The following is a 57,671-nucleotide window of genomic DNA, read 5'->3' on the forward strand; positions in this document are numbered from 1 at the left end:
CGCTGCGAAATTCGGGGTGAGCTCGCTGTGGGCGCTGTTTTGAGCCAATCCGCAAAGGACGCGGCTTGTCTCAAAATCAGGCCTTGTCCTAAGCGGCAGAGCCGCCAAGGACAATTTCACGGCGATCTCACCCCGAATTTCTCCGCTCCGGCCGCTCAACGTTATAACAGCCGTTTGAGCACGCACGCCGACTGGCAAGCTATGGTCAATTGATGGGAATCCACGCAATTGACGACCGTGGTTAGTAGTTACCAGCTTTAAATTGGCGACACCAGCGCAGTCTGATTGATAAACCAGACTAGTTCTCAGTGAATCAACTGAATCAGTCGGTTTTCCATCGCTTTTTTGTTAAAAGTATAATATGATGCCCGCGGCTTGCGCTGCGAAATTCGGGGTGAGCTCGCTGTGGGCGCTGTTTTGAGCCAATCCGCAAAGGACGCGGCTTGTCTCAAAATCAGGCCTTGTCCTAAGCGGCAGAGCCGCCAAGGACAATTTCACGGCGATCTCACCCCGAATTTCTCCGCTCCAGCCGCTCAACGTTTTAACAGCCGTTTGAGCACTCCCGCCGACTGGCAAGCTATGGTCAATTGATGAGGAACCACGCCAATGACGACCGTGTTTAGTGGGTAATAGTTTGATCTTGGCAACACCGGAAGAATTTTCCTGATGAATTAGGGCAAGTTCTGGATAGAGTAGCCGAATAGTATTCGTGGACTATTTCGCGTGAAGCGCCGACAATATTAGCGTCCAGCTTGAAATTGTCCGCTGATGACCTAAATGAGTTGGGTTGCCGGACCACACTAAAAAGCGACGGTCGTTTTGGCCGCTCGCTGGCAAAATCGTTTCGTCTAATTCTTCGTCTAGATTGCAGATAGGCTCAATTATGACTAGCAGCCGGCTGCGTTCACGGGTACCGCCCGCAATCAAAAAAACCACATCAATGTGATGTGGTCTGGCCAGGGTAGAAACGATGTTTGATGAAGACGCCGCAGCTACAGCCGACAATAGTCACCACAATAATCAGCAGATTGCTGGGAATGAAAACAGCACCGAAATAACTCAATGCCAGCGTCAACCCAATCATCAGCAGTTGCAAAGACAGCGCAAGGCTACGGTCGGCGCTGACCTGCAAATAGAGTAAGCCGATAAACATGGCGATGATCGCAAAATCCAGGCCCAACTGTTGTGGGTCGGCGATATAATTGCCAATCAAGGCGCCAATCAACGTGGCAATGTTCCACGTCGCGTAGGCCAGCAGATTGACGGTGTTGAACCAGGGAAAGTTAAGGCGACCTTGGGTGAAGTTAAGTTTGTTCATCCCTAAGGCGAAACTTTCATCCGTTAATAAGGTGCCTAGGAAAATGTTTTTTGCCAGACTGGCCTGTTTGAAGTAGGGGGCGATCGTTAAGCTTAAGAGAATCATCCGGGCATTGACGAGAAAGGTGGCTAAGACGATGGAAATGATCGGACTGTGGCTGACAAGTAAACTAACGGTGATAAACTGGGCTGAGCCGGCGTAAATAAACAGCGACATGAAAAGAACTAACCAGGGACTAAAGCCACTGGCGCGGCCGACAACGCCGAACGCGATGCCGATCCCTAAATAACCGAACACGGTTGGCAACGTTTCTTTGACCGCGGTATGTTGATCGAGTTGATGATCCATGCTGGAAACCTCTTTTATTGACTTGGTGTGGCCGGTTGACGGTGATGTTGATCAAGCGGCCCTGGTGTGGCGTCAATGGTCGCGCGGTTGGTGCTGTTTGATGGCGAAACTAGCCGAAGCTAAATCAGGCGAATCAAGGCCAACGAAACAATGCCCACGGTCACGATCACCAACAAGTTTTTGGAAATGATCGCGCTGATCAGTGTGGGCACCGAGGCGAGGCAGTTTTCCAGATTTAACTGGGGCAAATGACCGAGATCTTGGGTAAACAGATTGCTGAACCAAAGCGCCGACATGATCACGATCGGCACGAAGCTAAGGAATTCGCGCACGGCTGGTGAGAGGGTCATTTTTTTGAGTAAAATGAAGGGGAGAACGCGGGATAGCCAAGTAATCAAACCGCAGCCAATGATCGTGATGAGGGTATATTCAAAAGAAGACATGTTTAAGCACCACTCCTAGGGGACATCCCACCAAGGTCACGACTAAAATCAAGAGGTTGGCGGGAATGAAAATCATTCCAAAATAGATAAAAAGTAAAACTAACCCCACGAGCAGGAGTTGAAGGCGGCGATCGATCGTGCGGTCGGCGTTGATTTGTAAATAAACGAGTCCAATAAACATGGCGATGATCGCGAAATCAAGTCCGAGACTTTCAGGATTTGGAATATATCGCCCCAACCAAGCGCCAGCGAAACTGGCGCAGATCATCATTAAATAGGGAGGAACCTCCGCCGGATAGAACCAACGAAAGGTGAGCTTACTACCGGTGTAGTTCGCCTTATTCATCGCCAAGGCAAAGGTTTCGTCAGTTAATAAACTTCCCATCAAGATGTTTTTCCACAGTTTGGGTTCCTCGAAATGCGGCGCCACCGTCAAGCTCATTAGGATGATCCGGGCATTGACCAGGAAGGCCGCGCCAAAAATCGCCAGGATCGGAGTGTGACTGGCCAGCATGCCAATAATGATAAATTGAACCGAACCGGCGTAAACGAAAAGAGAAAGTAGGAGCACCAGCCAAAGGGAAAACCCATTTGTCTGGGCAATCACGCCAATAGCGAAGCAGATGCCGAAATAACTGAACACGATCGGCAAGGTTTCTCGTAAACCGGTACGGGGGTCCAGGTCATGACTCATGCGCAAACTCCTATCAGAAAGGTGACAACAAAGACATTTTAGGTAATGGCATAATGATACCATACTGCCTAGGCTTCCGGTAACCTTGCTGGAATATTTTTTGGTGAGTGACTGGCTGGTCCTTTCCACTGAATAAGTAAACAATTATCGGTTTGGAAAGTATGACACGAATTGAACCAAATTGCCCAAGCATGGCGCTAGATTTGGTATAATCAAGATGAGAAAGCAACCATGGGGAGGTCTCTAAAATGGGCAAGCGACCACAGCACGTTAAGCAACAACACCAGCGGCATTGGGGCCGCTGGCTGATCGGAATTTTCAGCGTCGTCGTCTTAGTCGGACTGATTGGCCTGATGATGGTCCAGGTGTTGGATTTCTCCGCGCCGGAAACGTCCTCTGGACAATCAAACCAGACCGATCCAGCACAGCAGCACCAAACTAGCCGCCAACAGCCGACCAGCCAGGACCACTCGCACGCGGCTGAATCGAGTGGCCATCAAGCGCACGGGTCGAAATCCAGTAGCACAGCAGCTGCCAGTTCCAGCTCAAGCAGCGCTTCAACTGGTCGTAGTTCTTCCAGTCAGTCCGCAACCGGTGTCGTTCCAGATGCCGCGGCTGGTTCATCAGCCAATGCCGACGGGGCCACAAGCACCCCTAGGGCAAACGATGCCGATCCAACCCCGCAAGCGCCAACCAATGTCACGCCTGCTCCCGGACAGAACCATCTTGCCGCGGCTAGTCAATACGCTTTTGATGTCCAGCAGGTTCGGGCGCAAATGTACGGTCAAGGTAGCGCGATCGGGCAGAAAACTGTTTTTCTGACGTTTGACGATGGCATTAATCCCACGATCACGCCGCAGATCCTGGCAATCTTGCACCGCTATCAGGTTCACGCCACTTTTTTCTTAGTGGGCAAAGCCATCAATCAAAGCACTCGCGCCTTGCTGCTTCAGGAGTATCAGAGTGGGCATGGTATTGCTATTCATAGCTTTGATCACAATTACAGCCGCTTGTATCCGAAACGGCGCGCCAACGCTTCGCAGATTTTGGCTGAGGCGGAACAAACTCAGGCGGTCCTGCGGCAATATCTAGGTCAGCAGTTCCGTACTCGGGTCTGGCGCTATCCTGGTGGCCACATGTCTTGGCAAAATTTAGCGCCGGCGGACCTGGCTTTGCGGCAACATGGGTATTACTGGATGGATTGGAACGCCGCTTCTGGCGACGCGCTGGGGGCGAAGGAAGCGCCGAAAACAGTGGCGCAGATGGTGCAATATCAAGCCTATTCGCTGTCTTATTTCCCTGACCATGGAGTGCGGGTGGTTCTGATGCATGATGCCGCGGGGAAACAGTTGACGGTGGCGGCGCTACCTCAGATCATTGAGTTTTATCAGCAACGGGGCTATCGTTTTGGTATTTTGAGTTAAAGCCAGCGGCAGCGAACGTCGCGCGCAGGCAGATCAGCACGCGCTAACGCCCACTCAACTTCTTGACTTTTCAGCTCAGGTTTGTAAAATCTGGGGTGTAAGGGAAACTTACGATTGGGGAGAAGGTGGGCACCATCACTGGAATTGTTAATTTCTTGGCCAAAGTCCGATCTTTGTCGTTTATTCAGATCATGCAGCGGACTTTGGTCATTTTGTTTCCATTTGCGTTGTTTGGCGCATTTGCGCAAGTATTTGCCGCGTCGTTTTTGTCTGTCGGTGGGTTCTTCGGCAGTATCTTCGATGTGGACGCATGGTTGCCACACTATGAAGCTTTGCGCGTCTTGTTCGATGATATCAGCCAGCTGACTTTGGGCATGCTGACGGTCGCCGGCGCGTTTCAGGCGGCGAAGTACACCGCCAAGTATTATCACAAAGATGACCAGATGGCTGGCCTGACTGGGGCGGTTGGCTATTGTTTGATTTTCTTCCACCATACCACCACCGAGACGGGGATCGCCGTGGAAATGCGGTACTATGATTATCATTGGCTGCTAGTCGGCGTGTTGATCGGTTATGGTGTGGGACAATTATTTCGTTGGTTTGGCCAATCAGAGAACGCGACCGCTGCGGATTCTGCTTTGATTTTGAATCGGGCCTTTCTGGCGATGCGGCCAATCGCGATCACGCTATTTTGGGCCTTGGCGCTCCATACTGGGTTCGCGCTGTTGCGCTACGCGAAGATCGATCAGTATATCACCACCGGAGTCCAGGACCTGGCCAATCAAAAAGCCAGTTTGCCGATTACGTTTGGCGCCGCGCTTTTGACGACGGTTCTAGGTTGGTTTGGGTTTACCGGTCCTCTGGCGTACACCAGTAAAATTTCGGAGATCGAGATTTGGGATAACTTGGATACGGCGTTGAGTCAGGGGAGCAGTTGGCATGCGCCTCACCCATATACCGCCTTGTCGTTGTATCATAGTTTTGGGACTTTTGGCGGGACGGGCGCGCTGTTGGCCTTATTGATCGGGCTGATTCTGCTTAGTCGCAATCGTAATTCGCGTTTGGTGGCGCAGTGGAGTTTCTTCCCGGCGATTTTTAATGCCAGTTTGCCGACAATGTTGGGCATTCCGATTCTGTTGAACCCGCTGTTCTTCTTGCCCTTTACCTTGATTCCGTTGGTCAATATGGGGTTGGCCGCCGGCGCGATCGCACTTCATTGGATGCCGCCAGTGGTCTATCCGGTGCCAGCGGGGACGCCGGGGCCGCTGGTCGCCTTTATTGGAACCAACGGTAATGTTCCGGCGCTGTTGTTTGGCATTGGCTTGTTGGTGGTGGATGTGTGCCTGTACTGGCCGTTTATCCGCTTAGCCGAGAATGTGAACCAGCATTTGCGAGAAGAGGCGATGTGAGCATGGCATTTCAGAAGATCCGTCAATGGCCGAAAGCGGTCTGGCACTGGTTGTTCTTGGGCTTGTTCTTATTGCTGATCGTCGGGCTGGCCTGGCCGTCCTATTCGTGGACGCAGGCGAATGTTAAGCAAATGGCCACCCGTCACAACGCCAAAATGTCGCCGGTGATCATGATCCCCGGGAGCAGCGCGAATGAAAGTCGCTTCGATGATCTGATCACGACCATCAACAAAACCGATCATCAAAATCATAGCTTGTTGCGGCTGCATATTTACACCGATGGGACCATCAAAGCGACCGGCGCGATTCGGCCCAATGATCGGGAACCTTTTATCGTGGTCGGCTTTGAGAACAATGATGATGGTTATGATAATATCAAGCAACAAGCGAAGTTGTTCGGGCAGGCCTTCACGCAACTGACCAAGAAGTATAATTTCAACAATTTCAAGGGCTTCGGTCATTCCAATGGCGGCTTGATCTACACCGACTTCTTGGAGCATTATTTCAAGGACGATCAAATCACCATGAAACGTTTGATGACCGTGGGTACGCCGTATAATTTCGCCGAAAACTCCACCAGTCGGAAAACGCAAATGCTGGCTGACTTCATTAAAGACCGGAGCGCGATTCCCGAGAATTTGGTTGTTTACTCTGTCGCCGGAACGGAGAATTATGATAATGATAGTATCGTGCCGATCAAGAGTGTGGCGGCGGGTAAGTACATCTATCAGGGTCAGGCGGCGCAATACACGCAGATCACCGTGACTGGGAAAATGGCCCAGCATTCCGAACTTTTGGCCAATCCCCAGATCATTGAGTTGATGACCCGCTATTTATTGGATCCAGTCAAGGCGCCGACTAAGAAGACCACGACGCGAACCTATCACGATGCCGATCCGACGAATAGTTTAGAAAATGACGCTAACGGTCAGTGACCCGGCAAACAGGCAATTGGTCAATAGAGCACGGCGGAACCGCGACTGAGGTCGATACTGGCGCCGTCAATGCGGCAACAAAAAAACGTCCCTGACTTTTCATGACGAAAAATCAGGGACGTTTGCTGATTACAACGATCGCTTGAGCGGGCGATTACTGTCGGCTGACATCATAATCGGAAACAAGCGGTTCAATATCAGGATCCGGCGTTTGCTGAGCAACGGCGCGGACATATTTTTGGTAAACTGAAGTTGTTTTGATTTTAGCCACTGAATCGGTCTTGCTGGCGTCATCATCAAGGAGAACATTCGAATTTGGTCCCGAAACCAATAATGAACCATCCTGCTGGGTGTAGGCGATGAATAAATAAGTCTTGCCCGCTTGGGGTAAGGTATCATTTTCAAACAAGTCGTAAGCAGTCTTGTCTTCCCGCAGGCCACCTTGTTTGGCGAGGTTGATCGGCTTGTTCGTGATCAACTTGTTCTTCAAATTGGTCAAAACCTTGACTTGATACTGGGTATAAGCGGAACCAACATATTCGACGGAACCATTTGCGCGCTCCAGCGGCACCTTGTCTTCATAAGTTGTTCCTGTCAATTCGGTGACCTTGCCGACAAAGACGTAATTTCCCGAACCAACTACCGCCTTGGGGTCGGTGACATTAATGTTATAATCACCCTGAATGGTATGGGTCGGTGGATTTTCCGGGATCTTACTCGCGTTATAACGATCCAAACCATGACTTACGGCAACTAAACTGACCACTGTTAACAAGGTGATCAATCCGAACTTAAGCTTGTTCTCTTTCATGGCGAACCTCCCTTGATTCAAAAAGGTCACAAACTGTGACGACGCAACTAGTCAAATGGACCGCGACCGTGACTCGGTCAAGTTACCCGCAAAGTGAAATCTTGTTCAGTACTCACAAATAAATAATAGTGCGAAAACGCTTTAATGTCAACGAACGGTTATGGTCGGGATGCTTGAGAGTAGGTAGTGCTGCAAAATAATCTCATTGTTTGTTTTGCAGTTTGACAGCGGCGTGTTCGTGCTGTTGGATCAGCAATCGGGGACGAAGGTTCAATGGCTTTCAATCGTCGGGCCATTTGTGAGAATGGTCAACTTTTGCTGGAAATGTTGGGTCATCTATGATAGAGTGGTATGAGTAAGAATTACAGGAATTTGTCCGGAGGCAACGACGTGTATAATATTATTCAGATTTTACTGATCATTGACTCGATTGCGATCATTATCGCAGTCATGATGCAACCATCTAAACAACAAGATGCCCTGAACGCCTTGTCTGGTAGTGGCGGCGAACTCTTTGGCCAAACCAAGAAGCGTGGGTTTGAAGCGGTCATGGAGCGGGTCACAGCGGTCCTTGGTGTGATCTTTTTCGTGCTAGCGCTCATCTTGGTTTACTTGTCCTCACATTAATCGATGGTCAGGCTCCTGCGATCAGCAGGGGCCTTTTTATTAGCATTTTGACCGAATCGCTGTTTCGATTTGCTTCGGTCAGTTAAGGAGTGCCCATGGTGAAGAAATGGCCCCAACCGCTCTATTTGCCAGGGACTAAAACCACTGGCGTTTTACTTTTGCACGCGTATACGGGCAGTTCCAGCGATATGCGCTTGCTGGCTCAGGCATTGAACCGCGCCGGATACGGCGTGAATGTGCCCCATTTGACAGGCCATGCGACGGCCGAACCCTTGGATATTTTGACTAAGGGAAATCCGGATGCCTGGTGGGCGAACACGCAAAACGGGCTTGAGTTCTTGCAAGGTCAGGGCTATCAACGTTTGGCCGTTTTCGGGCTGTCTTTAGGTGGTGTTTTCGCCACGAAAGCCGTTCTTGAGAACCCTTTGGTGAGTGGCGGTGGCACGATCAGCGCGCCGCTCATGACCACCGACTTTGCCCGGATCGGCCCTGAGTTTCTGAATTATGCGCGCAAAATCTATCAGTTGACTCAAGTTCCTACGGCAGAAATAGCGCCTCGGCTTCAAGAAATTGGCCGCTTGTTACCGATCCAATTGGCCAGTGTCCAAGCGTTTATCAGACCGTTGCAGGCAGAATTGCCGACTGACCAGAAGCCGTTCTTCGTCGCTCAGGGTGGCGCGGATCAACTGATCGACCCTCAGGCGGGGCCGCGTTTACAGGCGGCTTTACCGCCAGAATTGGTTGATTTTCATTGGTATCCTGAGGCAGGTCATGTTTTGACGGTCAATTCGGCGCATCAGCAGTTGGAACAGGATATTTTGGCTTTCTTGGCGGGTCTGTAGCGCTCGTTTCTGTGTTTTGCTGCTTGCCTTGATTGCAGATTTGCTGGGTTTGGATGTGGCCGCAACCGCCTCAGGGCGTTTGTGGTGGCTGGAACGCAGTGGACGCTGTTTTGAGCCAATTCAAAGACCGAATTGTCTCAAAATCAGGTCTTTGTCTAAGTGGCAAAGCCACTAAGACAAATTTCACTGCTGAGCCACACGCCCTGAGGCGGTTGCTAGGCAGAATTGCGCCTATCTGCAAGATAGGTGCAGTAGGTTACGAAGTGCTTTTGCTAGTGTGGTGGTCAGAATGATGTCATTTCAATGGATAAAAAATTCTGACTGGGTGTCGCAACCGATTATCCAGACTGGTAAATCCATGTTTTGTGATGAGCCCTTCAGTTGTCACTGATCATCAAGTCAATTGTACCGTGTGACTATCGGTGCGAATTTGTAACTGCTAGCCATGGTCGTCAATTGCGTGGCAATCTGTCAATTCACATGAGCAGGCGAGGTGGCGTGGTGGCTTAGTCTGCTTAAAACGGTTGAGCGGGCGGAGTGGAGTGTGGCGGGTGAGATCGCCGTGAAATTGGTCTTAGTGGCTGTGCCACTTAGACCAAGGCTCAGCTTTGAGATTCGCGTACTTTGCGAAGCTCAAAGTGACGCCCACAGCGAGCTCACCCGCCACACGCAACGCAGCCCGCGGCCAATATTGAAACGGAACAGCCGCCCACAGCGAGCTCACCGGCCACACGCAACCCGGCGCCGGTTTGATAAAACAAGGTAATTATCGTTAAAAAGGCGTCACGCCGTGATAAAATGAAATAAGACAATAATGAATGAGTGAAATGAGGTATTCGATGACACAAACAGATTTTTTAACCGCGGAAGTATTAGAGATCTTCCGTAATAACCCCAATCGTAAATATGGTGTTCAAGATATCAATGATATTTTGAAATTAAAAGGCTCAACTTCCTTCAAACGCGTTGTTAAGGTCCTGGCGACTTTAGAAGGTGAGGGCATTGTTGACGTTAATAATGGTGGTCGTTTCAAACTGAAACCAACTTCGGAAGAAGTTAGTGGTCGTTTCTCCGCCAATGATAAAGGCTTTGGTTTCGTGCGCTTGGAACAAGATCCAGCCAGCACTGAGCAAGTGCCTGATGTTTTCATCCCTAAATTCAAGACGGCGCACGCGCTGCAAGGCGATACCGTCAAGGTTCGGATCGTTAAGGCGGCCAATCCTTGGAATGGCAAAGGCCCTGAAGGCGAGATCTTGGAGGTCACCGAACATGGCATGACCCAGTTGGTCGGGGAGTTCACGCCGGCCAGTGACGCGCAGGTGGCGCGGACCGGACTTTTAGGCAGTGTCCGCAGTCATGATAAGAAATTGGCGAACTATCCAGTGATGATCAAGGATACGGGGATCCATCCTCAAGCCGGGGACATGGTCCAAGTTGAGATCACTGAATATCCTAGTGAAGATTACCCTACTCGGATGCTAGGGATCGCCATGCAAACCTTAGGGAACAAAAACGATCCAGGTGTTGATATTTTGTCCTTGGTTTATCAACACGGTTTACGGGTCGATTTTCCGGACGAAGTGATCAAACAAGCCGAACAAGTTCCTGACGAATTGTTGCCGCAGGATCGGGTCAATCGGCGCAATATCACGGATCAGATGGTCGTGACCATTGACGGCGATGATTCCAAAGACTTTGATGACGCGGTGACAGCTTGGCGTTTACCTAATGGCAATTACCACTTGGGTGTCCATATCGCTGACGTGAGTTACTACGTTCGTGAAGACACACCGCTAGATGAAGAAGCCTATGCACGGGGAACGAGTACGTATTTGACCGATCGAGTGATCCCGATGCTGCCCTTCCGGCTTTCCAACGGGATCTGTTCTTTGAATCCCAACGAGGATCGGCTGGCGTTGACCTGTGACATGGAAATTGATGGTCATGGCAAGGTCGTCAATCATGAAATCTATCCTAGCGTGATCCGCTCGAAGGCGCGCTTGACTTATAACAACGTCAATAAGATCGTGACCGACCAGGATCTTAAATTACGAGAAGAATACGCTAAATTAGTTCCGATGTTAGATTTGATGGCCGAGCTGCACAAAATTCTATTCAAGAAGCGGCATGATCGAGGCGCCATTGATTTTGAAGAAACCGAAGCGTCGATCAAGGTCGATGAAAAAGGTTGGCCGATCGATATTATTTTACGGGACCGCGGCACTTCCGAACGGATGATCGAATCCTTCATGCTGGCGGCCAATGAAACCGTGGCCGAACATTTCAGCAAGGCGCAAGTACCGTTCCTCTATCGGGTCCACGAAACACCAGATGGCGAAAAGGTCAAGAACTTCTTCGAATTCGTTTCTGCGTTTGGTATTGTTGGCCATGGCGCGGCGGACGACATCAAGCCGATCGAATTGCAAAAGGCGCTGGCTAAAGTTGCCGGGACACCGGAAGAAATGGTGGTCACCACCATGTTATTGCGGAGTATGAAGCAGGCCCATTACTCGATGGATCAATTGGGTCACTTTGGGATCGGCGCGCAATATTACACCCACTTCACCTCACCGATCCGGCGTTATCCGGACTTGATCGTCCATCGTTTGATCCACAGCTACGCGGCGGTTGGTAAAACTGAAGCCAATAAAGAGAAGTGGCATGAGAAGTTACCAGAAATCGCGACGTTTACCTCCGAACAGGAGCGGCGTTCGATCGATACGGAACGGGATGTGGATGACCTGAAGAAGGCACAATACATGATGTCCAAGGTCGGCCAAGAGTTCCCAGGCGTGATTGCTTCCGTTACCAAGTTCGGCATGTTCGTTTCCTTAGAGAATACGGTCGAAGGCTTGATCCATATTTCGAATTTGCGTGATGATTACTATGATTATGACGAGAAACAAATGACCTTGACTGGTTCGCGGACACATAATACCTTCAAGATCGGCCAAGAGATCCAGGTCAAAGTGTTGCGAGCGGATCCTGATCAAGGTCAGATCGACTTCATTATCGCGGGGCAAGATACGCCAGAGGATTTCCTCCCCGAGAATGAAAAGCCGAAGTCAGCAGGATTCGGCGGTAGTCGTGGCCCAGGTCAGCGTGCTGGCGGTAACAACGATCGCCGTGGCGGCAATCAAAACGGTCGCGGTCAAGGGCATCGTTCGTCTAGCAATGGCAATAAGTACGAGCGGCGGCAAGGCGGTAATAATGGTAATAAATATGAGCGCCGCACTTCCAACGCTAACCAAGGCCGACACTAGGCATTAACTGATTTTTGTAAAAAGGTGGTGTTCAATTTGGCTAAAATGAAAGAGAAACCACGGAATCAAGTCGCGACCAACCGCAAGGCCTCGCACGATTATAACATTGGCGAGACTTATGAGGCTGGTTTGGTTTTGACCGGGACCGAGATCAAGTCGGTCCGCGCCGGAAAAATCAATCTGAAGGACGGGTTCGCCCAATTGCGTCAAGGTGAGCTTTGGTTGGAAAACGTCCACATCAGTCCTTATGAGGCGGGCAATCAGTTCAATCACGATCCCTTGCGCAACCGCAAGCTGCTGTTGCATAAGCGAGAACTGGCGAAATTGGCTGGAATCGTGAAGGACAAAGGGGTCACCGTTGTCCCACTCAAGGTTTATTTGAAACACGGGTTTGCCAAGGTGTTGATCGGTGTGGCCACCGGGAAACACGAATATGACAAACGCGAAACCATCAAACGGCGCGAACAAAATCGCGAGTTGCAGCGCGTTTTGAAAAACAATTTTTAATGATGATCACCGATGTGCTAAGCATGTCGGTGATTTTGTTTGCTGGCGCCGGGTGAAGGAGTGCCGATAATTGCAGATCATTTCACGTGCTTAAGAATTATTTATTAAAAAAAGCGAATTTTGATCAGTGAATCATGATATACTGAATGTCAGTTATCAAACAATAATTCGCTCATGCGAGCGATAAAAGCGGCTGTCAAGGACGGGGCCAGGGGGCAATTCTGGTGAGATCAAGGCCGAAATGGGACTTGACAGGCAGAGATAGGGTGAATTGAATGGCAAAACACGCTCGACGCGATCGATTAAAGGCGCAGGCGGGGACAACGGGGAAAAAGTCCCACCATGTTCTGAAATGGATTTTATTGACGGTCATCGTCATTTTATTTGCTGGGGCCTCGTATGGCGTCCATATGTATATTCAGGCTAAAACAGCGTTGGATAAAACTTATTCTTCGGTTGATACGAAGAAGGAGAAGAAGGCCAGTGTTACCCTGGCGAAGCGCGATCCGTTAGGGGTCTTGTTGTTGGGCACCGATACTGGCGATGAAGGTCGGACCGAAGTCAATGGTAACTCGGACACGATGATTGTGGCGACGGTCAGCCAAAGCACCAAGAAAACCACCCTGACCAGTATTCCCCGCGATACTTTGGCCGAAATGGTTGGGGCCGCTAGTTTTAATTTCCGTCGGATCAATGCTGCCAATAATATTGGCGGCTCTAAAATGGCTCTGGCCTCAGTTTCGTCATTGCTGAACGTGCCGCTGACTTATTATGTTTCAATTAATATGAGTGGACTTAAACAGATCGTGAATGCTGTTGGTGGCGTTGATGTTGAGGTGGCCTTCGATTTTGCCTATAATGGGTCTTCCTTCAAGAAGGGGCAGATGCACCTTAATGGGCAACAGGCGCTGGATTATGCGCGGATGCGGAAAGATGATCCTGAGAACGACTATGGGCGCCAGAAACGGCAACGACAAGTGATCACCGCTATCGTGAAATCAGCCAGTTCGGTTGGGACGATCGCGAATTTCACCAAGTTATTAAATGCGATTTCGACGAATATGCAGACTAATTTCACCACGAATCAAATGATCGATATTTTCAAGAACTATCGCGTGGCGGCGAAGACGGTTTCCAGTGATTATATCAAGGGCGTCAACGCTTGGTCCAATTCCGCCGCGATCCAAGTAGCGCCAACCGCGGAATTGCAGCGGATCTCCGATGCGATTCGTAGTGAACTGGAGCTGTCCCAGGAGACGTTGGATAATGCGGTCACGAAAGAAAATGCGCTGAACGGACAAAGTGGTTTTATTTTTGAAAATCCGACGATCAATCAGAATTATACGATTTATCCATTAAGTAATTAAGGTGGGCTGACGCGCTCGATCCGATAATGCTGATGGTCAAGCTTGATCTGGGCAATCGTGGCCGGGTCGAGCTTTTTTTAAAACGTGCTGCACACAACTGACTTCTGCGCTTAACTACGCCAGGATTCCGGAAGCGAAACCCGCTTCCAAAATCCTGGCTAGGTTAATGCTCGAAGTCAACCCGTTGTGTTCCGCACTCTGATTTAAAAACGTGCTGACTGAATCTGATTGGTGCGCACGGGAACTTTGAAAGGGGCATGCTTGATGACTAAGCAGCGTTATCGCCAAACATTATTAAAAACCTTACCCGCACTACTCGTCTTGCTGCTGTTTACGCATTTGAAGCAAACCAGTGGCTTTGACTGGCGCCCGCGCTGGACGGATCTTTACTTGCTGATCAGTTATGGCGCCGGAGTACCTTGGGCCCACTGGCTGGGGCAGCGTTATTGGCGGCAGCGGCGTGAAGCAAAAGCCCGGTCAAAGGCGGGGACGCATTCGGCGGCCGCAATGACCAGTCAGCCAACTACGGACCCGTCGACAGCAACTGTGGCACCGACTGCGCCCACAACTGCGCCCACAACGGAGACGCCAGCTAGCGCAACGCCACAATCGCCAGGTGTGCGGCTGACCTGGTTGGATCATGTTTTTACCTTTTGTGGCGAGTTGGTGCTGGCTTGTTTGTGGTTGCTGATCGGCGGCCTGTTCGCGCTGATTTACTGGCCAGTGACGGGGCTGAAACAGCGTGGGCATCAGTGAAGCTTCTCTGTTTGCCAATACTGAACGCGAAAATTCTAGACCCCAAAAACCTAGTGACTCCGGATTCATTCATTCTCCGGAGATCACTAGGTTTTTTTGGTAGATTATTGAATAGCTTTTTGCTGGTATAGCGCTTGGTCACTTGGCTTAGTCGAAGCGATAATAAATGTCCGTCTCGGGTAGCCAGGGCTCAGTCCGCGTTTGATAGAGCAGGTCGGCCATCCGTTCTGGCTTGAAACTGTGCCAAGGCACGGTGCGGCGGGCGTTGATTTTCTCGGCTAGGGTCAAGAGGTCCTCGCGTCGAGCGTGGCCACTGGCGCCAAAGGGAACGATCTGATAGTGGTGTTCGGCCAGGAAAGTTTGTAAGGTTGCGAAGCGGGGATCATAGTCACCCAGCGGTTCGCCATTACTGTGGAGATAGGTCCCGCCAGTAAAGTCCGTCAAGCGCTGCAAGTGGGCCCAAGAATTATGCAAAATAAAGTCTCGTGGATCCGCCGCTAACCGGCGCTGCGCTTCAGCCCAAGAATAGACCGTGGTGTTCGCTTGAGCCAGTGGCGCCGCGCTAATGACGTTGAGCGGTTCATCGGGCGCGAAGGCCCCGATGATCTGCGCGAATTCTGGTTCCCATAGAATGGGCCGGTGACTTTGACGCGCGGCCTGATTGAAGGCAATCAGCCGTTCAACGTTGCGTGGATAAGGATTGACCACGAGCAGTCCCGCCGTGTCCCGGGCTTGCTCGCGAAGAGCCGCCGGCAGGTCGCCCTCGCTGTAAGGGTGCTCATGGTGACTGTCCTGGATCATTTGCGGTTGCTCGCTAGTAAAACTATAAGTGGTGGCTTCGCTTAAATAAACATCAAGGTTGTTCTTGACCTGATCAGACCAAGCGGCCACGCGCTCTGGATGGGGGCCATTGAGGCGAACATCACCAGAATGAACGAAGCGATGCTGCCCATCCTCCACCAGCAAGGCCAGAGCGCCAATCGTATCGTGATCACTCAACATCCCCGTAACTTTTAGGCTGCCAATGGTGAGCGGTTGGCCCAACGTCAGGGGATGAAGATTGGCGATCGGCGGCTCGACGCCTTGAGCAATCAAAATTTGATAAAGCTTCAGCGCGTCCGGTGACAGGTAGATGGGAATCTCGTGATTCTGTAAATAGCGTAAAGCGCCCATATGATCCAAATGGAGATGGGAAATAAAGATGGCTTGATGGCGGAAAAGAGCCGGCTGATCTGGTAAAAGCAGATCAGGCAAGTGTGGCAAAGTGTGGTCCGCCATCGCTTCACTGACGGTTTTCGTGCCCATTGGGGCAACCATCCCGAAATCCATTAGCACGCGGCTATCCCCTTGGACAAATTCAACGATATTACCACCAATCGTGGTGGTGCCATTTAAGAAACGCAATGTGGTCATTTGTTTTCCCCCTTACGGTAACATAACAGTGTAACGCAACCCTTTTCAAAAAGCGAGAATTATTTATTCGGGAGCGCAACCCTTGCTGGCGTGATTCCGCAAAAAAAGTCAAAGCCAAGGCCAGTTCGAAAGCGCCGCGAACTGTGCGCTAGAGACAAACACCCCCATTCAGATCGTTCTGAACGGGGGTGTTTAACAGTTGGCGCTCAAAATCGTGACGGTCGTCAAGGATCAGCGATGACTGGCGATCTCACTGTCAAGTTAATGCTGATAGAAGGTGCTTTCAGCGGCCTGAATGATGCCCAGCTTAATATGGGCGTAAGTCAACCCACCTTGAAGATAGAGCGTGTATGGCGGCCGAATCGGGCCATCACCGGAGAACTCAATGGTTGAGCCAGAGATAAAGGTTCCGGCAGCCATGATCACTTCGTCTTCGTAACCGGCCATTTGTTCGGGAATCGGTTCCACATAGGAATCAACGGGCGAGCTTTGCTGGATTGCTTTGGCGAATTTGACCATATCGGCTTTGTTGCCGAAGTTGACGGTTTGAATCAGGTCTGTCCGCGGCTCCTGCCACTCTGGCGAAACACTCAGTCCTAATTCCGCGAGTAACGCTGCTTCGAAAATCGCCCCTTTAATGGCATTCCCCACAGTTTGCGGCGCGACGAAAAAGCCTTCAAACATATCCAACAAATAGCCGTAAGTCGCACCTTCTTCACCGCCGATGCCAGGCACAGTAAAGCGATAGCTGACCCGCTCCACGAGATCCTTACGGCCGACAACATAACCACCAGTTTTGGCCAAACCGCCGCCGCCATTCTTGATCAGTGAGCCGGCCATGATATCAACGCCCACATCAAGAGGTTCCAAGGTTTCTGAGAACTCACCGTACGCGTTGTCGGCGAAGATCCAGACGTCAGGTTTGAGGCCGCGCACGAAGTCAACCATCTCTTTGATCTTAGCAATCGTGAATGATTTCCGAGTGGCGTAACCACAAGAACGTTGAATCACGACGAGCTTAGTTTTGTCAGTGAGGGCAGCTTTGACCGCAGGAAAATCGACCTCGCCATTGTCTTGCAACGGCACATAATTAGCCGCGATCCCATACTCTTTGGCGCTACCAATGCCATTACCGCTCATGCCGAGTACTTCTTGCAAAGTGTCGTAAGGCTCACCTGTGATATACAGGATTTCATCGCCAGGGCGTGTCAGACCTAATAAGGCGGTTCCAATCGCGTGGGTCCCCGATACGAATTGCGGCCGAACCAAAGCGGCCTCACCACCCAGAACATCCGCGTAAATGGCTTCTAGCGTGTCGCGACCTTCATCATAATTACCATAGCCAGTCGTCCCATTTAAGTGGGCCTCTGAAACACGATGGTCTTGAAAGGCATGGAGCACCTTCGCCTGATTATCAAGAATTTGGTCATCCAGGGCCGCCAAACGAGGCGCGATTTTCTGATCGACCTGGGCGACGATCGCCAATAATTTAGGATCGATCGAATCTTTCCAACTCACAATAAATTCCTCCTACAACTGATTTGTTACCATCACTCAAAGCGAATCATCGAATTGGATTCGTCTCAAGTCTTCTTCTTAAGTATACTGATTTTGCCGCAGATGTGTAGGGTAAATTCTAGAATTTACTTGGGAAAATGGACTTGGTCAACCAGCTACGAACGCTTTCTGTTACTGGATGTTAGGGGACGCCATCTGCGCGTCGATCTGGATGTGGCTCTAGAATAGGAGCTTGATCGGAAGCTTGACTGGGAACATGATCAGAGGCTTGACCAGAAGTTTGACTGGGAACTTGATCAGAAGCTTAACCAAAAGCTCGCTTTGAACGGCGATTTGAAGGTCAATGAATCAACAGGGTCGGGGCAGAGCGGCAATTCTCGCCGGCCGAGGTCAAAATGGGCAACAACATTGGCCAGCAGGTTAGGCGCCTAGCGCTTTCGCTGCCTAGCCCCGTCAATGACCAGATTTTTGCTCAAAAAAATAAAAATTTCCGGAAAGTTCGGGGCTCCCAGCATTTTTCGCGTAATTTAAAAGGACTGGGAAAAATCCCAGTCCTTTAAGGCATCGTTCAATGTTATGGTTTATTTGTTGTCTTTGATGATCGTTTCAGTTTGATCTTGCAAGTTGTCTAAAGCTTTCTTGACGTCTTCGTTCTTCGTCAACATCGCGTCGACAGCTTCAAGTAATCTGGTCCGATATTCAGAGAAACCTTTGAAGGCAGTTGATTGGAAACCATCAGGTAATGAATCAACGGCAGCCTTGTTATAAGGCTTTTCTTCCAGATATTTCTTGAAATCAGCATCTTTCGTTGCGGATTCCCGAAGTGGCACATAACCGGTTGAACGAGCCCACTTAGCTGTTTCTTCGGTGGACATCAGGAATTTCATGAAGGCCCAAGCGCCCTTCTTTTGATCAGCGCTAGCGCTCTTGAACATCACGATGTCGTTACCAGCGATTTCAGTGGCTTTCTTGTCATTGTAGGCTGGTAATGGCATTGTACCCCAGTTCAAGGTCTTCGGTGCTTGTGCGACCATTTGAGTCACACCTGCGGAAGAACCGGCGTAGAAGGCTGATTTGCCCTGAGTAAAGGCTTGGGTCCAGTACATGTCTTCGCCAGCGGTTTTAGCGGTGCCAGCTTTGATCATGTCCATGATGAAGTTCGCTGCTTTCAAAGTATCAGCGGTGTTTAAGTTCGCCTTTGGCCCTTTGGCAACCAATGGATTACCAGCTTGACGCGCTAAACCTTCAAATTCCATATCCCATGACTTGTCATAGCCCATGGCATAGATTTTGTCTTTTTTCAGTGTTTCGCCAGCTTTAGCGATGTCATCCCATGTTTCTGGTTTGGCGATGTTGTACTTGTCCAGAATATCCTGGTTGTAGTAAAGAACGCGGACGGACTTACTGAATGGAATGGAATAGTACTTGCCATCGTATTTGGAGCTCGAGAGGAATGAAGAATAAATATCCTTTAAATCAGAATCAGATAATTTGTTATCACCTTTCAACATATAGCTGTCAAGAGGTTCGATAAGACCGTTCTCTGTGTAATCAGGCACAGTGGTATAAGTTGTCTGTGAGATTACTGGCAGTGTGTTTGACTTAGCAGACGCCATGATCTTTTGTTGCAGTTGAGTATAGCCCCCCTGTGAGGTGCCAACGACTTTGTAATCAGATTGGGACTTGTTGAAGTCCGAAATGATTTCGTTCAAAGCCTTTTGGTAAGGGCCGTTCATGCCATGCCAAAAAGTGATCTTGACAGGTGTTTTCGACTTGGTGCTGGATTCATCGGCACCTGAATCCTTTGACTGGCTGCCACATGCGGCCAATCCCAAAACTAAACCCAAAGAAGCGACTGCGAGTAGTGCACGTTGCCAACTTTTTTTCTTCATTACTTAAAACCTACCCTTTCAATCCAGTTTTTGAGATGCCTGCAATAATGTACTTTTGAAGGAAAATGTACAGAATCACCATAGGTAAAATGACGAACGTCGATGCTGCCATCAGCAGCGCGTAATTAGTCCCCGCATCGGTGGTAAAAGCCTGTAACCCAACAGGCAAGGTGCGAAGATTCTCAGTGTTGGTCACGATCAACGGCCACATGAAGGCATTCCATGACCCGATCACTTGTAAAACAGTCACGGCCGTGATCGTTGATTTGGAGATCGGTACCAGCACGTGCCAGAGGAAATGCCAATCGGTGGCGCCGTCGATCTTGGCGGCGTAATATAATTGATCCGGCACGGATTGGAAATTTTGTTTTAAGGTGAAAACGGTGAAGAAACTGGCCAACCAGGGAACGATCAAGGCCCAATACGTATTGATCATATGGAACTTCGACAAGGTGACGAAGTTAGGAATAATCAACATTTCCCCAGGAACCATCATCGTGCCTAAGAAAATTACGAAGATGATGTTCTTGCCGTAGAAGTTTAATCGCGAAAAAGCGAAGGCGGCTAGAATACTCGTGAACAGCTGGCCCGCGGTCGTGACCGTGGTCACTAAGACGCTGTTGACGAAGTAACGGGCGAAGGGCGCGGCCTTGAAAGCCTCGATGTAATTGGCCCATTGTAATTGCTTAGGGATCCAGATCGGTGGGATCTTAACCGTTTCTGGCTGTGTTTTTAAGGACGTTGAGACCATCCAGAGGAAAGGCATCAACATGATGATCGCGCCGAGGACCAAGATCACATAGCGTAGAACCATGGCAACTTTAACTTTCATTGTTTACTTGACCTCCCTTTAATAATGGACATGTTTCTTGCTGTACCACATTTGAATCAAGGTTACCAGCAAGATCATGAAGAACAGCACAACACCACTAGCGGCGGCGATGCCGTATTTCCACTCGGTATAGAATTTCTGATAAAGGTAGTAAACGATCGTTAAGGCTGATTTACTTGGTCCCGGGGTCCCGTTGAACAGGGCGAAAATCTGATCGAAGACCTTGAAACTACCGATCACCCCATTGACACTGACTAAGAACGTGATCGGCGAGAGCAATGGCAGGGTCACGTTGGTGAATTGATGCCAAGCGTTAGCGCCATCGATTTCCGCCGCCTGATAGTAGCGCTCGTTGATGTTGTTCAAGCCAACTAAGAATAAGACGATATTGAAGCCTAAGCTCTTCCAAATACTCATGATGATCAAGGCCAGCATGGCATATTTCGGACTCTCCAACCAAGCAATCGGGTTGATCCCGAAGAGGCTGAGGAAATAGTTCAATAGGCCATAATCGCTGTTGTAGATCCAATGCCAGACTTGGGCGATCGCCACGGTACTGGTAACGAATGGCAAGAAGTAAACGGTCCGGAACAGGCCACTTAACCATTTGATTTTATTCAAGAGGAGGGCGATGACCAATGAGATGATCACGGTCAACGGCACGACCCCAACAACGAAAATCAACGTGTTTTTAACGGCCAAATGGAAATCGGGATCACGGAAAATAAAAGTAAAGTTGCTCCCGCCCCATTGCTGCACGATGTCTTTGAAGAAATCGTACTTGGTGTAGAAGCTCATAATAAATGATTTCAGAATTGGATAGATGTTGAAAATGATCGTAATGACCAACATCGGGAGTAAATAGAGGAGTGCTTTAGCAGTTGATTTTAAAGTTGGCTTCTCATTCAACATCTTGTTCACCACCAAAAATGCGCTCGCCTGCTTCATCGAATAGATAGAGTCCGGATTTCTGCAGGTAAAGCGTCAGATCCTGATGATTCTCAAGACGACCTTGAATCTCGGTACTGAGAAGTTCTTGCCCATTATAATCAACCAAGGCGTTCTTTTCACGGCCGTACTTTTCGTAGGCCTTGACTTTGGTTGTGATCGTGGCGAAGGTATTGGCGTCGATCGGGTGATCCTGTAAAGCCTCGGGTCGAATTCCGACCGTGGCCGTTTTCGCCAAAATCTCCGCAGGGACCGCCGCGTCCAAATCATGACCAAAGGCGGTGATCGGCACGGTGTTGATCACCGGTTCGCCAATGAATTTCGCGACGAAGAGATTGCTTGGATTGTCGTAAAGTGTTTCCGCGGAACTGAATTGCTGAATGTCGCCTAAGTTCAAGACCATGATGTGGTCGGAAATGTGTAAGGCCTCATCTTGATCATGGGTCACGAAAATCGTCGTGACGCCAGTTTCTTGTTGGATCCGCCGAATCTCTTGCCGCATTTCGATCCGTAAACGGGCATCCAAGTTTGACAGTGGTTCGTCAAGCAACAGCAGACTGGGTTCCTTGGCCAACGCGCGGGCAATGGCGACCCGCTGTTGCTGACCACCGGAAAGCGCGCCGGGTTTCTTGTCCAGCTGATCATCAACGTGCACCAGTTTGGCCAATTTCAACGCCTTTTCCCGACGTTCCTCTTTCTTGATCTTCGCCATTTTGAGTGGGAACATGATGTTTTCAAGGACAGTCAGATGTGGGTATAATGCGTAGTTCTGGAAAACCATTCCAACTTTACGTGCTAACGCGTCTTGTTTGGTGACATCTTGATCACCAAAGAAAATTTTGCCCTGCGTTGGCGCCAATAAACCAGAGATCAACATCAAAGTCGTTGATTTACCGCAGCCACTGGGTCCCAAAATTGAAACCAAGGTCCCCTCAGGAATCGTGAAGTTCAAATGATGTAAAATTTCTCGTGTCCCATCATAGGACAGCGAGACATCTTTGAAGGTAACTTCCAACAGTTTCGCCCCTTTAGAAAAATGTTTTTCGACCACAAGATAACAGATTAGTCTAGATTTATATTACAACATTTTGTGGGTAAAGTCTTGACCGATTTCAAATTTAGACAAGTTTTTTGGTCAGTAAATCCGCAAAAAATGCGTTTATTTACAGTAATTATTAGGTGATTGCGATTTTGAACCAAATACGCTAACATTAGATAGCGGTTACATTTAAATAATTATATTCATGAAACTGTTTTATTCTAACTAGTAGGTGATCGATAATGACACAGTTGCTCGTCAATGCGGTTTGTGGTGTTGCCCGTCAGGACCTGTCCGGGGCTTATTTACGCCGTTATACAGCCAGCGAACTAATTGCGAAAACGCAGATCTCTCGGTCAGCATTCTACCAACACTTTGATGGTGGCTTGCGCGATGTTTTCTCCACGACCATTGAAAATGAAGTTTTGCGCCCCATGCGGCTGGCTCGCTTCTCCTGGCCGGAAGCAGTGGATTTTGTTTTGAATTATGTACGCCATAATCAAATTTTAGTGCGTAATCTATATGAGTTGGGCTCGGGTCCACAAAAAATCTGCTGGTTTCGTCAGCAGTTGGTTGCGGTGATCTGGCCCCATTATCGCCCCGACGAACCGCTCACATCTGATTGCTGTTGTTGGCGTCAGCTGAGTCTACTTTGTGGCGCCCTTGTTGGTGAGATCCAGTGTTGGACTTGCAGCGACTTTAAGGAGGAATTGTGGCGAATTCGGTTGCGCTTACAAAGCTTTGATTTAGACACTTCGGCCTAAGTGTCAAAAAAACGAACAAAATCGCGAAACTGTCTGTTGCATTGTTTGAACAACCACATTATGCTAAAAAGTAGCACACTAATGAAACTTGCCGAAGCGCAGAACCTACAAGGGACGATAGGGGAGTTCTTACTTTGAACAAGCGGAAGAAGTGAAATATCGGCGGGCACTTTCTGACAAAATCTGCTAGAATTGGCTGGGTATTCAAAAAAATAGTTTTTTGAGGTGACAAAATTGATACGTCCCGCAGTTTTATCTGATGCGCCACAAGCAATGCCAATTTTGATGCAGATCATTCATGACATGGAAATTCCTGAAGTTCAAGCGATTGGTGAAGCACAGATCGAAGCTTTATTTGAAGCAGCGTTCGCAGCGCCTGATTATCGTTATGGTTATCAACAAATGTTGGTTTACGTTGATGAGCAAACGCAGAAAGTATTAGGCATCTGCGTGGGCTACCCTGCGGCCAAAGAAGCGACCATTGACGATGCGTTACGGCCTTTTTTGCGCGAACTAGGGTTACCAGAGGATTTGCAGCTGTTCAAAGATGTGGAGACCCAACCAGGCGAATGGTATTTGGATTCTTTAGCCGTTGCCCCAGCCGCTCAAGGTCAGGGCATCGGTGGACAGTTGCTTGATTTCCTGCCCACTTGGTTAGCCCCAAAAGGCGAAACCGTGATCAGTTTGAATGTTGATCTGGGAAATCCGAAGGCTAAGCAACTATACAGTCATCATGGCTTCCGCAAAACCGGTGAGATCATGATTGGCGCACATCGCTATGAGCATTTACAACGACCCATCGTCTAGCAGATTGGCCAAACTAAAAAGCGTTCAACTTCTTTGTTCAAGTTGAACGCTTTTTTGCTAGTAACACTTTGATTTGAGCGCTTTCTTTTCTCCCTGGAGTCGCTTATACTTAGACCAGCAATAAAAACAGTGTGAAGCGCAACGGGTTGACTTTGAGCATTAATCTAGCTAGGTTTCTGGAGGCAGGTCCTTGCCTCCCAAATCCTAGCGTAGCTAAGCGCAAGAAGCTGGGTCGCGCAGCACGTTTCAAAAAAGGAGGAATTTCATGTACGCTGCAAGTGATAAACGCTATCAGTCAATGCCTTACCAGCGCGTGGGCGCGTCAGGGTTAAAGCTGCCCCGGATTTCATTGGGTTTATGGCATAATTTCGGTGATGTGGACCGGATCGAAAACCAGAAAGAAATTATTTTTGGAGCGTTCGATCGTGGTATCACGCACTTTGATTTGGCGAATAATTATGGACCACCAGCTGGTTCGGCCGAACGGAATTTCGGGCGGATCTTGCGTGAAGATCTGCGCGGTTATCGCGATGAGCTGATCATTTCTAGCAAGGCTGGCTATTATATGTGGCCTGGTCCTTATGGGGAGTGGGGTTCTAAGAAGAACATCATCGCCAGTTGTGATCAAAGTTTGCAACGCTTAGGCTTGGATTATCTGGATATTTTCTACCATCATCGTCCCGATCCTGACACGCCATTGTTGGAAACGGCTCAGGCTTTAGACTTGCTGGTTCGCCAAGGTAAGGCGTTATATATTGGCGTCTCCAATTATTCCACCGCACAAACCCAAGCAATCGCCCAGATTTTCAAACAGTTGGGGACACCTTTTATTATTCATCAACCGCAGTATAATATGTTCAACCGTTCGATCGAACAAGGGTTGACTGACGTGCTAGCGGCCGAGCACCTAGGCGCAATCACCTTTAGTCCCCTGGCGCAAGGGCTCTTGACCGAGCGTTATTTGAACGGGATCCCAGCTGATTCGCGGGCCGCTCGCTCTTCAAGTCCATTTTTACAACCGGATAATGTGGAGGCGACGCTGGCCACGGTTCGGCAATTACATCAAATTGCCGTTGAGCGGGGCCAGTCTTTGGCGGAAATGGCATTGGCTTGGAATTTGCGGCAGCCAACGGTGACCAGTGTGCTGGTGGGCGCGTCTCGCTTGAGCCAACTGGAGGATAGCTTGAAAGCCTTGGATCATTTGGATTTCAGCCCCGAAGAGTTACAGAAAATCGACCAAACGTTGGCCCAAGCGCAATAGTTTTTGCGCGAGTGTGGTCGAACAAGTTTGATCGGACAAGTAGGATCAATTGATTTTAGATGAATCAGGTGAGTGTCATGACACGCTGGCAAGGTAAAATTGGATTATTGGGCTACGGCCTGTTCTTGAGCGCTTTGATCGGCGTGATCGGTTTCATTTATATTATCGTCGTTGAGCAATTAACCGCGTTGTTGTGGCAACATTTGCCGCAGCAACTTGGTCCGCGCGGCGGCTGGGTTTTTCTATTGGTGGCGGTGGGCACGGTCCTAGTGGGCCTGGGCCATCGCTATTGGGGACCGGACTTGCCCTTAACGGCAGAGCGTGCTTTGAACACGTTGCGGCAAACGAGTCGATTGGCGTATTCGCACGTTGGTCGCAACTTGCTGATGGCCCTGGTGATCCTGATTTTTGGCGCTGGAGTCGGGCCGGAAGCGGGGCTCTTGAGTACCACCGTGGCGTTGTCCGTTTGGCAGGCCGACAAATTACGCTATTATTTCTTCCGCTATCCAGCCTTACACAAATTAAGTCTGGGGCAAAGATGGCGCTGTTTACTGACACCGCATCGCTATTTACTCCCCTTTGATCAGGCGACGGCGGCCAAGTTAGGTCAGCGGCAGCAGAAACGATTCTTGATCGCCACCTTTATTATGAATGGGATCGTGGCCTTTGTCGTTTTGATGCGGGCCGCGGGGTTGCCGTCTTTCGTGGTCAAAATGGGGCCAACGAATTGGCAGTGGTCCGACTTTTGGTTAGCCTTGCCCTTGATGATTTTCGGTGGCGCGCTGGGCGTCGGTTATCGCTGGCTGAGTCGGCAGTTTACCCAGTGGTTCGACTTTTGGCAAAATCGTCCGATCGCCAAGGCGACGATAGGTGGCTTGGCGATTTTTGCGATTGGTGTTTGGGCGCCCCATCTGCTCTTCTCCGGACAAAGTGCCTTGAGTCTGGCGCCGATTCTGGGCTTGAAACGTTCCCCAGGTTGGTTGGAAGTTGCGGTGCTCTTGAAATTACTGCTCCTGCTGATCTGCTTGAACACCGGTTGGCGCGGTGGCGATATCTTTCCGATTGTTTTTGCGGCCATCACCCAAGGTTTTGTTTTGGCGCAATTGTTACCGCGCTTTGATGCCTTATTCGTGGTGAGTGTGACAGCGATCAGTCTCGTTGTGACCGTTTTTCAAGCGCCTTGGTTAGGCGGCTTCTTCGTGGCCTTGTTCTTTCCTTGGCAACTATGGCCGGTTCTGGCGGTGGTCAGTGGGGTGTTCTGGCTCGTTCAGCGGCGCCTGACGCACCTGACCGCCAAACCCGCTTAAGCCGAGGAAGATGTCAGCGTCAACGTCGATCATAAAAAGCGCCACCGTCAGAGTGAAGTGTGCCGCCCCAGTTTGGCTGGGGGGATCACCTCATTCATGATGGTGGCGCTTTTGTGCTAATAAATGGCGCTAAGCCTGTCTGTGCTGGCCGCAGACCAAGTCAAGCGGCCGCTTTAATTCGTAGCGATATTCATAAAGGGATCCATCAGGTGATGCGGCTTACGCTGGGACCACAAGACCCATTGATTCAAGGTGGCCGCCACCAGGAAGACATCGGCTTGATCTTGGTTGGCCGCGACGGTTAATTTGAGGCCATCAAGATTCTTCTTGGCGATGGTCGGCTCCGTGCTGAAAATTTGATGAACACCATGGGTCGCTTGATAAGTGTTGTTGGCGACGGAACCCAGAATCGTCCAATTCAGGCCGGATACAAAAGCGAACTGGTGCCAAACACCGCTTAATCGATTCATTTGCCCAATTTCGTGGCCTTGTTTTTCGATGTGGAACGTGGTCAAATGTTTGCGACGGATCTGAGTGACACTGCCCACATATTGCCCGGTGATGGTCAACAGCTGGAGGCCGTCTTGGTTGAACCCAAAACGGCCGGTAATGATCATGATCGGATGATAATCTTGGTCGAAAACAAACTGGCTGTTGATGCCACCGATCGTTTGGTTGAGTAAATAATAGATCGTCATTGGCGCAGCCCAGCCCTATGCATCGTGATCATGGGCCAGCGCCCAATTGATTGCCTCGGCCACGCCATCATTCAGATTGGTGGCGGTGGTGAAGCTGGCGATTTTCTTGATCGCTGGCAGGGCATTGCCCATGGCCACCCCCACGCCAGCGGCCTCGATCATGGAGTAATCGTTGAGATTATCCCCGATCGCCATGACATTTGCGGCGGGCACACCTTTTTGTTGGGCGTAATCCAAGAGGGCGAGGCCTTTCTGCGCTTTGATACTGTTGATTTCGATATTGTTTGGTGAAGAAGAGGTAATCACCAACGCTTCGCTGCCAGCGTATTTAGCACGGATGCTGGCGAAAGCATCCGGTCCCGCCTCGGAGAACACGATCAGTTTCATGATTTGGATCGTGGTGTCGTCGACCAATTGTTGATAGTCAGTCACATAGTTGATGTTGACGATCTCCAGGCGCGCGGCGGCCAGGGCGACGGCGATTTTGTAGGAGGTGTCGGGGTTCAAATTGACCAACAGATCGGCCACGTGCTGGATTCGTCGGACTTTACTTTCCGAGAAGATCCCCCGATTTGTCACCAGCTCGAAATAAAACTGGCGCGTTTTGAGCAGGGCGACCAATTCTTGAGCCAACTGCTTGGGCAAGGGTTCGGAGACGACCAGCTCCCCCGCGGCATTATAAACTTGGGCACCGTTCAGGGTGATGTAAGCAGGATGAAGACCGCTTCGTTGCAGGATTGGTTTGGCTTCGCTCAGGCCTCGACCAGTGGCGACCATAAACTCGATGCCCGCTTCTTGAGCCTTCTGGATCGCCGCAACTGTTTTCGGTGAGATCTCCATGTGATCATTCAATAAAGTACCGTCCATGTCTGATGCTATGATTGAAATCAAAAAATCACCTTCTTATAGAGTTAATTTTAGTGTAGCATAGAGTTGAACAATATTGTATCAACCACCACTAACTATTATCTGGAGTTGATCAGCGGATCAGCTTCAGAGCATTAGCCTAGCGACTATTTTGGCGGCGATTTATGCCGCCAGAATAGTTGCGTAGCTAAGCGGAGGAAGCTAGGGCGGTGAACACGTTTAAAAAAGAAAGGGGCCGGCGGGAAGTCCAAGTCGCTGAACTGACGCATGTTAGTTCGGGTTTGGTTTTCCTTCTCAGACTGAACTGAGGGGGTTCCGCCTAAATTTATCATGAAACAATTGATTCCTAATGACTGGCAAGCTATTCTTGAACCCGTTTTCGCTTCTCCAGAATATGCGCAGTTGCACCAGTTCTTGCGCCAAGAATACCAAAACCAGACCATCTATCCCGATATGTATCATATTTTTCAAGCGTTTGACTGGACCCCCTTCGCTGATACGAAAGTGGTGATTCTAGGGCAAGATCCCTATCATGAACCGGGGCAGGCTCACGGCTTGAGTTTTTCCGTTCGGCCGGGAATCGCGATTCCGCCGTCGTTACGGAATATCTACCAGGAGCTGGCTACTGACGTGGGCGCGCGGCCGGTGCAGCATGGTTATTTGAAGGCTTGGGCAGATCAAGGGGTCCTATTGCTCAACTCGGTATTGACGGTGCGCGCCCACCAAGCATACTCGCACCGGGGGCGTGGTTGGGAAATGTTGACGGATCAGGCAATCAAGGCGCTTTCGCAGCGTGGTGGGGTGGTGTTTATTTTGTGGGGCGCGGCGGCTCGGGCCAAGCGCGAGCTGATCGACGAAACGCGCAACACCGTTTTGACATCGGCCCATCCCAGCCCCTTATCTGCCTATCGTGGTTTCTTCGGTTCGCAGCCTTTTTCCAAGACCAACGCGGCCTTACAACGCTATGGGGAACAGCCGATCGATTGGCAACTACCGTCAGCGCCAGTGCCACCACTGGCAGATAAAAAACCACAGGATCCAGCGAATTAGGCTAGGCGAAACGGCGAAAACGCGGTAGAATGGAAGCTGTATGTAAAAACGCTTTCTCACGGAGGGAATTATTCATGGATTTATTTGAGAGTTTAAAAGGAAAAATCAACGGCAAAAATATTAAAATTGTTTTCCCAGAAGGGGTCGAACCTCGGATCATTGGCGCGGCGGTCCGGCTCAAAGCTGATCAGATCTTAGATCCAGTTCTGCTGGGCCCGATTGATCGGATCAAGGATGTGGCGGCCAATAATGGCTTTAATGTGGGCAACCTGACTTTGATCGATCCCAACACCTATCCTGAAGCTGATTTCGCAACAATGGTGGCGGCTTTTGTCGAACGTCGTAAGGGTAAAGCAACCGAGGAACAGGCCCAAGCGATTTTGCGTGATGGCAATTATTTCGGGACCATGTTAGTCTATTTAGGTGAAGTTGAAGGGATGGTCTCAGGAATCGTTCATTCAACTGGGGAAACAGTCCGACCAGCATTACAGATCATTAAGACCAAGCCTGGTGTTTCCCGGACTTCAGGCGCGTTCATCATGCAGCGGGGACGGGACCAAGAACGTTATCTCTTCTCTGATTGCGCGATCAATATCGATCCTAGCGCGCAGGAATTGGCGGAAATCGCGGTTCAATCAGCGAAGACCGCAGAGTTATTCGACATTGACCCTAAAGTGTCCATGTTGAGTTTCTCGACGAAAGGGTCAGCGAAATCACCACAAGTAGATAAAGTGGCGGAAGCGACTAAGATCGCTCAAGAATTGGCGCCGGAATATGTGATCGATGGCGAATTACAATTCGATGCTTCTTATGTGCCATCAGTTGGCGCGCAAAAGGCACCAGGTTCACCAGTGGCTGGGCAAGCGACTGTTTATGTTTTCCCAGAACTGCAATCAGGCAATATCGGCTACAAGATCGCGCAACGGTTGGGTCATTTCGAAGCGATCGGACCGATTTTGCAAGGCTTGAACAAGCCTGTTTCCGACCTTTCTCGGGGCGCTAACGAAGAAGACGTCTATAAATTGGCGATCATCACCGCGGCGCAATCTCTGCAATAATCATTTCAGCACTGATTCTGGATCAATAAAGGAAGAACAATTTTGCAATTTCAAACAAGAAACGCTGAAGAAACGATCGCGGTGGGCCAGTTGTTTGGTCAGCAGGTCACGGCCGGCGATGTTTTATTGCTGAACGGGGATCTCGGCGCCGGCAAAACAACCTTTACCAAAGGGTTGGCTGCGGCGCTAGGCATTACCCGCCCAGTCAAAAGTCCCACCTTCACCATTATTCGTGAATACCGTACCGGCCGCCTACCGCTATTTCATATGGATCTATATCGGTTGGAAAATAGCTCGCCGGCGGAGCTTGGCTTGGAGGAATATTTCGCTGGGCAAGGGGTTTGCGTGGTGGAATGGCCGCAGTTCGGCGGTGATGAACTGCCACTTGATCATTTGGCGGTCGCGATCCAGCGGGTGGCTGACACCGATGATCAACGGAAGTTCACGTTGACCGCCACGGGGCCGCAGTCACAAGTGCTGTTACAACGGTTGCAAGCGGGGTTACCCCATGACTGAGCCGCATGATGTGACAGTTTCTTTGCGTAGCGCGGAGCCTGAGGACGCGGCGGCTTTACAGGCGTTTTGGCGGCAGGAGGTGGCGCCCTGTGATTTGATCACGGGGGACGACGCCACGCTGACCATGAGCTTGCCCCGCTTGGCCGATCAGTTGGCGGCAATCGCGGTGGCGCCTAACAATTTGTTATTACTGGCGTGGGCGCCGGAACAGGAATTGATTGGTTACTTGCGGTTGGCCGCTAGTAGCGAGACGGCGATCGCTCAGGTCGCCGAGCTGGGTTTGATCGTGGCCGCGGACTACCGGCACCAAGGCTTAGGCCGGGCTTTGATGGCCACAGCCTTGGATTGGGCGGAACAGGAAGCGCCCTTGCATCGGATCCAATTGGAAGTGCAACAGCGTAATCAGGCGGCCCGGCGGTTGTATCAGACGTTTGGCTTTCAAGAAGAAGGTCATTTGGTTGAAAGTTATCGCGCGGTTTCAGGACAGTGGCTCGACACCATCTTAATGGCGCGAATACTTTGAGGGTCGGCCAACACGTTTCAAAACAGAGTGTGAGTCACCCCGGGTAGTGCTTGAGCATTAGCCTAGCCATTGTTTTGGAAGCAGGGGTTTGCTTCCGGAGCAATTGCGTAGCTAAGCAGAAAGCGCTGGGGTGGCGAACACGTTTCAAAAACAGAGTGTGAGTCACCCCGGGTAGTGCTTGAGCATTAGCTTAGCCATTGTTTTGGAAGCTGCAGTTTGCTTCCGGAGCAATTGCGTAGCTAAGCAGAAAGCGCTGGGGTGGCGAACACGTTTCAAAAAAAACATGATCCGGTCAAGTGACTGGGTCATGTTTTTTAGTAGTGTGAATTAGGCGACGGTGACCATTTTACGCAAAAGGGCTGGACCAAATTGCTGGGCCTCCGTGAGCAAGATCTGGGCGCAAGCATAGCTATCAGCCAAAGCGTGGTGATGGTTGACCAGGTCCAACTGCAAATAATCGGCCACGGTGTTCAGCTTATGATTCGGCAGCTCCGGGTAGAAGCGGCGGCTGGTTTTGACCGTGTCTAAGGTTAGAAAGTGGGGCGGCTCGATCTGGTAGTGGGTCAGGGTTGATTGGAGCACCTTCACGTCAAAGCGAGCGTTATGAGCCACCACCAGTTGGTCCATTGAGAACAATGGGGCAATATGCGGCCAAACGGTGGCGAAAGTTGGCGCGCCGGCGACCATTTGGGCAGTTAATCCGTTCACCTTGGTGTTCCAATAGCTAAATTCCGCCTGTGGATCGATCAAGGTGTAGAAATGGTTGACGATTCGATCGTTGCGCACCACGACCAAGGCCAAAGAACAAGCACTTTCTGGGCGCGGATTGGCTGTTTCGAAATCAATTGCTGTAAAATTCATGATGGCTATCCTTCAATTCCTAAATCATCGGTGAGCAGTTCCACCGGACAGTGATCAGAGCCGTAAACGTCGGTGAGAATGCGGGCATCCTTTAGGTGTGGCGTCAGATCTTGAGAAGTGACGAAGTAGTCGATCCGCCAACCGGCGTTGTTGTCCCGCGCGTGGAATCGGTAGCTCCACCAAGAATAAATGCCACTTTGATCTGGATAGAAATGGCGGAAGGTGTCTGTAAAGCCAGCGTCCAAAAGGGTGGTGAAACTTTGCCGCTCCTCATCTGAGAAACCGGCGTTGCGCCGATTTGTCTTGGGATTTTTCAAATCGATCTCTTCATGGGCGACGTTGAGGTCCCCACAGAAGATGACACTTTTCTTGGTGGCCAAGTCACCCACGTAAGCGCGGAAAGCCTGATCCCAGCTAAGCCGGTAATCGAGGCGTTTCAATTCGGCTTGCGAGTTCGGGGTGTAGCAGGTGATCAGGTAGAAATTAGGATATTCCAGGGTGATCGCGCGCCCCTCTTGATCGTGTTCGGCGATGCCCAACCCATAGTGGACACTTAACGGCGGATGTTTAGTGAAAATCGCCGTCCCAGAATAGCCTTTTTTCTGGGCGTAATCGAAATATTGTTGATAACCAGGCAGATCCAACTCGACTTGCCCCGCCTGCATCTTCGTTTCCTGCAGACAGAAGAAATCGGCGTCTAATTGATTAAAGGTGTCGATAAAATCTTTTTTGAGGACAGCGCGCAAGCCGTTCACGTTCCAAGAAATAAACTTCATTTTCCGCTAACTCCCTGCTGATTGATTTTTGGAAATCGTGGTGATCGCCGGCGCCAGATTTCACGCCAGCGCAATCACCAAGCCACCCTCTAGTTTACCAAATTTTCGTCATCCCCGCTGAGAAAAAAGAGTGCGAACCGACCCGGTCAGCTTCTGAGCATTAGCCTAGCAATTGTTTTGGAAGCCGAACTTTGCTTCCGGAACAATTGCGTAGCTAAGCGGAGGAAGCTGGGTCGGTGAACACGTTTCAAAAGAGTGCGAACCGACCCGGTCAGCTTCTGAGCATTAGCCTAGCCAGAATTCTGGAAGCCTGCCGCGCCAGTTTTCTGGTGAGGGCTAGGCTGATGATAGTTATTTAGCTGATTATTTGGTAAGATATTGAAGGAGACAAAGCCGAACGCTGGCCAAATTGATTTTTACTTGGGGTCGATTTGGGGGCTGGCGTGATTGGCTGGTGGTGGTTGCGACCCACCAGTTGGACAGGGGCGTCCGTTGATCATGGCAAAGAAATCTAAGTTAAGAAATCTAAATCAAAAAAAGGATCCGATCGTTGATGTTAAATTCATTATTTTCTGATTTGAATATTCCAATTCAGGCCAATGCGCCGATGTCCGACTATACTTTCACGCGGACAGGGGGACCGGCGGAATTGCTGGCCTTCCCCGAAACGGAGTCAGAAGTGGCTGCCTTGGTGCAGCGCGCTTATCAAAAGCAGATCCCGGTCACCATTATCGGCAATGCGAGCAATCTGATTATTCGCGACGGTGGCTTAGCGGGGCTGGTGATTTTGTTGACGCGGATCGACGATATTCGCCATGAAGGGTTGAACTTGGTCGCCAGCGCCGGCGCTCCGTTGATGGCCGTTTCCGAGGCCGCTTATCAGTTTGGGCTGACTGGACTAGAATTCGCGGCTGGCATTCCGGGCAGTGTTGGCGGCGCGGTTTTCATGAACGCTGGCGCCTATTCGGGCGAGGTCAGTGATGTGATCACGAGTATCAACGTGCTGGATGAGCGCGGAAACCTGCGGCGCATCAGCGGGGCCAACCTTCATTTCAGCTATCGGCATAGCGTGATTCAGGAGCAGGTCTTGACGGTTTTGAGCGCGACCTTTGCGCTGCGGCCTGGCGAGCGGCGAACGATTCGCCAAAAAATGGATGAACTCAATGCGGCGCGCGCCAGTCACCAACCGCTGGAGTTGCCTTCTTGCGGTAGTGTCTTCAAACGCCCACCTGATCACTATACCGCGCCGTTGATCCGTGAAGCCGGCCTGCAAGGCAAAATCATTGGTGGCGCCCAGGTTTCGTTGAAGCACGCTGGTTTTATCGTCAATATCGATCAGGCCACGGCGACGGATTATTTGCGGCTGATCGCGTTGATCCAACAAACGGTTTGGGCCAAGTTCCAAGTTCGCTTGGAAACTGAGGTGCGCATCATTGGTCGTGAGCCAGAAACGATCTCTGCTCAAAACGCCGAGTAAAGGCGCCATGCCCGGTCCCAAGTGGGTCAACTTCGTCCGCTGGTTACACTAAGTTAAGCTGAGCCACGCAAAACTAAAAATAACAAAAAAAGCCGCGTACTTGGCGGCGTTCGCTGGATTCGCAGAGTCATCTGCGCCTTGAACGCCCACCAAAACGGGGCTTTTTTACCGTTAGTCAGGAGAAAGTCGATCAATTAGGCCTTCTCTTTTTTTGTTTGGTGTGGAGCCGATTCAAGCCTAATTAGGTTGAATCTTGCGAGGACGACGGCTGCGTAATTTCACTAAGACGCGTTGATGATGCGGGGTTTGGGTGTAGTTTTGCAAAACCTCCAACAGTTGATCCAAACCGATTTCTGTGAAAGTAGGGCGCTTGTCCGCCGCCGGCCAGAAATTGTTTTCGAAGAGTTGCCATAATTCTTCGCGATCGCTGGTCGGGTAATTGACCGAATCGACACCATGCAAGGTGATCCCACGAAGAATGAAAGGAAGCACGGTTGTGGTCAGCTTGATGCCGCTGGCGTTACCGCTACTGACGACCTGACCATTACTCTGGACTTGGGCCAAGACATCGGCTAAGAAATCACCGCCTAAATTATCGAACACCACCGCATACTTTTGGCGGGCCAATGGTTTCTTCGGGGTCAATTGTAAGTCGGCTGGATCGATCACCTGCGCCGCGCCCAGGGTGGTCAATCGCTCAGTTAGCGCCGTTTGCCGGGTGACGACCGTGATATTGCTGTAACCCAATTGGGCCAGGATCGCCAACTGCCAGCCGCCGACGCCACCGGTAACGCCACTGATCAGGATCGGCGTGTCCTTAGCCGCCATCGCTCGACTGTCCAGCACTTTCGTTAAGCCAATAGCCGCGGTGACCCCGGCGGTTCCGATCAAGGCCGCGTCTTGGACCGTGCGTTTCCCAGTCAAAGGATGGAGGAAATCTCCAGGAACATCAATGATTTCTTGATAGCCGCCGTCAATTTGGATACCAATTTGCCAACCGGTGCCCACAACGGCATCGCCGCTTTGAAAACGGTGATCCGTTGATTCGATCACCCAACCGCTGAAATCAATCCCTGGGACCCGCGGGAAGTCGCGGACGACACCGCTACGTGGTTTCAGAACCAGCGCGTCTTTATAATTGATATCGCTATAAGCAATCTGCACGCGGACGTGATCAGGAGCCAACGTTGTCACTGGGCGGTTCGTGAGGCTGGCTACCGGTTGGTCATCGATCAGTTCAACGACTAAAGCTTTTTTCTGCATAGTTTCTCCTTCGGTGCGCTGTTAGTTATCTCATCTGGGCTGCTTGGCCAACAGATGAAGCGCATTCTTCTATTCGTATTATAACCTGAAATAGCTGTGCTGACTAGGCAGCGTCTGGTGGTGGTCTGGTGGCCCAGGCGCTCAAATGACGGTGCCGATCGAGCGAAGGTACCCGCGCGTCCAGAATAGTCGGGAATCCGTGAGAAAAACCAGCCGCTTTTGTTCAAAATACTTGGCAGAAGCTGGGGAATCAGTTATACTGAGTGAAGTTTTGGTAAACTCAAAGTTAGATAACTTTTTGTTTACTAATGATTAGAAAATGGACAACTTGGCAGCAGACAGAGGGAGGTCGAGCATGGCATTTGGGCAGAAATTACGGGCTTTGCGGGTGATGAAGAACCTGACGCAAGAAGAGTTGGGCGAACGAACGGATCTGACGAAGGGCTATCTCTCGCAATTGGAGAACGATCAAGCGTCGCCAACGGTGGACACTTTGACCGATATTTTAACGGTGCTGGGCGTCAGCTTGGCGGAGTTCTTCACTGAAGAACCTAGTCAGGCGACGGTGTTATTCGGAATGGATCAGCAAGTTGATCATGTGGATGAGGGCTTAGGTTATCATTTGCGTTGGTTGATCAATGATTCCAACGAACGGGAAATGGAGCCGGTTTTATTGACGATCGAACCTGGCGGCAAATTCAAAGCGTTTGATCCGTCACCGGCGGAAACGTTTGTTTATGTGCTTAAGGGCAGCGTTGGTCTACATTTAGGCGATGAAGTGATCAACGCTCGAGCGCACGAATCGCTTTATTTCACGGCGACTAATCCGCACCAGCTGACGAATACAACGGCAAAACCGGTCACACTCTTGCTAGTGGCCACCGCATCATATTTATAGGGGGCAGGGTAATGGCAACACCGATCATTGAATTAAAGGGCATCACGAAGCAGTACGACGATGGTTTCGTGGCTTTGACAAATATTAATTTGACCATCGAACAGGGTAAATTCTATTCCCTACTAGGCCCATCTGGCTCTGGAAAAACAACGATTTTACGGATCATCGCGGGATTTACCAACGCGACGCAAGGGCAAGTGTTGTTCAATGGGAAGTTGATCAATGAGTTACCGCCGAACCAGCGCAAGGTCAACACGGTTTTCCAGAATTACGCGCTGTTTCCACATTTAGATGTGTTTGATAATGTGGCGTTTGGCTTAACGTTACAGAAGCGCCCGAAGAAGGAAATCAAGCGCCGGGTTCTTGACGCGCTTAAGCTGGTCCAGCTACCTGGTTACGCCAATCGGGAAATCAGCGAACTGTCTGGGGGCCAGCAACAACGGGTGGCGATTGCGCGGGCGATCGTCAATGAGCCAGCGGTGCTGTTATTGGATGAGCCGTTGTCGGCGCTAGACATGAAGTTACGGCAAGATATGCAGTACGAATTGCGCGAATTGCAACAACGGTTGGGCATCACGTTTATTTTCGTGACCCATGATCAGGAAGAAGCGCTGGCCATGAGTGACGAGATCTTTGTGATGGATAATGGCAAGGTGCTCCAAAGTGGCACGCCGGTGGATATTTATGATGAGCCGATCAACCATTTTGTCGCTAACTTCATTGGCGAGAGCAATATCTTACCTGGGAAAATGTTGGCCGATTATCAAGTGGAGTTCGTGGGCAAATCCTTTGAATGTGCTGATGGAGGGATGCGCGCCAATGAGGCGGTGGAAGTGGTGCTACGGCCGGAGGATCTGGATATTACCACCGCTGATCAGGGCAAATTAGTCGTCAAAGTCGATACGCAACTTTTCCGTGGCGACCATTTCGAAATCATTGGGATCGACGCCGACGGGAACGAATGGCTGATCCACTCCACCAATCCAGTTCGTGATGGTAAGGAGATTGGTTTGACCTTCGAGCCAGAAGATATCCACGTCATGCGTTTTGGTGAGAAAGAGGCCGATTTTGACGCGCGGTTGGAGCAGTACGAGGAGGATTGAGCGTTCATGAAGAAAAGCAAACAGTTTTTTATGGTGCCTTACTTCCTCTGGATCGCGTTGTTTGTGGTGGCACCGCTACTCTTGATCCTTTATCAGTCCCTAACTGATGGACAGGGTCATTTCACGATCCAGAACTATTTGACCTATGGTTCATCTTCGGTCTACTTGAAAATGTCGCTGAATTCCTTGTGGTATGCTTTCTTGATCACTGTGATCACTTTGTTGATCAGTTATCCCGCGGCGTATATTCTAAGTCGGCTGAAGCATCAACAGTTATGGTTATTGTTGATTATTTTGCCTACATGGATCAATTTGTTGCTGAAGGCCTACGCTTTCATCGGATTGTTCAGTCGCGCTGGGGCGGTCAATCATTTCCTCATGTTCATTGGGATCGGTCCGAAGCAGATTCTGTTTTCAGACTTCAGCTTCTTATTGGTAGCCAGTTACATTGAAATTCCCTTCATGATTTTGCCGATCTACAACGCGATCGTGCAATTGGATCCGGCTTTGCCAAACGCCAGCCGAGATTTGGGCGCCAGTCCTTGGCAAACCTTCCGTCTGGTGACCTTCCCCTTGACCTTGAGTGGGGTCAAGGCGGGGGTTCAGGCTGTCTTTATTCCCTCACTATCCTTATTCATGCTGACCCGGTTGATCGGCGGTAATCGTGTGATCACTTTAGGCACCGCGATCGAGGAACATTTCCTGACGACAATGAACTGGGGCATGGGCTCAACCATTGGCGTGATCTTGATCGTGATGATGTTCGTGATCATGATTCTGACCAATGATCGGAAGAAGAAACGGCGGGAGGTCTTGGATGATGAAAAAGCCACGCATTAGCTCGTTATACTTGATTTTGGTGTTTATTATTTTGTATACGCCGATCTTCTATTTGATCTATTATTCCTTCAATGCCGGCGGTAATATGAATAATTTTACCGGCTTTACCTGGGAGCACTATCGGACCTTGTTTTCTGATCAGCGGATCTTGGTGATTGTGTTGGACACCTTACTGATCGCGCTACTGTCATCCTTGGTGGCGACGATCGTGGGGACCTTTGGCGCTTTGGGCATTTCTGGGCACAAGAAGGCCGCGACCCGTTCGACGTTACTGACGTTGAACAATGTCTTGATGGTTTCACCGGATGTGATCATTGGCGCTAGTTTCTTGATTCTCTTCACCTCATTGGGCATTGGCCTAGGCTTTGGCTCAGTCTTGGTCAGTCATATCGCTTTCTCGATCCCGATTGTGGTGTTAATGGTTTTGCCCAAGGTCAATGAACTGGATCCGGCTTTACTGAACGCGGCCCAGGATTTAGGCGCTAGCAAGGCTCAGACCTTTTGGCGGGTGATCATTCCTTACATTACCCCAGGCATCTTGTCCGGCTTCTTCATGGCCTTCACTTACTCACTGGATGATTTCGCGGTCACCTTTTTCGTGACGGGCAATGGGTTCACCACCTTGTCTGTCGAAATATATTCGCGCGCGCGGCAAGGCATTAGCCTGGAAATCAACGCGTTATCCGCCGTGATGTTCATTTTCGCCTTGTTGTTGGTGGTCGGTTATTATTTCGTCAACCAATATTCCCGCAGTCGCCGACAACGGCAGAAACGCCACGAACAGGCGGAGGTGACGCTAAGATGAAGAAAATCATGATGATGATGGCGACGATCTTGGCTCTATGTGGGGTTTTGTTCATTGGCAGTAAGCAATTGTCGGCGCAAGCAGGCGCGACCACCCAAGCCAATACCCTGAATCTTTACAATTGGGGTGACTACATTGACCCGGCGCTGCTCAAGAAGTTTGAGAAACAGACGGGCTATCACGTGCAATACGAAACCTTTGACAGTAATGAGGCGATGTTTACCAAAATCAAGCAAGGGGGCACCGCCTACGATTTGGCCATCCCTAGCGATTACATGATCGAGAAGATGAAGAAGGCCAAATTGCTCCTGCCAATCGATCAGCAGAAGCTGTCTAATTTCAAATATCTGGATCAGCATTTCCTTGATCAGTCATTTGATCGTGGTAATCGCTATTCGATTCCTTATTTCTGGGGAACTTTGGGGATCATCTACAATGATCAGCAGGTCAAGGCCAGTGAGGTGCAACATTGGGACGATCTTTGGGCGCCTAAATGGCAGAACGACTTGATGTTGGTGGACTCCGCCCGGGATATTCTGGGCATGACGCTGATTTCGCAAGGGCAATCGGTGAATACCACTGACACGGCGATCTTGAACCAGGCTTCGCGGAAGTTGGACCGGCTTTCGATCAATGTTAAAGCGATCGTGGCCGACGAGATCAAGACTTACATGATTCAAAACGAGGCGCCCTTGGCTGTGACCTGGTCAGGGGAAGCGGCGGAAATGATCGAGCAGAACCAGCATCTGCACTATGTGGTACCCAGTGAGGGGAGCAACGCGTGGTATGATAACATGGTCATTCCCAAAACGGCCAAGCATCAAAAGGCCGCTTATGCTTTCATCAACTTTATGCTGGCGCCGGAAAATGCGGCCCAAAACGCTGAATATGTTGGTTACGCGACGCCGAACAAGGCCGCCAAAGCGCTTTTGCCGCGAAAGATCCGGGATGATCGCCAGTTCTATCCGCCATTGAGCACCGTTGAGAAGTTGGAAGTTTATCAGGATCTGGGCGCGACAAAGGTTGAACAATACAATGATCTTTTCTTGAAATTTAAAATGTATCGGCAATAGCTACAAGAGAGTGCGGAGCGAGCCGGGTTGCTTTTGATCATTAGCCTAGCAATTGTTTTGGAAGCCGCACTTTGCTTCCAGAACCAGAGCGTCGCTAAGCGCAGAAGTCAGTTGCGATCAGCACGTTTCATCCGCAATTCATCAATCACCTGAACCCCAGTCGGTTCAGGTGATTTTTTGGTAACCGGTGGATTGATTGGGGCGGACCGTTGCGGACTGTTGACCAGGAGAAGCGGCTAAGTTTGCTGTGATCGTGCGCGCAATTTACACTGTAAACTACCGAAGTTATGATAACATGGTATAATTAATTATCATGATGCAAGGAGGATGATCATGAGTCTAGCAAGTATCAACTGGAGCTCGATTTTTGTTTGGCAGAATTTAATGAATGTGATCGATATTCTCGCGGTTTGGTTCTTGATCTATAAGGTCATCATGTTGCTACGGGGCACCAAGGCGGTGCAGTTGTTCAACGGGATCTTGATCATTATCGCTATCAAAGCGGTCAGTTATGTCCTGAATTTGCACGCGCTGTCGTACATTGTTGATCAGGCAATCAACTGGTCGGTGGTCGTGCTGGTCGTGATTTTTCAGCCTGAGATTCGGCGGGCGTTGGAACGATTAGGACGCAATCAGATTTTCGCGACGGGTCACAAGGAGAATGACGATGCCAATCACTTGATCGAGGGGCTGGACAAGGCGATCCAGTACATGTCGAAACGGCGGATCGGTGCCTTGATCACAATTCAAATGAATACCGGATTGGAAGACTATATTGAAACCGGGATTCCTTTGGATGCAGACGTTTCCGGCGAATTATTGATCAACATTTTCATTCCGAACACCCCGCTTCACGACGGGGCGGTGATCATTCGCGACAACAAGATTGCTGTTGCGGCGGCTTATTTGCCATTGTCTGAAAGCAATATGATCCCGAAAGAATTAGGAACGCGGCATCGAGCCGCCGTGGGGATCAGCGAGGTGACCGATGCCTTGACCTTGGTTGTTTCTGAGGAAACCGGTGCGGTCACGATCACCAAGAATAGCCAATTGATGCATAATTTGAGCCGAGAGGATTATTTGAAGTTTCTTCATGTTCATCTCGACCCACCAGAAGTGAAAAACAATTGGTGGCAGAACTTCCTGGGCTTCTTTAAGCCGAAACAATCGAAGGAGGAGGAGACCAAGAAATGAAAGATTTTTTCAATCGTCCTTGGGTTTATCGCGTTCTCTCCTTAGGGTTGGCCGTCTTATTGTTTGTCTACGTTCAATCGAACAATTTGGGTTCAACCATATCTGATCAAAGGCAAAACAGCGAGCAAACCGCCATCGCGCAGACCAAAACAACCATGCGCGTCTCGTTACAGGTCGAAGCTGATGTTGAGAAATATTTCGTTACCGGCTATCCTGAAAAGGTTGACGTGACGATTTCCGGTTCTAAGGCGCTGGTGGCCAGCACGAAGAATATGCAGAATTTCCGAGCGTATATCGACCTGCGTGACTTGTCAACCGGCACGCACACTGTTAAAATCAAAATTTCGGGTTTGAGCTCATCGTTAAATTTCTCGGTCAAACCAGAATCTACGAAAGTTAAGATTCAAACCCGGTCTGATCGAACTTTGCCGATCCAGGTCAACTTTAATTCGAATCGCGTCGCCGATGGTTATTTGGTGGGCACGCCGACGATCAGTCCAGAAACGGTCCGTGTTTCGGGGTCGAAGTCTGAGGTGAAACGGGTCAAACAAGTCGTGGCCGATCTTGATCTTAGCGCGAATACCAAAGCGAATTACGAACAAGAGGTCATGCTCAAAGCGTTGGATAAGAATGGTAAAGAAGTCGATGTGTTAATGAGCCCACAAACGGCCCATGTCGAATTGCCGATCTCATTACCAACCAAGAAACTGACCCTGAGTTTCAGTCAGGACGGCGATGGGCAAGATGGTTTACTGTATGCGTTCACCAGTTCGGTGACCCAAGTGACCGTTTCAGCGCCGCAAAGCGTTTTGTCTGATTTGCCCAACACGTTGACCATGCCGATCGATGTTAGTGATATCACGGCAACGGTGCAAAAGACCATCACCTTGGCTAAGCCGGATGGGGTTGTCGCGATCGATCCGAAGTCTGTGGCCGTTAATATTAAGGTCACCCAGAGTAATTCCGAAGGTAGCTCGTCCAGTAGCTCCAGTAAATCAAGTCAGTCAACATCAAGCTCTAAATCGAGCTCAAGTTCAACATCCAGTGGCTCATCTGCCGATGATGAAACCGAAACAGATTCAGATTCTGAATAGTTAAGAGGAGAGAGAACAATGGTAAAATATTTTGGTACTGATGGTGTGCGCGGTGTCGCCAACAAAGAATTGACTCCGGAATTAGCATTTAAATTAGGGCGCGCTGGTGGTTATGTTTTGACCCAACACGCCGAGCAGGAGTCGGATCACCAAGTTCCGCGCGTTTTAGTGGCCCGTGATACCAGAGCGTCAGGTGAACTATTGGAATATGCCTTGATCTCCGGCTTGTTATCGGTAGGAATCGAAGTTTTGAAATTAGGCGTGATCACAACGCCAGCCGTCGCTTATCTCGTGCGGGCGCAAGGCGCTGACGCGGGAATCATGATCTCGGCGTCACACAATCCGGCTCAAGATAATGGCATCAAGTTCTTTGGGTCTGATGGCTTTAAGCTGTTGGACAGCGAAGAAGAAGAAATCGAAGTTTATCTGGATGCCGCGGAAGATCGCTTGCCACGTCCCGCCGCACAGGGCCTAGGAACCGTTGACGATTACCCGGAAGCTGCCCAGAAATACTTACAATTCATCGAACAAACCGTGCCTGACGACCTCTCCGGCATCAAGATCGTTTTGGACGCGGCCAATGGGGCGACCAGTGGGCTCGTCAATCGTTTGTTCGCTGATCTGGAGACTGATTTCACCACGATCGCTACGTCGCCAGACGGTCTGAATATCAATGATCATGTTGGTTCCACTCATCCCGAGAAATTAGCCGCAAAAGTTGTGGAGACTGGCGCTGATTTAGGTCTGGCCTTTGACGGGGATGGTGACCGCTGTATCGCTGTCGATGAAACCGGCGCGGTGATTGATGGTGACAAGATCATGTATATCCTGGGCACTCATTTCGCCCAACGGGGACGTTTGAAGAAAGACACGATCGTCACCACCGTAATGAGCAATATCGGCTTGTATAAAGCTATCGAACAGGCGGGGTTGAAGTCTGTTCAGACTCAAGTTGGCGACCGTTATGTTGTCGAAGAAATGCGGGCCAATGGCTATAATTTAGGCGGCGAACAGTCTGGCCATATTATCATGTCCGATTTCCACAATACTGGTGATGGTATGTTGACGGGGATCCAATTGCTGAACATTATGAAGCAATCGGGTCAGAAACTGTCTGAGTTGGCGGCGCCGGTCAAGACCTACCCGCAACGCTTAGTCAATATCAAAGTGACCGACAAGAAGAGTTGGCAAGATCATCCCACAATCATGTCCGCGATCGATACCGTTGAGAAGGAAATGAACGGCGATGGCCGCGTTTTGGTACGGCCAAGCGGCACGGAATCCTTGCTCCGGGTCATGGCTGAAGCGCCGACCCAAGATCTAGTTGACAAATATGTTGATCAGATCGCCGATGTTGTCCGCAACGAAATCGGCGTGCAAGAATAGCACGACAACATGCCTTGGTTCTCACGATTGTTCGTCCCGCCGGCGCTGGTGCCGCGTTGAACCGGTAAACCGTGGGCAGGCAAGGGGGGCTCCCCTGCATCAAACACAATCAAGCAACAGCTAGCGCGTAACCACAAGCCGCTAGCTGTTTTTATTTGGGTCTAGAATTTTTGGCGTTGAAAGTTGATTTCACACCAAGCGTTCTAGCCCTTTTTTGCCTTAAATTGAGTTTCGCGGCGTGACTATTTTAACAATACCAATTATCTTAATTTAGATATACCAATTCAAAACATTTTCTTGACAACTCGATAATATAGCGATATTATTTCATTTGTTACCAAGATTTAACCTAAAAAATGATATATACCAATTATGAAAAGGTGATTAGACATGTGTGGAATTGTTGGAACGATCGGAACTGGGGCAACGACCCAGATTTTGTTAAAGGGGCTTAATCGACTGGAGTATCGCGGCTATGATTCCGCCGGCATCTACGTCAATGATCAAGATGGCCAAGATTATTTGGTTAAAACCGTTGGCAAGATCGCTGCGTTGGAGGCGGCAGTTGGCCCGCAAGTTCAAGGTCGGATCGGGATCGCCCACACTCGTTGGGCCACGCATGGTCAACCTAGCGTGGCCAACGCTCATCCGCAGTTCTCCGGCTCGAAGCGTTTTTACTTAGTGCACAATGGGGTCATCAGTAATTTCACGGCACTGAAAGAACAATATTTAGCGGATCAAGCTTTCGCCAGTCAAACCGATACAGAAGTGATCGTCCAAATGATCGCGCACTTTGTCGAAGCAGAAGCCATGACCACTTTGGCCGCTTTCCAGAAAACGTTGAGCCTCTTGGCCGGTTCCTACGCGCTGCTATTGGTCGATCGCGAGGATCCAGAAGTCCTGTACGTCGCCAAAAACAAAAGCCCCTTGTTGATCGGGTTGGCAGCAGGCTATAACGTGGTCACTTCTGACGCTCTGGCGACTTATGACTTGACCACTGATTACTTGGAGTTACGCGATGGTGAAATGGCCTTGGTGCGGGCAAGCGACGTGACGATTTTGGACCAGCAGGGTGACACTCAGGGGCGGGAACCGATCGAGATCAAGGTTGAAGCGGACGCCATTGGCAAAGGCACTTATCCCACGTTCATGTTGAAAGAAATCGATGAACAACCGGCGGTGATGCGGCGGATCAGCCAGCACTATTTACCCGTGGATCAGCCAATCGCCATTGATCCAGCCTTGATCCAACATGTGGCTCAGGCTGATCGGCTTTACTTTGTGGCCGCCGGGACCAGCTATCATGCTAGCCTTGTGGGCAAACGATTATTTGAACGTTATGCCCAGATCCCAGCCGAGGCCGGGGTCGCCAGTGAGTTTGGTTATCATTGGCCCTTACTTTCCGCCAAACCTTTCTTTATTTTCTTATCCCAAAGTGGGGAAACCGCCGATAGTCGGCAAGTTCTGGTTGAAGCCAAGCGCCGGGGGTTACCCACGCTAGTGATCACCAATGTCGCTAATTCGACCTTGGCACGAGAAGCTGATTACCATTTGCTCCTTCACGCCGGTCCCGAAATCGCTGTGGCCTCGACCAAGGCGTACACCGCCCAAATCGCTGTTGAGGCGGTTTTGGCCAAAGCCGTGGGGGAAAGGCGCCAGCTTGGGGCGGCGCAAAGCTTTGATTTGGCCGGTCAATTGGCCTTGGCCGCCAATGCGATGGATGAAATCACGGACAACCACCAAGCCTGGGATCAGTTGGCCGCCGAGTATCTGGGCAGCGCTACCGACGCCTTTTACTTGGGTCGCGGCATTGATTATGACGTTAGTTTGGAAGCGGCCTTGAAGTTGAAGGAAATCTCATACGTTCATACGGAAGGTTTCGCGGCGGGCGAGTTGAAGCATGGAACCATCGCCTTGATCGAACCAGGTGTGCCCGTGATCACCTTTATCACGGAGCAGGCAACCGCCGATCATACTCGCGGCAACGTCCAGGAAGTCAAGGCCCGAGGCGGCAACGTGCTGGTGATTGCTAGTGAAGCTTGTCAACAAGCAGGGGACCAAATCGTGATTCCCACCTTGACGGACGAGTTGATGCCGCTGGTGACAGTGGTGTGCGGTCAATTGCTGGCTTATTATGCCACATTACAGCGCGGCTTGAATGTGGACCAACCGCGTAATCTCGCAAAGAGCGTGACGGTCGAGTAAGTTTGGTTCGCAAATCGAACAACCGCCGTTAAAATCAGCTTCTGTTCCCAATCTTGGCCTGCCTGTGGGGTGGCCGGATTGGGAATGGAAGCTGTTTTGCTTTCCGGAAAAACTGCCATGACTGTTCTTGCTAGTGTGGGGGCTCAATTTGGAGCGGTGCCAGTTTGCCGAGAGCCCCTTTAACGCGGGTTGGATTCAGTTAGCGCTGAGCATCAAGTCGATTATGAGGCTATACTGATCACTCCGAACTCGTCACTACAGGTCATGGTTGCCCCAGTGGCTCAGTCCCAAGCCCGCTATCAAAATCGGACCAAAATAGGACTGTACTTTTTGCTAACTTTTAGTAGAATGAGACTAAACGATAAAAAGTAGGGCAACCATGAAAACAGCCATTTTAACAGACAGCGCTTCGTATCTGACTCCAATGGAAGCAGCCGCGATGAACGTCAAAATGTTACCAATCACCGTCATTTTCGGTGAGGAACAATATTTAGAAAATGTCAGCATTACCGCGCCTGATTTCTATCAGCGTCTCCATCAAGAAACCAAATTGCCAACCACGGCTCAAATCACCATGCACCAAATGCAAACCGCCTTCGATGAGTTGACCGCGGCTGGCTATGATGAAGTGATCTGTATCAATTTGTCCAGTGGCATTACCACGTTCTTCGAAAACTTGTCCCGCTATGCGCAAACGGTCACGACGATCAAAGTTTATCCATTCGATTCGCTGATCGCCAGCGCCGGTGAGGCAGACTTGGTGCGGTATGCCCAGTCCTTAGTCGATCAAGGTGAGCACGCGTCAACGATCATGCCTAAACTGACCGCGTTGCGCGCGACGTTGGGCGTGGATTTTGCTGTGGACAATTTGAAACATTTATTACGAACCGGCCGTGTCTCTAACGCCAGCGCTTTTTTGGGCGGTCTATTACAGGTGAAACCGATCTTGCAATTCGATCAGGCTGGCAAAATCGTCGCGGTCGCGAAGGAACGAACGATGCGGCGGGCTTTGCAACATGCGCTGCAGGACCTAACCGCCGCGCAGACCGCCGCGGATTATCCGCTGCAAGTGACGGTGATCGATGGTAATGCCCCAGAGACGTCCACGCAATGGCAGGCCCAAGTTGCCCAAGCTTTTCCCCAAATGCGGGTCCTGACGAGTCATATTGGCCCCACGATCGGCGTGCATACAGGCGAAGGCGTCATGGGTCTCTTGTGGTCGCGAGATTGGCGCACGGAAGCGGCCAGCCTAGGCCAGGAGGCAGAAGCATGATTGGTTATCAAATTGATTCCGAGCTTTATTTAGCCTTGCCCCGGGCCCAAGACGCCAGCGCGCTGACGGCGTTGATTCGCAACAATTGCGCTTATTTGAGTCAGTGGCTGAATTGGCCAGCGGGGACGACTTTAGCGACGGAACAACAGGTGATCCAGCAGAGTCGCCGTGATTTTGGCACCGACAAGAGTTTGGTTTTAGCGATTTGGTGGCGCCAACAAATTGTGGGGATGATCAGCTTCAACGGCTTTCGCGCCGACGGTAAAATCAGCGACGTCGGTTACTGGCTCGGCCAAGAATTCCAAGGGCAGGGCATTATGCATCGCGCGCTGATGGCGTTAGTGCAGATCGGCTTTACGGACTATCAGCTGGAAAAAATCGTGATCCATGCGGGCGTGGGCAATCAGCCCAGCAATGCCGTCGCCATGAATGCCGGTTTCAAACTTGACGGGATGATCCGTCATGACGAACTCTTGACCAGTCAAGGTTGGATCGATCTCAATTCTTATAGTTTGTTGCGGCAGGAATGGTTGGCGCAACAAGCAAACGTGGCGCAATCGAACGCGGATCAACCAGATACGGACCAATTGTAATGAGATACTCGCAAGTCAAATTGGCGACTTTTCAAGCGCGCCCAAATCGTTTTATTGCCAATTGTCAGCTGAACGATCAACTGGTGGTAGCCCACGTCAAAAACACAGGTAAGTGCCGCGAACTGTTGCTTCCTGGCGCCACCGTTGCCTTGACCTATTGTCCTAGTCCTCAGCGCAAAACGGATTATGATCTGATTGCGGTTCTGCACGAGGGACGCTGGATCAATCTTGACTCCCAAATCCCGAACGATTTGGCGGCAGATGGCGTGCGCCGTGGCTTGATCGCCTTGCCAGGCATTGCTCAAGTCGCCGCGGTTCGTCGAGAAGTGGTCTTCCAAGATTCGCGGTTGGATCTGGCTGGGACGAGCCGCGACAATGAGGCTTTCTTTGTTGAGGTCAAAGGGGTGACCTTACTCGATGGCGAGCTGGCCGCCTTCCCTGACGCGGTGACGACCAGGGGATTGAAACATGTTCATACCTTAATGGCCGCCCAACGAGCTGGCTATCAGGCTTATCTGCTGTTTATCGTGCAGGCAGCCGGGATCACGACCATGACGATCAATCGGCGCTTGCAACCAGAATTGGCCGCGGCGATCGCTGCGGCGCAGGCTATTGGCGTTCAGGTTTTAGTTTACGGCTGTCAGGTGACCGCAGATTCGATTGAGGTGGCCGAGCCGTTACGCTTCTCACTGGATGCTGATTTTATTTTGCCGGGGTAGTTTGGGGGGTGCTGATTTTTTCGAAAAAATAGCGTTCTGTTGTCAAATTTACGCTTGATTGCAGGTGTGCTGGGTTTGGTGGTGATGCAACCGCCTCAGGACGTTTGTCGTGGCTGGAACGCGGTGGGCACTGTTTTGAGCCAATCCGCAAGCCCGGCGGCTTGTCTCAAAATCAGGTCTTATTCTAAGCGATAAATCGCTAAGAATAATCTCACCGCTGAGCCACACGTCCTGAGGCGGTTGCTAGGCAGAATTGAGTCTATCTGCAATCGAGGCGAAGGATTTGACGAAGTGGTTTTGCGAGCTAGAGGTCAAACAATCGCCCTTTGTGGGGTGGTACGGCAATGCCAACTGAATTGGGAATAGTTGGTTGGTATAGTTTGCATTTGTTGAACATCTTTATCTGCTCCTGCGACAATTCATGGGTGGAAACTGACTAATTCAGCTGATTCACCAAGAACTAGTTTTGTTCATCAGGCAGACTGCTCCTGTGTGACCAATTTAAGGCTGGTACCCACTAACCACGGCCGTCAATTGCGTGGCTCCCCATCAATTGGCGATAGCCTACCAGTTGGCGTGAGTGCTCAAACGGCTGTTATAACGTTGAGCGGCTGGAGCGGAGAAATTCGGGGTGAGATCGCCGTGAAATTGTCCTTGGCGGCTTTGCCGCTTAGGACAAGGCCTGATTTTGAGACAAGCCGCGTACTTTGCGGATTGGCTCAAAACAGCGCCCACAGCGAGCTCACCCCGAATTTCGCAGCGCAAGCTGCGGCCAATCTGCTTTCATATCTCGAGAAATGATAAATTAATTAAAAAGTACTTGACTTTTATCATTCGGGCCAGTATTCTTAGAGACATCTTAATAAACTGTTGGAGTGATCGTTATGTTAAGCAACACGACCTGTCAACAATTGAATAGAAATTATTACTACGCCTATTATGGATAGCGGGTTGCACCGTCAGGATGCAAGCCGCGCGCAGGTTTGTATCCGTGATGGTCGTAGCTTTTAGTGAGACTAAGCTAACCACATGGATGAGATGGATTCCATGTGGTTTTTCTTTGGGCGTTTACCTTAGCGGGACGTTTTCAACCAGCCACAAGAATCTTTCTTGTGACTGGTTTTTTTGTCCGTAGGGAATTGGAGGAGCATATGCGGAAACGAACATTGTTTATCTTGCTGGGATTGTTATTGGTTTTGGTTTTTGGGACTGATTATTACAGCAAACAGCAAACTGATGATGGCAAAGTCCACGTCGGTATTTTGCAATTAATGGATCAAAGCGCCTTGGACCAAGCACGTAAAGGGTTCATCGCCGAATTGAAAAAAGAAGGGTATTCTCAAGACAAGAATTTGGTGATCGACTATGTTAACGCCCAAGGTGATCAGGCCAACTTGCGGGCAATGAGCGAGCGCTTGATCAATCACCATAACGATTTGAATTTAGCAATCGCTACACCGGCGGCGCAGGCGTTGTTGGCAGTGGATCAGAAAACGCCGTTGTTGTTTACCGCGATCACCGATCCAGTCGATGCTGGCTTGGTCAAGTCCTTCGCCCATCCGGACAAGAACGTGACCGGCGTGACCGATAGCGTTCCGGTCAGTGAGCAGATCGCCTTGCTTCAGAAAATGTTTCCTCAAGCGAAAACGGTTGGCTTGCTTTACAACGCGGCGGAACCGAATTCGGTGATCCAGATCAAGGAAGCCCAGAAAGTTTTGAAAAGCGCTGGTCTGAAAGTGGTTGCCCGGACGGTGGCCACCACCAATGATGTGGAACAAGCGGCGACGAGTTTGGCCCGCCAAGTCGATGTGATGTATCTGCCTGCTGATAATGTTTTGACGGCGGCGATGGCGTTGATGGGGAAGGTGTCGGAGAAGACGAAAACACCGGTGATCCCCGCGACCACGCCGATGGTTCAATTGGGCGGTGTTGCTACCCAAGGGATCAATTACTATCAATTGGGTCAGCAGACGGCGCAAATGGCGGTCAAGATCTTGAAGGGTAAGCAGATCAGCGAATTACCGGTGGAGAAGCCAGCCAAAAGTTTCCTGAGTTTCAACAAGAAATTGGCTGCTGTTTTCAAAATCGATCCGGCGAAATTTGGGAAATAACCCCGCCGCTTAGCAACCAAATCATGAATGAGTTTAACGCGCAATAACTTGATTTAAGCCGTTTTAGCCGGATTCTTGGCCAAGTTCGAGCTTGGCATGAGTCGTCCGCGTAAATGGCCAGATCATCAATTAAGAAAGTGGGTTGGGAAAAATGGATTTATTGATTTCAAGTCTATCCTTAGGGCTTTTATGGTCGATCATGGCGATCGGCGTTTACTTAACATTTCGAATTTTAGATATTGCGGATATGACCGCGGAGGGTAGTTTTCCACTGGGCGCGGCGATCACCGCCCGGCAGATCGTGGCCGGCGTCAATCCGTGGGTAGCGACCTTATCTGGTTTTCTCGCAGGCTGTTTGGCGGGACTGATCTCCGGATTTATGCACACGAAATTGAAGATCCCCGCGTTATTAACTGGTATTTTGACCCTGACCGGCTTATATTCAGTGAATTTGTTGATCATGGGTCAATCCAATATTTCTTTGTTGGGCCGGGTCAAAACCGTGATCAGTTTGTTGCCAGACATGAGCACTTCCAGTGCGGCGATTCTGATCGGGGTGGTGGTGTTGGCCTTGGTGATCGGCTTGCTGGTGGTTTTCTTCAATACCGAAGTTGGACTGGCCGCGCGAGCGGTGGGTAACAACGAGGAAATGAGCGCCGCCAATGGGATCAATGCGGACAATATGAAAATCATCATCTACATGATCTCTAATGGGCTGATCGCTTTGGCAGGGAGTCTAATGGCCCAGATCAATGGCTACGCCGATAGCAGCATGGGCATCGGGACCATCGTGATCGCCTTGGCCGCGATCATTATCGCCGAGGTGCTGGTCGCCAATTTATCCTTCGGGATGCGCTTGGTCACGATCGTGGGCGGCGCGATCATTTACCGTTTGATCATCGCTTTGGTCCTACAATGGGGCGTTGATCCGAACAACTTACGCCTGTTCTACGCTTTGATGTTGGCCTTGTTCTTGTCCGTGCCGTTGTTACAGAAACGAATCGGCCAACGCCGGCGTCGCCAGAAAAATATCGCTGAAATGGAGGCAGATCAAGATGACTAACGCATTAGAATTACGCAAATTACATCAATTTTTCAACCAGGGGACGGTCAATGAACGTCACGTTCTCAAAGGAATCGATTTAAAGCTGGCGCCGGGAGAATTCGTGGCAGTGATCGGCGGTAATGGCGCTGGCAAGTCGACCTTATTGAACAGCATCGCCGGCAGTTTGCCGGTGGATCAAGGCCAAATCAAGATCGAAGGCGAAGATGTCACTTATGAAACAGTGGCTAAGCGAGCACGCTTGATCGGTCGTGTTTTTCAGGATCCGCAAATGGGCACAGCCCCGCTGTTGACCGTTGAGGAAAATCTATCATTAGCCCTTTTACGAGGACAGAAGCGCAATTGCTGGTCTTTTGGCGTTAAAAAGAAGCAACGCCAGTTTTTGCAAGAACAGTTGGCCTTGTTGAATCTGGGCTTGGAAGATCGCTTGAGCGCCGAGATCGGCTTGCTCTCCGGCGGCCAGCGTCAAGCCATCACCTTACTCATGGCCACCTTACAGAATCCGGCCTTGCTATTGTTGGACGAACATACCGCTGCCTTGGATCCTCAAACCAGCCAGATCGTCATGACTTTGACGGCGCAGTTGGTCGCGGAGAAGCAACTAACGACGTTGATGATCACCCATAATATGGCCGACGCCTTGAAATTCGGTAACCGCCTGATCATGTTGGATCAGGGGCAGATCGCCATTGACGTGGCTGGCGCCGAGAAAGCCCAGCTGACCGTGCCTGATCTGTTGGCCCTTTTCAAGCACAAAAGTGGCCAGGACCTGACCGACGATCGGGTCTTACTGAGTTAGGTCAACTGCTAGACAATAAAAAACGCGATCCCCCTGGATCCGCTAAGTTCGTAAGCGGATCAGGTTGGGAAATCGCGTTTTTGTTTGCGCTTTTTCGTTTGGGCAGGTCGACTGCATCTAGGTGTGGGGCAACCGCCGTGGCTAGAACGTGGTCAGCGCCAAGCCGACCGGCAATGATTTGGTTGGCCGCTTAGGCGCCGCTGGGTCTATTTGACCTCAATCAAGCCAGAGCTGGTGTGGGCGGTCAATTTAAAGGTGGGGTCGGCACCTAACTGGCCATGTTGCTGATGGCGTGTGCGCGGCGTTTCATAAAGCGCTGCTTCGGGCAAGACCAATTGACCAGAGCGGTTATTCAGGTGGAAGAAGTAATGACTGGTTTCGGGAAAACGAACTTTGAGCCAGCCGCTCTTGTTGATACAGGTTAGATCGGTGGCGATCTGGGTAAAGCTTAGATTCACGTTGCCGCTAGTGTTCTCAAAATGACCGCCGCCAGACAGGTGCTGTCCGTTGATTTCCCCAGAACGGGCGTAGAAATGGAAGCGCTGGGCTGTCAACTGATCGGCGCTAATGTTGCCACTAGTGCATTCTAGATTGATTTCGGCGGCCTGCAGTTCGGTCGTTGTCAGGATGCCGCTTTTGGCCAGAACGCTGATCATGCTATCAGGTCCGCGACCTTGGCCTTGACTGAAGCGAATTCGGCCGCTGGTGGTCAGCAGGGTCAATTGCTGGCCCTGCAGGTTGCGGGCAGTGATCTGACCACTTTTGGTCTGCAAATGGATCTGATCCAGCTGCAAATTACGGGTTCGAATCGCGCCACTGGTGGTGCTCGCTTCTAGAATATAATGACCTACCAGATCCACCAAGTGCAGGCTACCGGTCTTGTTACTCAAATAGACGAAGCCGGTGTAATCCGCTGGCACGATGATCTCAACGTGAATCCGTAGGAATGCCAAGGGAACCCGCGCCGGTTGGGTCAACTTGAGCTTATCGCCTTCGTTTTTGCCGCTGAGGTAGGTGTTTGGGCGCGCCAAGTTGCAGTACTCATTGACCACCAGATCGGCGCCCGCCGCCCCAGGGAGCAAGCTGATCTTCGCTTGGCGGTAGCTAATAATGATTTGATTCAAATGGGCACAGGAGAACTTGGAACTGTTGACCAATTTCAAGGCGAGAAAGTGATCGTAAAGTTGGCCTAAGCGGCGATGATCCACCGTTTTCTCATTATCGGTCACCGCTTGGAGAATCTCATCGAGGTCAGGCAAATTGGCCAGTGTCTCTTGGATCGCGGCGGGCTGATCTTGACCTTGGCGGATTTTATCGGCGACAGTTTCATTTAGATCGATCAGCAAATTGCGATAAATTTCTTCTGTTTCGGGCGTTGTGGGGAATTTCTGGAAATGTTGTTGTAAGGCGGTCCGAATCTCAGGAAACATCTCGGTCTTCCTTTCCGTGATTTGAGCGAACGTCAACTTAATGCTAAAATAATAAAACGTTCGTTGATCGTAATGCCCTTATTTTAGCATAGAATGACTGGAATTATTGACGAAAGTCACTGGCGCTTTACTTCAGCGCCCACAACTAATCTCAAGTTTGCGTTGAGCAGGAGGTACAGATCTTTGTCACGTCGCGGTGAAAGACTTTTTTTAGGATTAACGTTAATGGTGATGCTCATTTTGTTTATCAGTTCGGCGATGACTTATTCGCAACAAACGCTAGTGCCCACGCTGAATGGGCACCGCTTCGATTGGCTGGCTAGCTGGGTCAAAGATTGGTCTGTGACCTATGCGGGCAGAACTCATTCGGTGCAAGTAGATGGGTCGGCGGCCTTTATCGAATTTTTATTGCGGAAGACCGCCCATTTCGGTAGTTATTTGTTGCTGGGTGGTTTCGCCTATCTGGGCTTAAGTCGGCAACTTCCCCGGCCGGTGTTTCGCCTGCCGGTGACTTGGTTGGCGACGACTGGCTACGCGGCGACCGACGAGTTTCATCAATCACTGACCGGTGAACGGAGCCCGCTGATCCAAGATGTCATGCTGGACGCCACGGGCGCGCTTTGTGGGATTCTCCTGTGCGCTTTGATTTGGGCGCTGGTGCAACAACGCCGGCAGCGACGCCAAGGTTTGGCGCAACCAATGAGACGATTGAAATAGTAACAGCCACGGGCGTTGGCGATCGTTAGTCAAACTCAACGGCCAGACCCGATTTTGTGATTTGATCATTTAGGCTGGCAAAGTGGTCTGAAACTGATCAAATTCCGCTGCAGAAGTCGGCGCGCTATTGCGGCGGTCCCGTTTTTTTGGTATGATAGGAAAGGTTTTTACCAAGTTTGTAGATGAAAGAAGGAGAAGCGAATGTCAGGACATTCAAAATGGCACAATATCCAAGGCCGCAAGAATGCGCAAGACTCTAAGCGGGGCAAAATTTTCCAAAAATTGTCACGTGAACTATATATGGCTGCAAAGAGTGGTGATCCTGATCCCGCGAACAACCCTTCATTACGCTTGGTGATGGATAAGGCGCGGGCAGCAAACATGCCTAAAGACAATATTGAACGTGCAGTCAAGAAAGCCCAAGGTGGCGACGGCGCTAACTACGAAGAAGTCACTTATGAAGGCTATGCTCCAGGCGGTGTCGCTATTCTGGTCGAAGCGTTAACGGACAACAAGAACCGGACCGCTTCCTCAGTACGGGTAGCGTTTACTCGTAATGGTGGCAACTTAGGCGCGACTGGTTCAGTTAGTTACATGTTTGATCGTCGCGGCTACATCGCTATTGATCGGACAACCACCGACGCGGATGAAGATCAGATGTTGGAAGATGTGATGGACGCTGGCGGCGATGACTTGCAAACGTCTGATGATGTTTACGAGATTTACACCGACGCGAAGGAATTCGCAGCTGTTCGGGATGCTTTGGAGAAGAAGGGGTATCAGTTGGCGAACGCGGAATTGACCATGATCCCGCAAAACACCACCCCAGTTCCCGCGGATAAAATTGAACAATTTGAACGAATGATCGATGTTTTGGAAGACGACGATGATATTCAAGAAGTTTATCACGCCGGCGAATTACCAGACGAAGATTAAAACTAGCTAACCCTGGCACTTCTAAGAAAGGCCGAGCCCCCAATTTGGGACTCGGCCTTTTTGTGTCCCTTTTTATAGCCATTCCCGGTTGAGCAGGCCTGGGCACCATCGGTTTTCGGGGACCAAGCAAAAGTTTCAAGCGTAAATAAAAAAATTAGCGCTTCGTCGCGTATTTAAGGTCAAGGAGGTGAGAAGATGATTGCCGATCAAGCTTATGACTTGCTTCAACAGGCGGCGCAGCGTGGTGATAATGACTTGTTTTTGAAGCCAATTGTGATGGGCTGGTTGATTTACGGACGTCAAACCGGGCAAAGTGTTTTTGTGATGCAATTGGATCTAGCTCAGGGGCAGGCATTGATCAACTATTTCAAGTTCAATGCCCAAATGGATCTTAGTGAGCAACGCCGACCACAAATCGGTGCTTGGCATTATCAAGAGCAACGGCTGACCTTGGATCTGCGCTTGACAAGTGTGGCCGATTTTCAAAATCGGGAATGCCTGGTGATCCGGTTACTTTATCCGATTCGCGCTGATGGTCACTTTATCAATGAACAGCGGTTTCAAATATTGCGCGGGCAGTTGCGTCAGCGGGGCCTATTTCTTTTCTCGGGGCCGACTGGTTCTGGGAAAACGACTTTGCTGTACCAATTGGCCCAACAATTGGCGCAATCACAAATGGTTTTGGCTATTGAAGATCCCACCGAAATCAATGCGCCGGAGATCACCCAGCTACAGGTCAATGATTTGGCAGAGATGGATTATCAAGCCCTTTTGAAAATCAGCTTGCGCCTCCGTCCCGATATTTTGGTCATTGGCGAGATCCGTGACGCTCAGACAGCCGCAATCGCCGTTCAGGCCGCGTTAAGCGGGCATACTGTCTTGGCGACGATCCATGCTCGCAGCGCACCAGGGACATTATTGCGTTTGGCAGACTTGGGTGTTGCACCAGCCACGATTGCCAGCGTCGTCACGGTTGCTAGTTATCAACGGTTAGTCCCTTTGATCGATGGGAACTTAGCAGTTGGCTTGGATCTGATGACAGCATCCTTGATCCAGCAATGGGTCAAGGATCAGAATCACCATGTCGATCAATGGGAGGTGTGGCAAAATGATTTACAGCAAGCCTGCGAACAAAACCGAATCACTTCAACCGTTTATCAGCAGTTCGCCTGTGGTTAAGCAACGATTAAAACCGCAACAGCTGATCGACTTTTTGGATCTTAGTGGCCAACTATTGGCAAACGGATTCAACGAAGCCGCGATTTTCCAAATGGCCTACGATTTGAAATTGCTATCACTAACGCAATATCAGGCTGCTCAGAGTCAACTCGCCAACGGAGCCGACTATGGCCAAGCTTTGGCCCAGATCTGCAGTGATCAAGAATTATTGATGCAGGTGACGCTGGCAGCGCAACAGGGGAACTTGACCGTTTGTTGCCAAGAGAACAGTAAATTATTGCGTAGCCGGCAACAACAATTACGCCAATTACGGCAACTCTTGACTTATCCCTTATTATTGCTGGCGATGTTGTTGGTCATGGCAGCTTTTGTTCGGTTCTACTTACGCCCCCAGATCCTGCAGTTGGTGCCGGAGAATCAACAGGCTCAGGGGTTGGGGGTTTACGGTTGGGTGATTTTCGTTGGCCTGATCCTGGTGGGATTGTGCGCTTGGTTGAGGTGGCGGCGCCGATCACGTTTGCAACAACTTCGTCGACGTTTGCGTTGGCCGATCCTAGGCAAGGTTTGGCGAGATTATACCGATTACTTGCTTTACACCGATCTGGCCCAGCTGATAGCTAGTGGGCTACCATTGCAAGA

57 protein-coding genes (1 of these 57 running past the window's edge) are annotated in these 57,671 nt (G+C 50.3%); 39 read left to right on the forward strand and 18 right to left on the reverse strand.

Annotation, left to right across the window (positions count from 1 at the left end; translation table 11 throughout):
* The 5 genes from EKM94_RS04745 to EKM94_RS04765 all read right to left on the reverse strand — a co-directional run.
* Positions 1–228: hypothetical protein (locus EKM94_RS04745; protein WP_164511106.1), on the reverse strand; the 228-nt coding region annotated here is incomplete at its 3' end.
* Between the two features lie 120 nt (positions 229–348).
* Positions 349–576, reverse strand: coding sequence for a hypothetical protein (locus EKM94_RS04750; protein WP_125598273.1), 228 nt, complete (start codon positions 574–576; stop codon positions 349–351).
* 361 nt (positions 577–937) lie between these two features.
* A complete protein-coding gene (locus EKM94_RS04755; protein ID WP_125598276.1) occupies positions 938–1,666 on the reverse strand; it encodes an AzlC family ABC transporter permease in 729 nt (242 codons plus the stop codon).
* Positions 1,667–1,785: 119 nt separating this feature from the next.
* A complete protein-coding gene (locus EKM94_RS04760; RefSeq protein WP_125598278.1) occupies positions 1,786–2,109 on the reverse strand; it encodes an AzlD domain-containing protein in 324 nt (107 codons plus the stop codon).
* Positions 2,096–2,803, reverse strand: coding sequence for an AzlC family ABC transporter permease (locus EKM94_RS04765; RefSeq protein ID WP_125598281.1), 708 nt, complete (start codon positions 2,801–2,803; stop codon positions 2,096–2,098). The genes EKM94_RS04760 and EKM94_RS04765 overlap by 14 nt, the downstream gene beginning before the upstream one ends.
* A gap of 248 nt (positions 2,804–3,051) precedes the next feature.
* Here EKM94_RS04765 and EKM94_RS04770 point away from each other — a divergent pair, with 248 nt between their 5' ends.
* The 3 genes from EKM94_RS04770 to EKM94_RS04780 all read left to right on the forward strand — a co-directional run bounded on the left by EKM94_RS04770 (position 3,052) and on the right by EKM94_RS04780 (position 6,571).
* Positions 3,052–4,227 (forward strand): polysaccharide deacetylase family protein, encoded by a 1,176-nt coding sequence (locus tag EKM94_RS04770; RefSeq protein ID WP_125598284.1) that lies wholly within the window; start codon positions 3,052–3,054, stop codon positions 4,225–4,227.
* A 125-nt stretch (positions 4,228–4,352) separates the two neighbouring features.
* On the forward strand, positions 4,353–5,636 hold the full coding sequence (locus EKM94_RS04775) for a PTS transporter subunit EIIC (protein WP_125598287.1): 1,284 nt from the start codon (positions 4,353–4,355) through the stop codon (positions 5,634–5,636).
* 2 nt (positions 5,637–5,638) lie between these two features.
* Entirely contained in the window at positions 5,639–6,571 is a 933-nt protein-coding gene (locus EKM94_RS04780; RefSeq protein ID WP_125598290.1) for an alpha/beta hydrolase, read from the forward strand.
* A 154-nt stretch (positions 6,572–6,725) separates the two neighbouring features.
* Here the strand turns inward: EKM94_RS04780 and EKM94_RS04785 are convergent, their stop codons facing one another.
* Complete coding sequence (locus EKM94_RS04785) at positions 6,726–7,382, reverse strand: cell surface protein (protein WP_125598292.1); 657 nt, start codon at positions 7,380–7,382, stop codon at positions 6,726–6,728.
* Positions 7,383–7,772: 390 nt separating this feature from the next.
* Here EKM94_RS04785 and secG point away from each other — a divergent pair, with 390 nt between their 5' ends.
* The 7 genes from secG to EKM94_RS04820 all read left to right on the forward strand — a co-directional run bounded on the left by secG (position 7,773) and on the right by EKM94_RS04820 (position 14,744).
* Positions 7,773–8,009: a preprotein translocase subunit SecG gene (gene secG / locus EKM94_RS04790; RefSeq protein WP_125598295.1), complete on the forward strand. Its 237-nt coding sequence runs from the start codon at positions 7,773–7,775 to the stop codon at positions 8,007–8,009.
* Between the two features lie 95 nt (positions 8,010–8,104).
* A complete protein-coding gene (locus tag EKM94_RS04795; RefSeq protein ID WP_125598298.1) occupies positions 8,105–8,851 on the forward strand; it encodes an alpha/beta hydrolase in 747 nt (248 codons plus the stop codon).
* A 493-nt stretch (positions 8,852–9,344) separates the two neighbouring features.
* Entirely contained in the window at positions 9,345–9,617 is a 273-nt protein-coding gene (locus tag EKM94_RS04800) for a hypothetical protein (RefSeq protein WP_125598300.1), read from the forward strand.
* Between the two features lie 73 nt (positions 9,618–9,690).
* Positions 9,691–12,114 (forward strand): ribonuclease R, encoded by a 2,424-nt coding sequence (gene rnr / locus EKM94_RS04805; protein ID WP_125598303.1) that lies wholly within the window; start codon positions 9,691–9,693, stop codon positions 12,112–12,114.
* A 45-nt stretch (positions 12,115–12,159) separates the two neighbouring features.
* A complete protein-coding gene (smpB, locus tag EKM94_RS04810) occupies positions 12,160–12,621 on the forward strand; it encodes an SsrA-binding protein SmpB (RefSeq protein ID WP_125598674.1) in 462 nt (153 codons plus the stop codon).
* Positions 12,622–12,896: 275 nt separating this feature from the next.
* Positions 12,897–13,988 (forward strand): LCP family glycopolymer transferase, encoded by a 1,092-nt coding sequence (locus tag EKM94_RS04815; protein ID WP_125598306.1) that lies wholly within the window; start codon positions 12,897–12,899, stop codon positions 13,986–13,988.
* A gap of 264 nt (positions 13,989–14,252) precedes the next feature.
* Positions 14,253–14,744 carry a hypothetical protein gene (locus EKM94_RS04820; RefSeq protein ID WP_125598309.1) on the forward strand — a complete coding sequence of 164 codons (492 nt, stop codon included), beginning with the start codon at positions 14,253–14,255 and terminating at the stop codon, positions 14,742–14,744.
* 147 nt (positions 14,745–14,891) lie between these two features.
* Here EKM94_RS04820 and EKM94_RS04825 read toward each other — a convergent pair whose 3' ends face one another.
* The 6 genes from EKM94_RS04825 to EKM94_RS04850 all read right to left on the reverse strand — a co-directional run bounded on the left by EKM94_RS04825 (position 14,892) and on the right by EKM94_RS04850 (position 22,362).
* Entirely contained in the window at positions 14,892–16,157 is a 1,266-nt protein-coding gene (locus tag EKM94_RS04825) for an MBL fold metallo-hydrolase (protein ID WP_125598312.1), read from the reverse strand.
* Between the two features lie 261 nt (positions 16,158–16,418).
* Positions 16,419–17,675, reverse strand: a complete 1,257-nt coding sequence (locus EKM94_RS04830; RefSeq protein WP_125598315.1) for a methionine gamma-lyase family protein — start codon at positions 17,673–17,675, stop codon at positions 16,419–16,421.
* Between the two features lie 581 nt (positions 17,676–18,256).
* A complete protein-coding gene (locus tag EKM94_RS04835; RefSeq protein WP_125598318.1) occupies positions 18,257–19,567 on the reverse strand; it encodes an ABC transporter substrate-binding protein in 1,311 nt (436 codons plus the stop codon).
* Positions 19,568–19,577: 10 nt separating this feature from the next.
* Complete coding sequence (locus EKM94_RS04840; RefSeq protein WP_125598321.1) at positions 19,578–20,399, reverse strand: carbohydrate ABC transporter permease; 822 nt, start codon at positions 20,397–20,399, stop codon at positions 19,578–19,580.
* Positions 20,400–20,417: 18 nt separating this feature from the next.
* Positions 20,418–21,311, reverse strand: coding sequence for a carbohydrate ABC transporter permease (locus tag EKM94_RS04845; RefSeq protein ID WP_125598324.1), 894 nt, complete (start codon positions 21,309–21,311; stop codon positions 20,418–20,420).
* Complete coding sequence (locus EKM94_RS04850) at positions 21,301–22,362, reverse strand: ABC transporter ATP-binding protein (protein ID WP_125598327.1); 1,062 nt, start codon at positions 22,360–22,362, stop codon at positions 21,301–21,303. Before EKM94_RS04850 ends, EKM94_RS04845 begins: the two co-directional genes overlap by 11 nt.
* 266 nt (positions 22,363–22,628) lie before the next feature.
* Between EKM94_RS04850 and EKM94_RS04855 the strand changes: the two genes are divergently transcribed.
* The 4 genes from EKM94_RS04855 to EKM94_RS04870 all read left to right on the forward strand — a co-directional run bounded on the left by EKM94_RS04855 (position 22,629) and on the right by EKM94_RS04870 (position 26,525).
* Positions 22,629–23,150 carry a hypothetical protein gene (locus tag EKM94_RS04855; RefSeq protein WP_125598330.1) on the forward strand — a complete coding sequence of 174 codons (522 nt, stop codon included), beginning with the start codon at positions 22,629–22,631 and terminating at the stop codon, positions 23,148–23,150.
* Positions 23,151–23,423: 273 nt separating this feature from the next.
* Entirely contained in the window at positions 23,424–23,957 is a 534-nt protein-coding gene (locus EKM94_RS04860; RefSeq protein ID WP_125598333.1) for a GNAT family N-acetyltransferase, read from the forward strand.
* A gap of 265 nt (positions 23,958–24,222) precedes the next feature.
* Positions 24,223–25,218 (forward strand): aldo/keto reductase, encoded by a 996-nt coding sequence (locus EKM94_RS04865; RefSeq protein WP_125598336.1) that lies wholly within the window; start codon positions 24,223–24,225, stop codon positions 25,216–25,218.
* 77 nt (positions 25,219–25,295) lie between these two features.
* Positions 25,296–26,525, forward strand: a complete 1,230-nt coding sequence (locus EKM94_RS04870) for a chloride channel protein (RefSeq protein WP_164511108.1) — start codon at positions 25,296–25,298, stop codon at positions 26,523–26,525.
* Positions 26,526–26,698: 173 nt separating this feature from the next.
* On the opposite strand, the gene EKM94_RS04875 is transcribed toward EKM94_RS04870, so the two are convergent.
* Together EKM94_RS04875 and EKM94_RS04880 are read right to left on the reverse strand one after the other, a co-directional pair.
* A complete protein-coding gene (locus EKM94_RS04875) occupies positions 26,699–27,223 on the reverse strand; it encodes an LURP-one-related/scramblase family protein (RefSeq protein ID WP_125598341.1) in 525 nt (174 codons plus the stop codon).
* A 15-nt stretch (positions 27,224–27,238) separates the two neighbouring features.
* Entirely contained in the window at positions 27,239–28,114 is an 876-nt protein-coding gene (locus EKM94_RS04880) for a Cof-type HAD-IIB family hydrolase (RefSeq protein ID WP_125598344.1), read from the reverse strand.
* Positions 28,115–28,420: 306 nt separating this feature from the next.
* Between EKM94_RS04880 and EKM94_RS04885 the strand changes: the two genes are divergently transcribed.
* The 4 genes from EKM94_RS04885 (at position 28,421) to EKM94_RS04900 (ending at position 31,237) form a co-directional block, all read left to right on the forward strand.
* Positions 28,421–29,140: a uracil-DNA glycosylase gene (locus EKM94_RS04885; RefSeq protein ID WP_125598347.1), complete on the forward strand. Its 720-nt coding sequence runs from the start codon at positions 28,421–28,423 to the stop codon at positions 29,138–29,140.
* Between the two features lie 74 nt (positions 29,141–29,214).
* Positions 29,215–30,198, forward strand: a complete 984-nt coding sequence (gene pta, locus EKM94_RS04890; protein WP_125598350.1) for a phosphate acetyltransferase — start codon at positions 29,215–29,217, stop codon at positions 30,196–30,198.
* A gap of 39 nt (positions 30,199–30,237) precedes the next feature.
* Positions 30,238–30,714 carry a tRNA (adenosine(37)-N6)-threonylcarbamoyltransferase complex ATPase subunit type 1 TsaE gene (gene tsaE, locus EKM94_RS04895; RefSeq protein ID WP_125598353.1) on the forward strand — a complete coding sequence of 159 codons (477 nt, stop codon included), beginning with the start codon at positions 30,238–30,240 and terminating at the stop codon, positions 30,712–30,714.
* Entirely contained in the window at positions 30,707–31,237 is a 531-nt protein-coding gene (locus EKM94_RS04900; RefSeq protein WP_125598356.1) for a GNAT family N-acetyltransferase, read from the forward strand. Before tsaE ends, EKM94_RS04900 begins: the two co-directional genes overlap by 8 nt.
* Positions 31,238–31,564: 327 nt before the next feature.
* Here EKM94_RS04900 and EKM94_RS04905 read toward each other — a convergent pair whose 3' ends face one another.
* Both EKM94_RS04905 and EKM94_RS04910 read right to left on the reverse strand, forming a co-directional pair.
* On the reverse strand, positions 31,565–32,098 hold the full coding sequence (locus EKM94_RS04905) for a 3'-5' exonuclease (RefSeq protein WP_125598359.1): 534 nt from the start codon (positions 32,096–32,098) through the stop codon (positions 31,565–31,567).
* A gap of 5 nt (positions 32,099–32,103) precedes the next feature.
* Positions 32,104–32,874, reverse strand: a complete 771-nt coding sequence (locus tag EKM94_RS04910; RefSeq protein ID WP_125598361.1) for an exodeoxyribonuclease III — start codon at positions 32,872–32,874, stop codon at positions 32,104–32,106.
* Positions 32,875–33,427: 553 nt separating this feature from the next.
* On the opposite strand from EKM94_RS04910, the gene murB reads away from it, so the two are divergent.
* Positions 33,428–34,351, forward strand: a complete 924-nt coding sequence (murB, locus tag EKM94_RS04915) for a UDP-N-acetylmuramate dehydrogenase (protein ID WP_125598364.1) — start codon at positions 33,428–33,430, stop codon at positions 34,349–34,351.
* A 237-nt stretch (positions 34,352–34,588) separates the two neighbouring features.
* On the opposite strand, the gene EKM94_RS04920 is transcribed toward murB, so the two are convergent.
* Positions 34,589–35,614 carry an acrylyl-CoA reductase family protein gene (locus tag EKM94_RS04920; RefSeq protein ID WP_125598367.1) on the reverse strand — a complete coding sequence of 342 codons (1,026 nt, stop codon included), beginning with the start codon at positions 35,612–35,614 and terminating at the stop codon, positions 34,589–34,591.
* A 355-nt stretch (positions 35,615–35,969) separates the two neighbouring features.
* Here EKM94_RS04920 and EKM94_RS04925 point away from each other — a divergent pair, with 355 nt between their 5' ends.
* The 16 genes from EKM94_RS04925 to EKM94_RS05000 all read left to right on the forward strand — a co-directional run bounded on the left by EKM94_RS04925 (position 35,970) and on the right by EKM94_RS05000 (position 52,770).
* Positions 35,970–36,512, forward strand: a complete 543-nt coding sequence (locus EKM94_RS04925; RefSeq protein WP_125598370.1) for a helix-turn-helix domain-containing protein — start codon at positions 35,970–35,972, stop codon at positions 36,510–36,512.
* Between the two features lie 11 nt (positions 36,513–36,523).
* The gene (locus EKM94_RS04930; RefSeq protein ID WP_125598373.1) at positions 36,524–37,615 is read left to right on the forward strand and encodes an ABC transporter ATP-binding protein; all 1,092 of its coding nucleotides are present in this window, start codon (positions 36,524–36,526) and stop codon (positions 37,613–37,615) included.
* A gap of 6 nt (positions 37,616–37,621) precedes the next feature.
* Complete coding sequence (locus EKM94_RS04935) at positions 37,622–38,455, forward strand: ABC transporter permease (protein WP_125598376.1); 834 nt, start codon at positions 37,622–37,624, stop codon at positions 38,453–38,455.
* A complete protein-coding gene (locus tag EKM94_RS04940; protein WP_125598379.1) occupies positions 38,433–39,260 on the forward strand; it encodes an ABC transporter permease in 828 nt (275 codons plus the stop codon). The genes EKM94_RS04935 and EKM94_RS04940 overlap by 23 nt, the downstream gene beginning before the upstream one ends.
* Complete coding sequence (locus EKM94_RS04945) at positions 39,257–40,333, forward strand: ABC transporter substrate-binding protein (RefSeq protein WP_125598382.1); 1,077 nt, start codon at positions 39,257–39,259, stop codon at positions 40,331–40,333. The genes EKM94_RS04940 and EKM94_RS04945 overlap by 4 nt, the downstream gene beginning before the upstream one ends.
* A gap of 333 nt (positions 40,334–40,666) precedes the next feature.
* On the forward strand, positions 40,667–41,527 hold the full coding sequence (gene cdaA / locus EKM94_RS04950; RefSeq protein ID WP_225422163.1) for a diadenylate cyclase CdaA: 861 nt from the start codon (positions 40,667–40,669) through the stop codon (positions 41,525–41,527).
* A complete protein-coding gene (locus EKM94_RS04955) occupies positions 41,524–42,621 on the forward strand; it encodes a CdaR family protein (protein WP_125598388.1) in 1,098 nt (365 codons plus the stop codon). Before cdaA ends, EKM94_RS04955 begins: the two co-directional genes overlap by 4 nt.
* 18 nt (positions 42,622–42,639) lie before the next feature.
* Positions 42,640–44,007, forward strand: coding sequence for a phosphoglucosamine mutase (gene glmM / locus EKM94_RS04960; RefSeq protein WP_125598391.1), 1,368 nt, complete (start codon positions 42,640–42,642; stop codon positions 44,005–44,007).
* 390 nt (positions 44,008–44,397) lie between these two features.
* Positions 44,398–46,212 (forward strand): glutamine--fructose-6-phosphate transaminase (isomerizing), encoded by a 1,815-nt coding sequence (gene glmS / locus EKM94_RS04965; RefSeq protein WP_125598394.1) that lies wholly within the window; start codon positions 44,398–44,400, stop codon positions 46,210–46,212.
* 379 nt (positions 46,213–46,591) lie between these two features.
* Positions 46,592–47,485 carry a DegV family protein gene (locus EKM94_RS04970; RefSeq protein ID WP_125598397.1) on the forward strand — a complete coding sequence of 298 codons (894 nt, stop codon included), beginning with the start codon at positions 46,592–46,594 and terminating at the stop codon, positions 47,483–47,485.
* Positions 47,482–48,078: a GNAT family N-acetyltransferase gene (locus EKM94_RS04975; RefSeq protein ID WP_125598400.1), complete on the forward strand. Its 597-nt coding sequence runs from the start codon at positions 47,482–47,484 to the stop codon at positions 48,076–48,078. The genes EKM94_RS04970 and EKM94_RS04975 overlap by 4 nt, the downstream gene beginning before the upstream one ends.
* The gene (gene sfsA, locus EKM94_RS04980) at positions 48,078–48,797 is read left to right on the forward strand and encodes a DNA/RNA nuclease SfsA (RefSeq protein ID WP_125598403.1); all 720 of its coding nucleotides are present in this window, start codon (positions 48,078–48,080) and stop codon (positions 48,795–48,797) included. Before EKM94_RS04975 ends, sfsA begins: the two co-directional genes overlap by 1 nt.
* 492 nt (positions 48,798–49,289) lie before the next feature.
* Positions 49,290–49,598 (forward strand): hypothetical protein, encoded by a 309-nt coding sequence (locus tag EKM94_RS04985; protein WP_125598405.1) that lies wholly within the window; start codon positions 49,290–49,292, stop codon positions 49,596–49,598.
* A gap of 350 nt (positions 49,599–49,948) precedes the next feature.
* Positions 49,949–50,908: an ABC transporter substrate-binding protein gene (locus tag EKM94_RS04990; protein ID WP_125598408.1), complete on the forward strand. Its 960-nt coding sequence runs from the start codon at positions 49,949–49,951 to the stop codon at positions 50,906–50,908.
* Positions 50,909–51,059: 151 nt separating this feature from the next.
* The gene (locus EKM94_RS04995) at positions 51,060–51,971 is read left to right on the forward strand and encodes an ABC transporter permease (RefSeq protein WP_125598411.1); all 912 of its coding nucleotides are present in this window, start codon (positions 51,060–51,062) and stop codon (positions 51,969–51,971) included.
* Positions 51,964–52,770, forward strand: a complete 807-nt coding sequence (locus EKM94_RS05000; RefSeq protein WP_125598414.1) for an ABC transporter ATP-binding protein — start codon at positions 51,964–51,966, stop codon at positions 52,768–52,770. Before EKM94_RS04995 ends, EKM94_RS05000 begins: the two co-directional genes overlap by 8 nt.
* Before the next feature lie 206 nt (positions 52,771–52,976).
* Here EKM94_RS05000 and EKM94_RS05005 read toward each other — a convergent pair whose 3' ends face one another.
* Positions 52,977–54,200: a DUF4097 family beta strand repeat-containing protein gene (locus EKM94_RS05005; RefSeq protein WP_125598417.1), complete on the reverse strand. Its 1,224-nt coding sequence runs from the start codon at positions 54,198–54,200 to the stop codon at positions 52,977–52,979.
* Between the two features lie 183 nt (positions 54,201–54,383).
* Here EKM94_RS05005 and EKM94_RS05010 point away from each other — a divergent pair, with 183 nt between their 5' ends.
* The 4 genes from EKM94_RS05010 to EKM94_RS05025 all read left to right on the forward strand — a co-directional run.
* Complete coding sequence (locus EKM94_RS05010; protein WP_263853229.1) at positions 54,384–54,917, forward strand: VanZ family protein; 534 nt, start codon at positions 54,384–54,386, stop codon at positions 54,915–54,917.
* A 201-nt stretch (positions 54,918–55,118) separates the two neighbouring features.
* Positions 55,119–55,853, forward strand: a complete 735-nt coding sequence (locus EKM94_RS05015; RefSeq protein ID WP_125598421.1) for a YebC/PmpR family DNA-binding transcriptional regulator — start codon at positions 55,119–55,121, stop codon at positions 55,851–55,853.
* 195 nt (positions 55,854–56,048) lie between these two features.
* Positions 56,049–57,032: a competence type IV pilus ATPase ComGA gene (gene comGA / locus EKM94_RS05020; RefSeq protein ID WP_125598424.1), complete on the forward strand. Its 984-nt coding sequence runs from the start codon at positions 56,049–56,051 to the stop codon at positions 57,030–57,032.
* A protein-coding gene (locus EKM94_RS05025; RefSeq protein WP_164511110.1) for a type II secretion system F family protein crosses the window boundary here: on the forward strand, positions 57,025–57,671 show its 5' portion. 346 nt of this gene lie beyond the right edge of the window; only the first 647 of its 993 coding nucleotides appear in the window; the start codon lies at positions 57,025–57,027; its stop codon lies off the right edge, out of view. Before comGA ends, EKM94_RS05025 begins: the two co-directional genes overlap by 8 nt.

The sequence above is a fragment of the Lapidilactobacillus achengensis genome (genome assembly GCF_003946655.1).
GTDB classification, from domain to species: domain Bacteria; phylum Bacillota; class Bacilli; order Lactobacillales; family Lactobacillaceae; genus Lapidilactobacillus; species Lapidilactobacillus achengensis.

What these genes read in the sequence shown, in the direction of transcription:
- EKM94_RS04755 (WP_125598276.1), bottom strand. Translation starts at nt 1,666, where the DNA reads ATGGATCATCAACTCGATCAACATACCGCGGTCAAAGAAACGTTGCCA.
- EKM94_RS04760 (WP_125598278.1), bottom strand. Translation starts at nt 2,109, where the DNA reads ATGTCTTCTTTTGAATATACCCTCATCACGATCATTGGCTGCGGTTTG.
- EKM94_RS04765 (WP_125598281.1), bottom strand. Translation starts at nt 2,803, where the DNA reads ATGAGTCATGACCTGGACCCCCGTACCGGTTTACGAGAAACCTTGCCG.
- EKM94_RS04770 (WP_125598284.1), top strand. Translation starts at nt 3,052, where the DNA reads ATGGGCAAGCGACCACAGCACGTTAAGCAACAACACCAGCGGCATTGG.
- EKM94_RS04780 (WP_125598290.1), top strand. Translation starts at nt 5,639, where the DNA reads ATGGCATTTCAGAAGATCCGTCAATGGCCGAAAGCGGTCTGGCACTGG.
- EKM94_RS04785 (WP_125598292.1), bottom strand. Translation starts at nt 7,382, where the DNA reads ATGAAAGAGAACAAGCTTAAGTTCGGATTGATCACCTTGTTAACAGTG.
- EKM94_RS04795 (WP_125598298.1), top strand. Translation starts at nt 8,105, where the DNA reads ATGGTGAAGAAATGGCCCCAACCGCTCTATTTGCCAGGGACTAAAACC.
- rnr (WP_125598303.1), top strand. Translation starts at nt 9,691, where the DNA reads ATGACACAAACAGATTTTTTAACCGCGGAAGTATTAGAGATCTTCCGT.
- smpB (WP_125598674.1), top strand. Translation starts at nt 12,160, where the DNA reads ATGAAAGAGAAACCACGGAATCAAGTCGCGACCAACCGCAAGGCCTCG.
- EKM94_RS04815 (WP_125598306.1), top strand. Translation starts at nt 12,897, where the DNA reads ATGGCAAAACACGCTCGACGCGATCGATTAAAGGCGCAGGCGGGGACA.
- EKM94_RS04820 (WP_125598309.1), top strand. Translation starts at nt 14,253, where the DNA reads ATGACTAAGCAGCGTTATCGCCAAACATTATTAAAAACCTTACCCGCA.
- EKM94_RS04825 (WP_125598312.1), bottom strand. Translation starts at nt 16,157, where the DNA reads ATGACCACATTGCGTTTCTTAAATGGCACCACCACGATTGGTGGTAAT.
- EKM94_RS04835 (WP_125598318.1), bottom strand. Translation starts at nt 19,567, where the DNA reads ATGAAGAAAAAAAGTTGGCAACGTGCACTACTCGCAGTCGCTTCTTTG.
- EKM94_RS04840 (WP_125598321.1), bottom strand. Translation starts at nt 20,399, where the DNA reads ATGAAAGTTAAAGTTGCCATGGTTCTACGCTATGTGATCTTGGTCCTC.
- EKM94_RS04845 (WP_125598324.1), bottom strand. Translation starts at nt 21,311, where the DNA reads ATGTTGAATGAGAAGCCAACTTTAAAATCAACTGCTAAAGCACTCCTC.
- EKM94_RS04855 (WP_125598330.1), top strand. Translation starts at nt 22,629, where the DNA reads ATGACACAGTTGCTCGTCAATGCGGTTTGTGGTGTTGCCCGTCAGGAC.
- EKM94_RS04860 (WP_125598333.1), top strand. Translation starts at nt 23,424, where the DNA reads ATGCCAATTTTGATGCAGATCATTCATGACATGGAAATTCCTGAAGTT.
- EKM94_RS04865 (WP_125598336.1), top strand. Translation starts at nt 24,223, where the DNA reads ATGTACGCTGCAAGTGATAAACGCTATCAGTCAATGCCTTACCAGCGC.
- EKM94_RS04870 (WP_164511108.1), top strand. Translation starts at nt 25,296, where the DNA reads ATGACACGCTGGCAAGGTAAAATTGGATTATTGGGCTACGGCCTGTTC.
- EKM94_RS04875 (WP_125598341.1), bottom strand. Translation starts at nt 27,223, where the DNA reads ATGACGATCTATTATTTACTCAACCAAACGATCGGTGGCATCAACAGC.
- EKM94_RS04885 (WP_125598347.1), top strand. Translation starts at nt 28,421, where the DNA reads ATGAAACAATTGATTCCTAATGACTGGCAAGCTATTCTTGAACCCGTT.
- pta (WP_125598350.1), top strand. Translation starts at nt 29,215, where the DNA reads ATGGATTTATTTGAGAGTTTAAAAGGAAAAATCAACGGCAAAAATATT.
- EKM94_RS04900 (WP_125598356.1), top strand. Translation starts at nt 30,707, where the DNA reads ATGACTGAGCCGCATGATGTGACAGTTTCTTTGCGTAGCGCGGAGCCT.
- EKM94_RS04905 (WP_125598359.1), bottom strand. Translation starts at nt 32,098, where the DNA reads ATGAATTTTACAGCAATTGATTTCGAAACAGCCAATCCGCGCCCAGAA.
- EKM94_RS04910 (WP_125598361.1), bottom strand. Translation starts at nt 32,874, where the DNA reads ATGAAGTTTATTTCTTGGAACGTGAACGGCTTGCGCGCTGTCCTCAAA.
- murB (WP_125598364.1), top strand. Translation starts at nt 33,428, where the DNA reads ATGTTAAATTCATTATTTTCTGATTTGAATATTCCAATTCAGGCCAAT.
- EKM94_RS04920 (WP_125598367.1), bottom strand. Translation starts at nt 35,614, where the DNA reads ATGCAGAAAAAAGCTTTAGTCGTTGAACTGATCGATGACCAACCGGTA.
- EKM94_RS04925 (WP_125598370.1), top strand. Translation starts at nt 35,970, where the DNA reads ATGGCATTTGGGCAGAAATTACGGGCTTTGCGGGTGATGAAGAACCTG.
- EKM94_RS04930 (WP_125598373.1), top strand. Translation starts at nt 36,524, where the DNA reads ATGGCAACACCGATCATTGAATTAAAGGGCATCACGAAGCAGTACGAC.
- EKM94_RS04935 (WP_125598376.1), top strand. Translation starts at nt 37,622, where the DNA reads ATGAAGAAAAGCAAACAGTTTTTTATGGTGCCTTACTTCCTCTGGATC.
- EKM94_RS04940 (WP_125598379.1), top strand. Translation starts at nt 38,433, where the DNA reads ATGATGAAAAAGCCACGCATTAGCTCGTTATACTTGATTTTGGTGTTT.
- EKM94_RS04945 (WP_125598382.1), top strand. Translation starts at nt 39,257, where the DNA reads ATGAAGAAAATCATGATGATGATGGCGACGATCTTGGCTCTATGTGGG.
- cdaA (WP_225422163.1), top strand. Translation starts at nt 40,667, where the DNA reads ATGAGTCTAGCAAGTATCAACTGGAGCTCGATTTTTGTTTGGCAGAAT.
- EKM94_RS04955 (WP_125598388.1), top strand. Translation starts at nt 41,524, where the DNA reads ATGAAAGATTTTTTCAATCGTCCTTGGGTTTATCGCGTTCTCTCCTTA.
- glmM (WP_125598391.1), top strand. Translation starts at nt 42,640, where the DNA reads ATGGTAAAATATTTTGGTACTGATGGTGTGCGCGGTGTCGCCAACAAA.
- glmS (WP_125598394.1), top strand. Translation starts at nt 44,398, where the DNA reads ATGTGTGGAATTGTTGGAACGATCGGAACTGGGGCAACGACCCAGATT.
- EKM94_RS04970 (WP_125598397.1), top strand. Translation starts at nt 46,592, where the DNA reads ATGAAAACAGCCATTTTAACAGACAGCGCTTCGTATCTGACTCCAATG.
- EKM94_RS04975 (WP_125598400.1), top strand. Translation starts at nt 47,482, where the DNA reads ATGATTGGTTATCAAATTGATTCCGAGCTTTATTTAGCCTTGCCCCGG.
- sfsA (WP_125598403.1), top strand. Translation starts at nt 48,078, where the DNA reads ATGAGATACTCGCAAGTCAAATTGGCGACTTTTCAAGCGCGCCCAAAT.
- EKM94_RS04990 (WP_125598408.1), top strand. Translation starts at nt 49,949, where the DNA reads ATGCGGAAACGAACATTGTTTATCTTGCTGGGATTGTTATTGGTTTTG.
- EKM94_RS04995 (WP_125598411.1), top strand. Translation starts at nt 51,060, where the DNA reads ATGGATTTATTGATTTCAAGTCTATCCTTAGGGCTTTTATGGTCGATC.
- EKM94_RS05000 (WP_125598414.1), top strand. Translation starts at nt 51,964, where the DNA reads ATGACTAACGCATTAGAATTACGCAAATTACATCAATTTTTCAACCAG.
- EKM94_RS05005 (WP_125598417.1), bottom strand. Translation starts at nt 54,200, where the DNA reads ATGTTTCCTGAGATTCGGACCGCCTTACAACAACATTTCCAGAAATTC.
- EKM94_RS05015 (WP_125598421.1), top strand. Translation starts at nt 55,119, where the DNA reads ATGTCAGGACATTCAAAATGGCACAATATCCAAGGCCGCAAGAATGCG.
- comGA (WP_125598424.1), top strand. Translation starts at nt 56,049, where the DNA reads ATGATTGCCGATCAAGCTTATGACTTGCTTCAACAGGCGGCGCAGCGT.